Consider the following 57,671-nt stretch of genomic DNA (forward strand, 5'->3'; position numbering starts at 1 on the left):
GAGTGCTTTGTTGTATTAGACCAGTTGGTTATTTTATGCTTAGTTTTTCCTATTTTGCAGCTTCCACATCACGATTTTGGAAATCAGATCACGCTAATGCCAAAGGGTTCAATCGATTTAGGAAACAAGGCTGATAAGTGGTGTTAAAGCACAATCTTTACCGTTAAGGCTTTTGCCTTCTTTGATTGCATAGTAGTATATCGAAATGACACAGAATTTTGAAAACTACCGCCACAAGACGTTATGAAGTAAATAATATTTGTAGATTTTACATTCAAAGTTATGTTTGAAAGCTATAATTCCTTTTTACTCCTATATACACTCTTATTCTTGCGGCTCATAAGGTAGGATTCATTATGTGATGGGTTTCACTCTATTTTTTTGTGTGATTTTTAACATGCCCCGTGTCAACTATTCTTATTGTTGGTTTGTTGGTTTTTTGTGTTTGGTCAGTTTTGTTAATCAGTTAGCATATGTGCACTGTTTGTTAAGTTTGAAAACTCTATGATTGGCTTTCGTCTGTAAGTCTGTATTTATTAATTGTTAGGTGATTATGAAAAAAGAAAGAATTTTATTTGTTGTTAATGTAGATTGGTTTTTTATTTCACATCGTTTACCTATTGCGATAAAAGCAATGTCTGATGGCTATGAAGTACACTTAGCTTGTAGTAATACAGGAAAGCTTCAAAAATTGGCTGAACTAGGCATTAATATTCATGAACTGTCTTTTTCTAGAAGTGGTAATGGATTATTAAATGAATTGGGCACAGTTACTTTACTTCGTAAGGTTATAGCCAAGGTTCAACCCAATATACTTCACGCTGTCACGATTAAACCTGTAATTTATTCTGGCATTGTACTACATAGTTTTATGAGTAAACCAAAATTTGTTGCTGCAATTTCTGGTTTAGGTTACGTTTTCTCAGCAGACAACCTGAGAGCAAAATTAACTAGATTGTTCGTCAGTGTTTTGTATAAGTTTGCTTTTAAACACAAAAATAAAATAGTTATTTTCCAGAACAAAACTGATGAAAGTATACTTTCCAGAGTAACTAGGTTAAAGCCTATCGATAAAGAGCTAATTAGAGGTTCTGGAGCTGATTTAAATGTTTATAAATACCAAACAGAGCCTAAAGCTAAATCTATCAAGATCGCCATGGCATGCAGGCTATTGAAAGAGAAGGGTGTTTATGAATATGTTGAAGCGGCAAAAATTGTTAAATCCAAATTTAATAATGTCGAATTCATTCTTGCCGGTACACCTGATTTAGATAATCCAAATACAGTTTCACAGCTAGAATTAGAACAATGGCAGGCTAGTGGTGTTATTAGTGTTATTGGACATTGTGATAATATTCCCCAACTATTTTCTGAGTCCCATGTAGTTACAATGCCTTCGTATTACGGTGAAGGTGTGCCTAAAGTTCTCATCGAAGCTGCGGCATGTGGTAGACCAATAGTGACTACATGTAACCCTGGTTGCCGTGATGCCATCATCCCTGAAAAGACTGGGATATTGGTCCCTGTTAAAGATGCTGATTCCTTAGCTGATGCACTCATACGTTTAATAGAGAGTAAAAGCTTGAGGCATGAAATGGGATCAAAAGCACGTGAATATGCAATTAAAGAGTTTAATATCGATAATGTAGTACAAAAACATTTAGATATATATAGAGCACTACTAACGAGGCAATAATTATGCATAATATTTTGTTAACTGGCGGTAGTGGCTTTTTAGGTAAACATTTACTTAAAAAATTAAGTAAATTTCAGCTTAGTGTTTTAGATAGAAGTGTTACTGAGAAAGATGAACAATTCACTTACTTTAAAGCATCAATCGATAGTAAGAGCTCGTATTCATTAGAGCTGAAAAATGTCAAAACGGTGATCCACTGCGCTGCTCGTGTGCATATCATGAATGAACAAATATCAGATCCATTAAGTGAATTTCGAGAAATTAATACGGCAGGAACTGTCAACCTTGCTCGTCAGGCTGTAACTGCTGGTGTCAAACGGTTTATTTTTGTCAGCTCGATTAAAGTTAATGGGGAGTCAACCCAGCCTGGTAGACCTTTTTCGGTAAGTGATGCTAGAAAGGCTGAAGACTTTTATGGGCAATCTAAATTGGAAGCTGAAGAGCAGTTATTAGAGCTTGCTAAAGAAACAGGGCTAGAAGTCGTCATTATTCGCCCTACATTAGTTTATGGTCCGGATGTTAAAGCAAACTTTGCCTCACTGATGAATCTGGTTTCTAAAGGTATCCCACTACCTTTCGGATGTATAACAGATAATAGGAGAAGCTTAGTATCTGTTAGTAATTTAGTTGATTTAATCCTTACCTGTATTGATCACCCTAAAGCTGCTAATCAAGTATTTTTGGTTTCTGATGATCATGATGTTTCTACGGCCTCAATGGTAATGAATATGTCACAAGCGCTTGGTAAATCGAGTAAATTACTGCCCGTTCCTTTATGGTGTTATCGCTTAGTTGGTAAGTTAGCGGGTAAGACCGATGTAGTTAACAGACTTTTAGGGTCTCTGCAGGTCGATATAACGCATACCAAAGATACTTTAGGCTGGGTTCCTCCACAAACGCTTGAAGACGGTTTTAGGGAAACTGCCGAAGCTTTTCTTCTTAATAAAAATAAATAGAGTACTTACATGATTCGACTAATCGATTTTTTAGCCGCCTTCTTTGGCTTATTATTACTATGGCCAGTTTTATTAATTGTGGTCATTATTGGTATGTTTGATACCGGTTCGCCTATTTTTGTTCAAACTCGTGTAGGCCGAAATAAAAAGCCGTTTAAATTGATTAAGTTCCGCACGATGTCAGTAGAAACGAAATCAGTGGCTAGTCACTTAGCGAGTAATGCATCAATTACAAAGTTGGGTAACTTTCTACGGAGAACGAAGATTGATGAACTACCGCAACTAATTAACGTTGTTAAAGGTGAAATGAGTTTGGTTGGTCCTCGTCCAAACTTGTTTAATCAAGATGAACTAATTAAAGAGCGTGATGCATTAGGTGTTTACGATTATTTACCGGGTGTAACAGGTTTAGCACAAGTTCAAAACATTGATATGTCTACCCCGGCTTTGTTAGCCAAAATCGATAAGCAAATGATTGATAGTTTAACAGTTAAAGATTACTTCAAGTACATTATAATGACTGTCACTGGCAGTGGTTCAGGTGACGCGGTAAATAAATAGTTTTTAACGCGACTATTCAGTCACCTATTTCTCCTCGATTAAGTTTTGCTCTTTAATATCTGCTGTGGCAGTTTGGAGCGTTTTGAAATTAAAGGTTAGAAAAATAAATATGAAAATTGCTATTGCTGGTACAGGTTATGTTGGTTTATCAAACGCGATGCTACTTTCGCAACATAATGATGTTGTTGCTATAGATATTATCGAAGAAAAAGTCGATATGTTGAATAATGGTATTTCGCCAATTGTTGATGAAGAAATAACTGACTTTCTTAACAATTATACTCTTTCATTTACAGCTACATTAGACAAAGAGTTTGCGTACAAAAATGCAGAGTATGTAATTATCGCAACTCCGACAGATTACGACGTTCAAACAAACTTCTTTAACACATCGTCTATTGAAGCAGTGATTAAAGATGTAATGATGATTAATCCAAAAGCGATAATGGTTATCAAGTCAACTGTCCCAGTTGGTTACACAAGTCGAATTACTGAAGAATTGGGGTGCAGTAACTTGATCTTCTCACCCGAGTTTTTACGCGAGGGTAGGGCGCTTTATGATAACCTTTACCCTTCGCGTATTATTGTCGGTGAACAAAGTGAACGAGCTAAAACCTTTGCTAATTTACTAGTTCAAGGCGCAATTAAAGAAAATATCGATGTCTTGTTTACTGATTCTACGGAAGCTGAAGCTATTAAGTTGTTTTCTAACACTTATTTAGCGCTTCGCGTTGCCTACTTTAATGAGTTAGACACCTATGCAGAATCTCATGGCTTAGATTCACGTCAAATAATTGAAGGGGTTGGCTTAGATCCTCGTATCGGCAGTCATTACAATAACCCTTCATTTGGTTATGGTGGTTATTGCTTACCTAAGGATACTAAACAATTACGTGCAAACTACTCAGATGTACCAAATAATATCATCGGTGCAATTGTTGACTCAAATACCACGCGTAAGGATTTTATAGCTGATGCAATTTTAAAGCGTGAGCCTAAAATCGTCGGTATTTACCGCTTAATAATGAAAACTGGGTCAGACAACTTTAGGGCATCGAGTATTCAAGGGATTATGAAACGCCTGAAAGCTAAAGGAATTCAGGTAGTGGTATTTGAGCCAGTGATTGAAGATGACCACTTTTTCCACTCGGAAGTTATAAAATCACTTGAAGACTTTAAAGCTATGTCAGATGTTATTGTATCTAATCGCATGGTTGATGAAATCCGAGATGTAAGCATTAAAGTGTATACTCGCGATCTTTTTGGTTCAGATTGAATAAATAGCATAGAAGGGCGCTGTGCTTCTAGGTATTAGGGCGTTCACAAGTTCACTTCTAGGGCGGACTTCGCCCTGCTATACAATAAAAGGCTGAGATAATAAAGCAAAGACGAACGCTACCTTGTCTTTCAGGACCTAGTCCGTACAGCTTTGCTTGTATAGAATCTAGCTAGCGCGTAGCGACGCTCTAGCCGTGACAAAGTCACATCCTAGAGTCTAGTACTTTCTCGACTATATCCCATTTTTATTTTTACAGAGAATACTATGAAGTATTTAGTGACAGGTGCGGCAGGTTTTATTGGTTCAAAAGTAAGTGAGCGCTTAAGTGCTGCTGGCCATGAAGTTATTGGTATTGACAATATCAATGATTACTATGATGTTAATTTAAAATATGCACGTTTAAAACGTATTGAGCATAATAATTTTCGATTAATTAAATTGGATATAGCAGATAGAGAAGCGGTTAAACAGTTATTTGCAAATGAGTTGTTTGACCGCGTTATTCATCTGGCCGCACAAGCCGGCGTTCGATACTCGATTGAAAATCCACTAGCCTATGCTGATTCGAATTTAGTTGGACATTTGAATATTCTAGAAGGCTGTAGAAACACAAAAGTTCAACACCTTGTTTATGCCTCATCTAGTTCGGTATATGGCTTGAATGCTAAAACCCCATTTGCAACTTCAGATAGCGTTGACCACCCTGTTTCGCTGTACGCTGCAACTAAAAAGTCTAATGAGTTGATGGCGCATAGCTATTCTCACCTTTACGATATTCCAACGACAGGTCTTAGATTTTTTACTGTATATGGTAGCTGGGGTCGGCCAGATATGGCGCCGTTTATTTTTACCAAAAAGATCCTAGATGGCGAAACTATCGACATCAATAATAATGGTGACATGTGGCGTGATTTTACTCATGTAGATGATATTGTTGAAGGTGTTGTGCGTATAGCAGATGTCATCCCAAATAGAGATGTATCTTGGACTGTTGAGAGTGGTTCTCCTGCGACAAGTTCAGCTCCATATTCTGTCTATAATATAGGCCATGGCTCTCCAATTAACTTAATGGGCTTCGTGAAAGCTATTGAAGAAGAGTTGGGAATAGAAGCTAAGAAGAACTTCCGAGAGATGCAGCCCGGGGATGTTTACCAGACCTATGCTGATGTTGAGGATTTATTTGAAGCAACGGGCTATAAGCCTAAAGTTGGTGTGAAAGAGGGTGTTGCTGAGTTTGTAAAATGGTACCGAGAGTTTTATAAAAAATAGAACTATCTATTCGGATCTATCGCTTAGTGTATTGATTTCATTGTAATGTCAGTTGGTCTTTTCGTCTCAATAATGCTTTTAGACGAGATCAACTGACTCACCAAGCTTTTTCCTTCGTTTTTCTTTTAGTTTATTCCTACCTTTTTATGGCTTATTTAATATTCTTTTTCGATAGCTAAAAGTCAAAACTTACTTATTACTACACATTTTTGGACAGTTTATGAAAGTTGTTATTCCGGTTGCTGGTCTAGGTACTCGCATGTTGCCCGCAACAAAAGCAATCCCTAAAGAAATGCTGCCGTTAGTCGATAAGCCGCTTATTCAATATATCGTCGATGAGTGCGTTAAAGCAGGTGCTAAAGAGATCGTACTGGTCACTCATGCTAGTAAGAATGCTATCGAAAATCATTTTGATACCTCATATGAACTTGAGTCTACTCTTGAAAAACGTGTAAAACGTCAATTGCTTGAAGAGGTTCAAGCGATCTGTCCTAAAGACGTAACCATAATGCATGTGCGTCAGGGAGAGGCTAAAGGGCTTGGTCATGCTGTGCTTTGTGCAAAACCTTGTATTGGTAATAATCCGTTTGCCGTGGTATTGCCTGACGTTATTCTTGATGAATATACTGCAGATCAAACCAGTGAAAACTTGGCGGCTATGATAGGACGTTACAATTCGACTAAGTCTAGCCAGATCATGGTTGCTCCAGTGCCAATGGAAGATGTTAATAAATACGGTATTGCAGATTGTAATGGAGCCGATATTGCGCCTGGTGACTCATCTAAGATTAATGCCATGGTAGAGAAGCCTGCTATTCACGAGGCACCATCTAATTTAGCCGTTGTTGGTCGTTATGTATTATCAGAAAAAATTTGGGATTTGCTTGCGAAAACTCCTGCAGGTGCAGGTGATGAAATACAGTTAACGGATGCTATTGATATGTTGATTGAGTCAGATACTGTCGAAGCCTTCCATATGACAGGTAAGTCCCATGATTGTGGGGACAAGCTTGGTTATATGACCGCATTTGTCGAGTATGGACTCAGAAATGAAAAGTTTGGTAAGGAGTTTCGTCAAAACTTAAAGCAGTTAATTAAGAGCTGAGACGAACGCCGCAAGCGGCTACGGTTGACCGATGACGGAATGGCCAGCGGCCGCACGGAACGTTTCGCTCACCGTGCAAGCGGATATACGGTCCAGCCTTGTTCTATTGTAGGTCGGCATTTATGCCGTCAGGTTTGTATGGGCTATTGATGGGCTAAAGCCCAACCTACAGGGGGAACTGATAAGGGCGGCCTACGGCCTTCTAGAGTTTAGGGCGCTTCTATAAAAGCGAACGTCGCCAGCGCTTACGATTGACGGAATGGCCTGCAGCCGTACTAGCAGACACTGAGCTAAACGCTGCTTTTCAAGCCCGAAAAAATTGGCTCCTGAGCCGCAAGATTATTACGTCGAGTAACAGCGAACCTCAACATATCAATCAATTGATTCTCTCTGACTCCCCTTATCTGCTTAGTCATTCTTTACAGCCAATTGAGTGGCTTGAATGGCAGCAACATTTTGAGTCTGATTTTCAAAGTAATGGCAAATTGATTTTTATCTCTATCGGCTACTCGACCTGCCACTGGTGTCACGTTATGGCTGCAGAGAGTTTCGATGATATTGAAGTTGCTGCAATTCTAAATGCTAATTATATCAGTGTAAAAGTTGATCGTGAGCAGTGGCCCCTTGTAGATGAAAAATTTAAGTCAGCACTTGAACAACTCAAAGGGGAAGCGGGTTGGCCAATTAATGTGGTATTAACGCCTGAAGGGAAGATTGTCTGGATTGATTCCTATGTGAACAAAGATAAGTTCTCTAAGGTGATACAAGGCTTGGCTAAACGATGGCACAAAAAGCCCGGGGCAATAGAAAATTTAGCTAAGCGAATTGATAGTAAGTTGAATGTGAGTTTAGGTGCCTATGGAACAGCTCAAGAAAAAGGGTTATCTAAAAGAGCGCTCCCTAAAAAAAAGTGGCGTCAGTTACTGCCTAAATTGCACAAAGATATTTACGAGGCATTAGTCGCGGAGCAAGAGAGTAAAGGTCTGAGGTTTTTTCGAGCATATTGGTCTATTGGCTTACTGGACGAGTACATAAGAACCGGAAATGTACAGTTACTAACTACAGTTGAAACTCATCTTGAAACAATCTTGCTAAGTCCTGTTTATGACATGGTCGATGGTGGGTTCCATCGATATTCAGTGGATGGTCAGTCGCAGATCCCTCATTTTGAGAAGATGTTATATACCCAAGCCAATATGATGCGCGTGCTAGCCAAAGCTTATGCCATTACAGGTAAGAAACACTACCTTATCGCTTTAGAGCAAACATCGGACTGGGTTGAGCTCTGGCTTAAAAACGAGGTGGGTTATTCATCGGCGGTTTCAGCACTGTCTGATGGCGAGGAGGGGAGATATTACTTTATTAAAGATAATATCGAAGCTCAAAAGAGAACTAAACAGTTAGCCACTATTGAAAATTTAGCAACAGACTGGCGAGAAACAACACAGTATCAAAAGCTCCATGATTATCGTAAGGCAAAAATAAGACCTCAAATTGATGAGAAAGTGATTGTTAGCTGGAACAGCCTATATGCCATTTCGTTACTGGAAGCTTATGAAGTGACTCAGGAATCAAAATATCTCAATAGAGCCACACTATTGCTTGATTCACTTTGGATCTCAGCTAGGCCAGATAACACTCTTTTTCGTACTTTATCTCATGGTCGAGCCTCTATTCCTGCTCAAGTGGAGGATTATGCTTGGTTTGGCCTTGTTTAAGCTCTCTTTCTATCAGCCTTGGAATAATGAGTTTATAGATAATGAAGGGGTAACAACATCCGTATCTACACCTATATTCGACGCTCCAGCTCTACAAACATTAAATTCTGCACTTGAACGAGCTAATTGGCTGTTAGAGCGACTTGGAGGGCAACTAGAAGCTGAAGCACTGACAACACTTAATCAGGATGGTGAACTTCCTTCAACTTATTCAGCTAGCTTTGGCGCTATTAATGCTGGGTTTCAAATCTGTCACTCACGGCAGTACAGAAGTTGGCTGAATAAGTTAGGCACCTCCTGCTATCCATAAACGGCTGGGTTTTAACGATGAATCATTGGCTTTGTATGAAGGCAAGTTTGAGATTGAACTTATTGGATTAGTCAGACAGCAGGGGAGTCATAAAATCAATATTCGAATTCAAGCATGTTCGGATAGTCTTTGTTTGTTACCTGAGAACATTTTGTTGTTTTTATAATCAAAATCGATTGTATTAAATATATCAGCTCTTTTCTCTTGAATGGACGGGAATTGATGGGGTTGGACGGTATGCCTGATTGTCTTATGTTACTTTTTAATTTAAACGTCACTTTAAGATTAATAACGTGCCTAACTGAGGTAAATTATTAACAGAGTGTGCTAAAATCTATTCCTTTGTGTTCAATTATCACTATTTTGAGTTGTTGTAACATGTCTAGCCTTCTCATTCTGGAGCTAAAAATGGATTTTTTTCAGGTATTGTTTTCTTTAAATCGAACCAACAAACGGTTAGTCAGTGTCGGAATTGATACATTATGTCTACTGATATCATTCTGGCTGGCAATCATTGTACGTACAGATTCGATGAGTTCAATTGGTAATACAGGCTACTGGATGTTGATTGCGATGGTTTGGCCGATTAGCATACTTGCTTTTATGAAATTGGGTTTATATCGAGCGGTACTTAGGTATTTAAGCTTACAAGCATTAACCGCTATTCTGTTCGGGGTGCTTATATCGACTGTTAGCTTAGTTATTATCTCCTACTTTGCTAATTTAGGCTTGCCACGAACTGTACCTGTTATATTTGCTGCGTTTGCTTTGGTGTTAATAGGTGGTTCCAGAGGTATCATAAGGGCGGTTGTCGGTTCAGGCATGAAGCGAGAAGGCGAGCCCGTAATTATTTATGGTGCAGGCGTCAGCGGAAGACAGCTTGTAACTGCCTTAGTTCAAAGTCATGAATATTATCCTTTTGCCTTTGTAGATGATGATGTGACCACTCACGGAAGTGTGATTCAAGGCGTTTATGTTCACTCCCCTTCAATAATGCGCAAGCTTATTAAGCAAAAACAGGCAACCAAGGTGTTGCTTGCGATACCGAGTGCCTCTCGTCAACGACGAAAAGAGATATTACAGTCTCTGGAGCCTTTAGCTGTTCAAGTGTTGACGTTACCTGCTATGGCTGATCTTGTTAGCGGAAATAAGCATTATAGTGATATTAAAGAGGTTGAAATTGATGATCTCTTAGGACGTGATGCGGTTTCACCCAGAGAAGATCTGCTTAAAGACAATATTTTGGATAAAGTTGTTATGGTCACTGGAGCTGGTGGCTCTATTGGCTCAGAACTTTGTCGTCAAATATTAAAGCAAGAACCGACTAAACTTGTTCTATTTGAACTTTCTGAGTATGGCTTATATTCAATAGAGAAAGAGTTATTGGCTACGGCTAAAGAGAATGGGCTTGTTGTTGAAATTTTTCCCTTGTTAGGCTCCGTACAACGAGAAAATCGTGTTCAAGCTGTGATGGAGTCATTTCAGGTTCAAACTGTGTACCACGCAGCAGCCTATAAACATGTGCCTCTCGTTGAACATAATGTGGTCGAAGGGGTGCGTAACAATGTATTTGGTACCATGTATATGGCTCGCGCTGCTATTGCTGCAAAAGTTGAAACATTTGTGCTTATTTCGACAGATAAAGCAGTTCGCCCTACCAATGTGATGGGCACAACTAAACGTATGGCTGAGCTGTCTTTGCAGGCTCTAGCGAAAGAGAAACACTCAACGCGTTTTTGTATGGTGAGATTTGGCAATGTACTTGGGTCATCAGGTTCTGTTGTGCCCTTGTTTAGAAAACAGATAGCGTCCGGTGGGCCTGTAACGGTCACCCATCCTGAAATCACTCGATTCTTTATGACAATACCTGAAGCCTCTCAGCTGGTGATTCAGGCCGGTGCGATGGGTAAAGGCGGCGATGTGTTTGTTTTGGACATGGGTGAGTCGGTAAAAATTGTCGATTTAGCGGCTAAAATGATCCGCCTAAGTGGCTTTGAAGTGCAAGATGCAATTAACCCTGATGGTGATATCCCAATAGAGTTTACCGGTCTTCGCCCTGGAGAGAAGTTATACGAGGAACTGCTTATCGGTGATGATGTTACTGGTACAGATCATGAACGAATTATGACTGCCAATGAAGCTTATCTTTCATGGAAGGAGTTAGAAGTTATTCTTAGTAAACTGGATATGGCCTGTCACGAATTTAACCATGAACTTATTCGCGATATTTTGTTAAAAACCCCAACAGGTTTTAATCCAACCGATGGGATCTGTGATCTTGTGTGGAAAGTGAAGAATGAACAACAAAGTGTAGCAAGCGGACAAAGAGAAAAGGTTGTTTCTTTAGTTTCTTAATCATCTGTTATTCTGACTTAACGGCTTCTTTTGTAGGTCGGCATTTATGCCGTCAGGTTTGTATTATACAGAAGGGTGGGCTTCGCCCTGCTAGGGTGTGACTTCGTCACGGCGAGAGCGTCGCTATGCTCCTTCTAGAATCTATACAAGCAAATGAGGAACGCCGCCAGCGGCTACGGATGACGGAATGGCCTGCGGCCGCACGGAACGCTGCGCTTACGGTTTATAAGCTGAGAAGGGCGGGCTTCTAGGGCGCCAACAAGTTGGCTTCGAGGGCGGCCTACGGCCTTCTAGAGTCTAGGGCGCTTCGCTGCTATAAAGGCGAACGCCGCCAGCGGCTTGAATATTCGGTCAATCATTTTCTATTGTAGGTCGGTATTTATGCCGTCAGGTTTGGTATGGACGTTATGAGTTGTTGATGGGCTAAAGCCCAACCTACAGGGGAAACTGATAAGGGCGGGCTTCGCCCTGCTAGGGCGGCACAAGTGCCTACTAGAACGTGACCTTGTCACGGCTAGAGCGTCGCTTCGCGACTTCTAGAATCTATACAATCAAGTGCAAAGTACAGATAAAGATGAACGTCGCAAGCAGTTACGGATAACCGCTTATCTTAGATGCTCTTAGTTTTTCCGTAAGCGCTAGCGTTCTGTAAGTGAGGCACGAACGTTCCGTCATCTGTAGACGCCTAGTGCTTTTATAGCAGGCCAAAGGCCGTTCTCGCAGTGAGCTTGCGAACGTCCTAGCAAGGAGCCTGCGACTGCCCTCGAAGCTGACGGAGTCATCGCCCTTTTTTAAGAGCTCTCGAAGCTGACGTAGTCGGCGCTCTTTCTTGAACCGTAAGCGCCAGCGTTCCGTCATCCGTCATTTCCCCATCTTTTTCAGAACATCTGTCAGCTCTTCGCGCCAATCTTTAGCTGTTAAAATCGATTGTGAAGCGCTGGTATCTAATACGCTATATTTAGGTCGTTCGACACAACTTGGGTAATCCGAAGATGAAATAGGATCTATGGGGATTTTTCGAGATAATAATCCAAGATTGAATCCTATATTTTGAATCTCAATAGCAAAGTTATACCAGGAGGTGTAGCCCAAGTCGCTCCAGTGGTATATAGGGTTGAGTTTTTCCAAAGCGACTAGTTGCCATATAAAGTGTGCCAGTCCATTTGCATGGGTAGGGCTGCCTACTTGATCGCTAATCACACCTAAGAGTTCTTTATGAGCTATTAAGTTAAGCATGGTTTTGACAAAGTTATTGCCATAGGGGGAGTAAAGCCAAGAGGTGCGTATAACCGATGTGTTATGTGGTTGTAATTGAGTGAGTACTCGCTCACCAGCGAGTTTTGAAGCACCATATATTGAGAGCGGATTTGGGGTGTCATCAATTGTATAAGGTCGTTTGTTAGTGCCATCAAACACAAAGTCGCTAGAGATATGAATTAATCTAATATTGGCTTTTGAAGTTACGCTGGCAATATTTTCTACCGCTGTTTCATTAATAAAAAATGCTGCGGTAGCATTTGATTCAGCGCTCTCGACATTGGTATAACCTGACGCGTTAATCACAACCTCAGGCTGAAATGCTGTGATCACCTTATCTACATTAGATAGATCAAGTAGGTTAATATTGCTACGAGCAAGGGATAACAGCTCGATATTGTTAGGCACAGTATCAACCAAGGTTCGAGCTAGTTGCCCATGTTTGCCAATAATGAGCACTTTAAGGTTATCGGTAAGCTTATTCAACGTCTCTGCCATCATACTAAATGCTTGCTTTATTAAGCCCTTGTCTCTGATATTGATTGGTGTGAGGCTGTTGGTAGTAATCAAGATTATCAAGACACCAGATAAGGGTCTTTCTGAGTCCTGATTCAAATGTTTCTAGCGGTTGCCACCCAAGCTCTGTGACTATTTTACTGGCATCGATAGCGTAACGTGCATCATGTCCTGGTCTATCGGTCACGTAGGTGATTAATCTTTTGAAACCGAGATCTTCGCCTTTTCCCTGATGTGCATTAGGGTTAGTGGGGATGAGCTCTTCAAGTAACTCACAAATGGTGCTGACCACATCAAAATTACTCTTCTCATTCATTCCACCAATATTATAACTTTCCCCAATGTTACCCTCTGAAGCCACTTTATACAGGGCGCGAGCGTGATCATTGACAAACAACCAATCTCTGATCTGTTGACCATTACCATAAAGTGGCAAAGGTTGACCCGCTAAGGCATGAGAGATCATCAAAGGGATCAGTTTTTCTGGGAACTGGTAGGGACCATAATTGTTAGAACAATGGCTGAGAACAACTGGTAGCTGATAAGTCCGTCCCCATGCTCTAACCAAATGATCCGATGCTGCCTTACTGGCTGAGTAGGGGGAGCTTGGTGCATATCGTGTCTGTTCAGTAAACATCTCTGTAGCACCAAGATCGCCATACACTTCATCAGTAGAGATATGATGGAAACGAAAACCTCGGCGTTTATTATCGGTCAATTTAGGGTAATAATGACGAGCTGCTTCTAGTAAAGCATAGGTTCCGATGATATTGGTTTGGATAAACTCGCTAGGTCCATCAATTGAGCGATCCACATGACTTTCTGCGGCTAAATGCATAATCAAATCCGGCTGAAAATTGTTTAATGTTTCGCTTACCAAGTTTTGATCGCAAATATCCCCCAGTACAAAGTGATAACGCTCCGAGTTTTCTATGCTCTTTAGGGAGCTTAAGTTGCCGGCGTACGTCAACTTGTCTAAATTAATAACGACATTATCAGTCTCATTAATCAAATAACGTATTAAAGCTGAGCCGACAAAGCCAGCCCCACCGGTTACAAGTATAGTTTTACTCATTTTGTTCCTATTTAAATAAATAAAGAGCGCTGACGCTTAAAAAAGAGCGCGATACTAATGTTGACGGATAACGGAACGTTCGTGCCTCACTGACGGTAAAAGCAAAGCTGGATCCCGGCATTCGCCGGAAAGACGGCTAAAATTCTATTGCCGTTGTAGCCAGTGCTTCTCTCCTTACCCTGTAGGTTGGGCTTTAGCCCATCAAAAACGTATATCGTACATCCAAACCTGACGGCATAAATGCCGACCTACAATAGAAAAAGGCTTGGTTGTATCTTCTAGTTGTTTGCAATATTCGCCTTTATAGCAGCGAAGTGCCCTAGAATTTAGCTGGTACTTGTGCCGCCCTCGCAGCCAACGTGTTGGCGTCCTAGAATCTCGCTGGGCAAGGCCCGTTCTTCCCAAGCTTATTCAAAAAACAATGCATTTTTAAATTTGACCCCATTACGATCTTTTTCTGATAATTGGGGGGTATCTTCGACGCTTATAGGCCAGTCTATGGCTAAGTCTGTATCGTGCCATAATATGCTTTGTTCAAATTGTGGTGCATAGTAATCGGTGCATTTATAGATAACTTCGGCAGATGAAGATGCAACATAAAAACCATGGGCAAAGCCGGGAGGAACCCATAGCTGAAGCCGGTTTTCGGCTGATAGCTGAGTTGCAAACCATTGACCAAAGCTAGAACTTGAGCGTCTAAGATCGATTACTACATCAAAAACCTCACCCGAGATAACTCGAATTAGTTTACCTTGTGCTTGTTGGGTCTGGTAATGCATCCCGCGTAGTGTGCCATATTTAGACAGACTTTGGTTTTCTTGTACAAAGCTCACATCCGCAACATGTTCTCTAAACCAAGCATCACGAAATGTTTCCATAAAAAAACCACGTTCATCACCGAATATTTGCGGTTTAAGTATTTTCAGATCACTAATGGGTGTTGAGATGATGTTCATGAAAAAACTCTCTGGGATAAAATATTAATTAAATACTCCCCGTAACCGCTTTTTCGCAGCGGTTCTGCGAGTGCAAGTAGTTGTGCGTCATCAATATAACCCATTCTATAAGCCATCTCTTCAGGGCAGTTGACTTTAAGTCCTTGACGTTTTTCTATAGTTTCAATGAATTGGCCTGCTTGTAGTAAGTGGTCATAGGTGCCGGTATCTAACCATGCAGTACCTCTGCCCATTATTTCAACATTCAAGTTGCCAGCTGCTAAATATTGATTAATCACTTCGGTGATCTCTAATTCACCACGGGCTGATGGAATGACATTTTTGGCAAATTCTATGACGTTATTATCGAAGAAGTAAATGCCCGGAACAGCATAATTAGATTTTGGCAGCTGGGGTTTCTCTTCGAGTGATATTGCATTGCCTGCATTATCGAATTCAACTACACCATAATCGCTTGGGTTTGAGACATGGTAACCAAATATGGTAGCACCACTCTCTTGTGCTGCAGCACGCTTAAGAGACTTGATCAGGTCGTGACCGTAAAATAAATTATCGCCTAAGATAAGAGCCACACTTTCATCGCCGATAAAGGTTTCACCCAACAAAAAAGCTTGCGCTAATCCATCAGGCGACGGTTGAATCTGGTATTCAATAGAGATGCCCCAATCGCAGCCATCACCGAGTAAAGCTTTAAAATTTAGCAGATCAACAGGAGTGGTAATGATCAATATATTGCTAATACCTGCACTCATTAGTGTGGCAATGGGATAGTAAATCATGGGCTTATCATAGATGGGTAGTAACTGCTTGCTGACCACCTTAGTTAAGGGATACAAGCGAGTACCACTTCCTCCCGCCAAAATAATACCTTTCATTACACCTCGAGCATTAAATAAAACTGATCAATCACCGTAGAAAAAAACAGAGTATTCCGCTTTTCAATAGCTAATCAATGGGGAGGGGAGATTTTACCTCGACTGGAAAAATAGTAAAGCGAAGACTAAGGCTTAACTGACGGATAACGGAACGTTCGAGCCTCACTTACGGACAAAAAAAGGATGCCGACTACGTCAGTTCGAGGAGCGTCGTGAACTCCTTGCTAGGACGTTCGCAAGCTCACTGCGAGAGCGGCCTTTGGCCTGCTATACAAGTAAACAGTGACGAATGCTGCGCTTACCGATGACGGAACGTTCGGGCCTCACTTACGGTAAAAAGCACAACTGGATTCTGGTGTTCGCCGGAAAGACGGCAATAATTTTATTGCTCTTGTAGGCCACATAAGTGCATTGTTCCGTGCGGCCATAGGCCATTCCGTCAACCGTAGCCGCTTGCGGCGTTCACCTTTCTCTATACCTCTCACTTGATTGTATAGATTCTAGAAGTCGCGAAGCGACGCTCTCGCAGCAGCTTACTGCGCCCTAGCAGGGCGAAGCCCGTCTTTCTTTTTACCGTAAGCAAAGCGTTCCGTTCGGCCACTGGCCATTCTGTGAGCGTAGCGTTCAGTAGCCGCTTGCGGCGTTCGTCCTTCTCCCCTATTACTTATCAGAACTTAATATTCCTTTTTGATATAGCCTTACTGCGTTTAATAACTTTTAATATTGTTGCCTACTGTTATTATCAATTTAAAGATAACTCTTTAATGTTCACTTAACTTTGTTTCTGTTCAGATTGAATGGATAAGGGCCATACGGAAACCCATATGTCGACACATCAAACTCATCTCAAGCAGCTTGAAGCTGAATCGATTCAAATCATGCGTGAGGTTGCCGCTGAATTTGATAATCCAGTGATGCTTTATTCGGTAGGTAAAGATTCTTCAGTTCTCCTGCATCTTGCGCGTAAAGCTTTCTACCCGGGGAAAATCCCATTTCCTTTGATGCACGTCGATACCAACTGGAAATTTAAGGAGATGATTGAGTTTCGCGATCAAATGGCGAAGAAGCATGGTTTTGATCTTATCGTTCATAAAAATCCACGCGGTATTGAGATGAACATCAGTCCATTCACCCATGGCAGCGCTAAACATACCGATATCATGAAGACTGAGGGGCTTAAACAAGCATTGGATATGCATGGTTTTGATGCCGCTTTTGGTGGTGCACGTCGTGATGAAGAGAAATCTCGTGCTAAAGAGCGTGTTTACTCATTTCGTGACAGTAAGCACAGATGGGATCCTAAAAACCAACGGCCTGAGCTTTGGAGTATCTACAACGGTAAGGTCGATAAAGGGGAGAGCATCCGTGTGTTCCCGTTATCTAATTGGACTGAGCTTGATATCTGGCAGTACATCTATCTGGAAGGGATTGAGATCCCATCCTTGTATCTTGCTGCCGAGCGGCCTGTTGTCGAGCGTGATGGCACCTTGATCATGGTTGATGATGCGCGCATGCCACTCGAAGGCGAAAATGTGCAAACTAAGATGGTGCGTTTTAGAACCTTAGGTTGCTACCCATTAACGGGAGCCGTTGAGTCAGAAGCGCAAACATTGCCGGAAATTATTCAAGAGATGTTGCTCTGTACCACCTCTGAGCGCCAAGGTCGTGTTATCGATAACGACTCATCGGGCTCAATGGAGAAGAAAAAAATGGAAGGCTACTTTTAAAATTGAGAATAGATTTTAAAAGTAAGTCTGGCTTGCGCCAAAACAGATTTAGTTGCTGAAAGATTTGTGGCTGAATTATGTTTCTACGACGTTGCTTGTGAATGGTATATGCCAGTGTAGAAGCGATTTTAAAAGTAAGACAGGCTTGCGCCAGTAAAAGCATTCTTGGTTAAGAAACTCGATCTGGAACAACATTTTGTTGTTAGAAGATCCGCTGACAAAGCAAGTTCATTCGCAGAGCTCGCTTGTTGAAAATATTGATTATTGATTCAACTGTGAGCAAGTTTTTTTGAAGAGCTTGAAGCTCACAGTTAAGGAACAAAGATGACCACCAGTTCTAATTTGATTGCTGCAGATATTGAAGAATACTTAAAAGTTCACGAAAACAAAGATATGTTACGTGTGTTGACGTGTGGCAGTGTGGATGACGGTAAATCTACGTTAATTGGACGCTTACTATTTGACAGTAAGATGATCTTTGAAGATCAGATGGCGGCGATAGAGAAAGACTCTAAGCGCTTTAATACCACGGATGAATCATTTGATTTGGCTTTGCTAGTGGATGGGCTTCAATCTGAGCGTGAGCAAGGCATTACCATTGATGTGGCTTACCGTTATTTCACGACTGAGCAACGTAAATTCATTATTGCTGATACGCCAGGCCATGAGCAGTACACACGCAATATGGCAACCGGTGCGTCAACTTGTGACCTTGCGATAATTCTTATTGATGCTCGCCATGGGGTACAGGTTCAGACTCGTCGTCACAGTTTTATTTGCTCTCAGCTGGGGATTAAGCACGTCATTATTGCCATTAATAAGATGGATGCTGTGGGTTACGATCAGGCTACCTACCAAAAGATTAAAAAAGAGTACCGCGAGTTTGCAGAAGCTCTCTCCTTTACCGATGTGCGCTTCGTGCCTATCTCTGCCTTAAAGGGTGACAATGTCGTTAACGAAAGCGAGCATATGACTTGGTATCCGGGGTCAACGTTACTCAAGCTGCTTAATACGGTTTCGGTTGAGCAAGATAGAAGTGAGTCGTTCCGATTTCAGGTGCAGTATGTCAATCGACCTAACTTAGATTTCCGTGGTTTTTGCGGTACCTTAGCATCGGGCGATATTCGTGTTGGTGATACGGTTGTGACTTTACCCTCAGGCAAAGAAAGCAAAATTAAGTCTATTGTGACATTTGATGGGGAGTTGGAAAAAGCGGTAGCGGGCCAAGCTGTCACACTGACACTCGAAGATGAAATTGATATCAGTCGCGGTGATATGTTGGTTCGTCCCCATGATAAGCCTCACTCCATGAGTAATTTCGAAGCCGATGTAGTGTGGATGACTGAGGAGCCATTATGTGTCGACCGTGAGTATGCGATCAAAATGGGCAGTAAATCAGTTTATGGTTATGCCGATGCCATTAATCATAAAATTGATGTTAATACTCTTGAGAAGCAGTCAGCTCAACAGTTGGCACTTAACGAGATTGGTAACTGTCATTTTGCGGTCACAGAACCTGTACAGTTTGACGCTTATGATGATAATCGTTCTACAGGGGCCTTTATTATTATCGATCGTTTAACCAATGTGACCGTCGGCGCGGGTATGATCCGTAATCCTATTCAAGCCAAATCGATAAAAGCTCATGAGTTCTCAGAGTTTGAGTTAGAGATGAACGCCTTAGTGCGTAAGCACTTCCCCCATTGGGGAGCCAAGGATATCTCTAAGGGGTAGAAGCAGTTGTAAAAAGCTGCGGGCTAAAGATAAAAGCAAACAAAGCCTCGAGTTGCGATAGCGCCGTTTTAAGCTAGATAAAGAGTCAAAAAGGTCGCGAGTAGCGGACAGGCGTAGTTTTGAGTAGAGAGTAAAATAGAAAGATTTTTATCGTTATTTTAATTTTCATCATGCGTAGTTCGTAGTTCGTAGTTCGTAGTTCGTAGTTCGTAGCTCGTAGCTCGTAGCTCGTAGCTCGTAGCTCGTAGCTCGTAGCTCGTAGCTTCACTTTATTAAACATCAGGAATTTATGTCGTTAAACGGATATCTCACCATTGCCATCTTTCTCACGACTATCGTGGGATTAGTGCGCTTTCAGAGTCGGCCATCTCTAGTATTTGGTGTTGCTTTGCTCGCTTTGGTTGGTTTAAACCTAGTATCTCGTGAACAATTATTGTCGAGTATGTCTAATCCTGGTTTAGTGACCTTGGTCTTGTTGATCCTGTGCTCTTTTGCCCTTGAGAAAACCCGTTTATTACGAGTGATAGCCTCTAAAGTAATAGTGAGTAATTACCATTCGACCTGGCTGCGCTTGTTTGGCATTACCGCATTAAGTTCTGCCTTATTAAATAATACCGCAGTGGTTGCGACGTTATTATCACCTATTCGTAATAACCCTCATCACTTTGCCAGTAAGCTTTTGCTGCCTCTCTCCTATGCGGCTATTTTGGGGGGAACGCTGACGTTAATCGGTACGTCGACTAATTTGATTGTTAACAGTCTCTATATTGATGCAGAGGGAAAATCATTGAGCTTTTTCTCATTTACCGCAGTGGGTGCCTTACTGGTACTGGGTTGTGGTTTAGTGTTGAGAATAGCGTCTCGCTGGTTGCCTGAAATTGAGCATAAAGAGTCCTGTTCAAAGGGCTATTTCATTGATGCCAAAGTGGTACAAGGTTCTGAGTTGATTGGGCGCTCGGTCGAAAATAATGGCTTAAGGCATCTTGAATCGCTATTTTTGGTTGAAGTTGTGCGTAATAAACGCCTGATCAGTCCGGTGACGCCCACTGAAGTGTTGCAAGTCGATGATAGACTGATTTTTAGTGGCGATATCACTAAGATGATGCAACTTGGCCAATTTTCAGGTTTAGAGATGTTTGCTGAGAAAAATGGCTTATTGGATTCAAACCTAACAGAAGTCGTGGTTAAGCAAGAGAGTGTACTTGTCTCAAAAACCTTAAAAGATACTGGCTTTAGAGCGCTGTTTGATGCGGCAGTGGTTGCGATTCGCCGTGATGGTGAAGAGGTATCAGGTAAATTAGGAGAGGTGGTGATCAAGGCGGGTGATTTTTTAGTCTTGGCCGTTGGAGAGGACTTTAAATCACGACGTAATCTTAGTAAAAACTTCATTGTGATCAGTGGTGTTGAACCAGAAGTTAGAATCAATGGCGTAAAAGCTTGGCTCTCTATTGGTGGTTTTGTGTTAACGATTGCACTGGCGGCTACGGGCGTTATCGAAATGCTTCAGGGTTTGATGCTACTCTTAGGCGTGCTGATATTTAGCCAATGTCTTAGTGTTAATGAAGTTGTTAGACGTTTTCCGGTAGATATCTGGTTGATAGTCTCTACGGCTATCTTGTTATCTCACGCTTTAGTGAATTCAGGTGTGGTTGAACTGGTATCACAATGGGTCAATCAGGTCGCCGATAAAGACCATCTATTCATGGCATTAGTGCTGGTATATATTGCAACCTGGTTAATCACTGAACTTGTGACTAATAATGCCGCCGCGGCCTTGATGTTTCCCATTGCCTATAGTATTGCCTTGGGTTTTGATGTGGATATATTGCCCTTTGTCATGACGGTAGCATTTGCAGCTAGTGGGAGTTTTATCAGCCCTTACGGTTATCAAACTAACCTAATGGTGTATAACGCTGGCCAATATAAGCTAATGGATTTTGTTAAAGTTGGTCTACCTGTCAGTTTGGTTTATGCCGTCATCGTATTAACAGCGGTGCCGATCTTTTTCCCTTTCTAGCTATATTGCAGTTAAAAGCAGTTTCGAGCACAAGATAAAGCCAAGAAAGTCTCGAAACTCGAAACAAATTATGGATATTTTTTATGTCATTATTATCGAAAACAGCAGGCTCACCCTATAAGAGCGTTGAAATTGAAGATAAGTCTGCCGATGTTGTATGGCATCTTGCGAGCGTGACCCACGAGGAAAGAGTTGCAGCATTGGGTCACCGTCCTGCTGTACTTTGGTTTACAGGGTTAAGTGGGTCAGGTAAGTCGACCGTGGCTAATGCCGTTGATAAACTGTTATATGAGTTAGGTTGTAAAACCTATTTGCTTGACGGGGATAATGTCCGTCATGGTCTTAATGGCGATCTTGGTTTCTCTGATCAAGACAGAGTTGAGAATATTCGCCGTATTGGGGAGGTGTCAAAGCTTTTTGTGGATGCAGGCTTACTGGTGTCGACCGCTTTTATTTCTCCCTTTAACGCCGACCGTCAGATGGTCAGAGCGTTGTTAGCTGATAAACAATTTGTTGAAGTGTATATCGATACACCACTTGAGGTGTGCGAGCAAAGGGATCCTAAGGGCCTCTATAAGAAAGCGCGCTTAGGAGAGATTAAAAACTTTACTGGTATCGATTCAGCCTATGAGTCGCCTCAACAGCCAGAGATCCATGTAAAAACAGCCCAGCAGTCAATTAAAGAGTGCGCAGAGCAAGTGGTCAACTACCTTAAAGATAATGGGTATTTACAAACAGTTTAGAGTGGAAAGTAGAGCCGTTTCGAGGCAAAGACAAAGCTAAGAAAACCACTAGTAGATTGTAGATAGGACATGTATGAATTACGATATTTTTAATGGCGATGCTGATGGGATTATTGCGCTATTACAGCTGCGCTTAGCGTACCCTCTTTCAGCAGAATTGGTCACCGGTGTAAAGCGTGATATTGAGTTACTTGAGCCATTAACAACAAGCGTGACTTTGACACCACAAGATAGCCTGACTGTGCTCGATATATCCATGGAGAGGAATAAATCGGGTTTGCTCAAGGCGTTGAAGTCGGGGGCTAACGTGTATTATGCCGATCACCATCGCAGTGGTGATATTCCACTGGCCGCTAATTTAGAAGCATATGTCGATCTTGATGCTGATACCTGTACCAGTTTAATTGTAGATAAATACTTACAAGCAAGGTTTCACTATTGGGCGATAACAGCTGCTTACGGTGACAACTTAGTCGCTAAGGCCGATTTACTGTCTAACGAGGTAGGTTTGTCGTTATCTCAAGCTAAACAGTTAAATGAGTTAGGGACGTTAATTAATTATAATGGTTATGGTGCCCATATTGATGAACTCCATTTTCATCCTGCCGCACTCTACAAAGCCTTGTTGAAATATACGAGCCCGTTTGATGTTATTGCAGACGTAAATTCCCCTTTCTATCTGTTAAAAGATGCTTATAGGCAAGATATGGATAGGGCACTTACGGTGACTCCCTTCTATCATAGTCAAGTGTTGTCGCTGTTTGAGCTTGCTGATGCGGCTTGGGCTAGGCGGGTTAGTGGTGTATATGGTAATAAACTCGCCAATCAAAACCCAGATAGTGCTCATGGGGTATTCACTGAAAATAGTGATGGAAGTTACACGGTTTCATTGCGCGCTCCACTATCGAATAAACAGGGAGCTGGCGATATTTGTAGTCAATTTGATACTGGCGGCGGTCGCGCAGCGGCTGCTGGAATAAATAGATTATCACGTGCCGACGTCACTCGTTTCACTCAAGCGGTTGAGCGCTATTATGGTTGATTTTAGAGAAGGGCGATAACTGCGTCATCTTCGAGGGCAGTCGTAAACTCTTAAAAAAAGGCGAGACTGTGTCAGTTTCGAGGACAGTCGTAAACTCCTTACGAGGACGTTTGCAAGCTCACTGCGAGAGCGCCCTCCGGCCTGCTATAAAATCAAATCCGTTTACAGATAACGGAACGTTCGTGCCTCACTTACGGAACGCTGATGCTGACGGTAAAAGCGAAAAGCTTTTAGCGCTATTTTTATTTATATTTTCCATTATCCTAAACTCTATTTTGTTTATAAATAGTAGGATCCAGCTTTGGTTTTTTTGTCAGTCTAAGATTAGTTGTTAGTTTCTAAGGTCAAGACAACGCTGGATTCTGGCATTTGCCGGAAAGACGGTTAAGATTCAATTGCTGTAGCAGGCCAGGCATTATCTGTTTCTCCTGTAGGTTGGGCTTTAGCCCATCAATAGTTTATCAACAACCCATAAATCACATATCAAATCTGACGGCATAAATGCCGACCTACAATAGAACAAGGCTTGGCCCGTAAGCGAATATTCCGTGCGGGCGTAGGCCATTCCGTCATCTGTAGCCGCTTGCGGCGTTCCTCTTTATAGAAGCGAAGCGCCCTAGTACCTAGCAGGCACTTGTGCCGTCCTTCTTTGCTTTTATCACTTGATTGTATAGATTCAGGAAGGAGCATAGCGACGCTCTAGCCGTGACAAGGTCACGTTCTAGAAGGCCGTTAGCTGCAGCCGCTTGCAGCGTTCCACTTAGTTTGATTCGTTCGCGGTATCAGTGCTCGACTGATTTGTGTTTCCTTGCTGCTTATTGGAAAACAGATAAGACTCAATGTTTTCAAAGGCATCATTCATCTTTGGTTGCCAGAATATATTTCGTAATAGTTGGTATTCGTTGATAACTGATGGGGTTATATGGAAGGATTCATCCCTGTTTAATGCATCGAGTAGTGCTTGAAATTGATGAACTCTATAGCGGGTATCGATGATGGTGTGAGTGAAAACTTCTCCTACTAGCGGAAGATTTTCTGCGTAGTCATATACCTCCCTTGGTTGTTCGGTCATACTTTCTTGTTCAAATGAGTAGAAGAGAATGGGAGTTTGGTGCAATAACAGATCGACAAACAGGGATGATTGATCAGTGATAAGCAGATCTATCTCCTGCAGTATGCTGTAGACATCTTCCCAGTGGGATATATCGATAATATTAGGGTATTGATTTAATCGTTTACCCAAATGAGCTTCATTTGGATGAAAACGCACCAGAAAGAGTTGATTGTTTTGCACCAATTGCTTAGATAAAGCAGGCCAGTCGAAGGCTCTATCATAGGGGGTGTTAGTTTCCTTGTTTTTGTTGTTTTTATCGAAGCTTTTTACAGAATGATTAGCTGAGCTATCTCGCCAGGTTGGGACGTATAAAATGACCTTGTCGTGTTGAGTATTAACGAGCGTTGATATTGATTTTGCTTGCTCTGGATAACGTTTAAAATAATCCGTTCTGGGATTACCACTGCGGATGAGTTGCTCAGATTCGAGTCTAAAAGCGGAGGTGAAAAGGCTGTCTACGACTAAACTTGGGCTAAGCATTAGATCAGGTTTTACATGTTGCTGGTGGAATTTAAGCGCATTTCCCCATCGTTGAATCTGTGTTTCGTTTTGATATGGCGGAGCTAAGGGGCCAGACTTTATGTCGAATTCAATTTTTTTAAGTGGTGACCCATGCCATAAGTTAACTTTTGTCGCCCCTTTAGCAAAGTACTGGTTGATGTCGCCAATATACGTATTGTAGAAATAATATTTAGCGGTTAAGCAGTGAAATATTCCTCGTATACTTCTTCTGTTGTAAGCCTCAAAACCGTCTTTTTTAAGTTGATTAATAACAGTATCATCACCACTTATCCAAATAGAACGCAATGTGCCTGTCTGCTGCCAATGAAGATATAGGTATTTGGCATTATCCGAAAATTGGTTTTTGTAGCTGCCCATTACTGCTTTATTCGTTCTGGGACATATCCCTGAAATGTGGTAGATAAATTTTCTTAGTATGGCAGTGATAATACTCTTCATTCGTATTCACTCCGGTAGTCGTGATGGCTATTTATTATATTAGTCATTAAGGATGTTTTGGGCGAGTGAGTCATGATTTACTTCTTTGTTCTGAATGTAACTGTCTTGGTGTTTTCAGCGACCGCCATAGAAGTGATAGATACTTAGTACTGCTAAGGTTGTTATCAAATTCAAGGGTTAATAGGGTTCGCTCCTCCTCAGGGGCATCATCATCGAGTTGTAGCTGTACTGGACCAAAAACGCCAAGACGCTGTTTATCTCGTCCAGTAGAGTAGCGAATTTGAGCTGGGGCACCAAAGAGATCGAGCTGACCCGTAAGCACTAGAAATAGTTGTGGCAGTAGCGAGAGGATGCGATTAGATGCATTGAATGACCAAGAAACAAGAGTTCGACCAAAATTATCGTCTATTATCTCCGAGATTAATGGCTTTGTTGGGATTTGCAAAAGGAAAGTTTTAATGAAGGCATGACAGGCCAGAAGTGGCCATAGTGGTAAGCTGGAGATAAAAAGGAAGAGTACAAAAATTCGAGTGCTTAAATGAGTACTTGTTGAATCCATATTGACTTGATGTTCACTCGGACCGATTAATGCTTGATCATCTATTTCTATATGTCCTTGTGTATTTAAATTGATGAGTAATTTCTTACACAGTATGCTGTTATTCACTTCTAGTCCTTCGCCAACATAGGTGTGGGGGAGAATTAAACAGTTCTTTAAGATCGAATCTTTGTCGATTAAGGTATCATTGCCGATTAATATAGCACTTTCCATTTTGACACTGGGATCTACCCAACTGTTTTCTCCAATAATCCCCCATGCATTTTGTTTACTCAAATCTCCGGTGTGGGTTTTTGCACCTACATAAAAGTCTTGCTCTGGATTGGCTGAAGTAAAGCTGCGATCCATCGGTGTAAATGAGGGGATCTCATTTCTTGCCAGACATAAGTTTACTGTCATATAAGCCTGAAAATTATCGAGCATATTGCATAGGCCATGTAAAACGAGAGTGACGACACTATCGCTATCGCAGTCATGACTTAGGGGCCAGTCAATGTTATCAAGATAGGGATAAGCGGCAGGAAGCAATAACATGCCAGCATTTTGATTGGCCATTTTGGCTTGTACAAATTCATTGGGAAACTGCTTTGAAAAATTGATGAAATTTGCCAGGCAAGGAGAGCGAAAAATATCACCGCGGACAATGAGTACAGCACTTTCTGATGACAGGGATAATCGGCATAAAACCGACCTTGTGTCTTCTTGGGGTTTACTAAGAAAATATTCAATGCTAAGTCCCCAACGTTCCCCTCCCCCTAGTTGCTGCTCAATCATTTGTGCTTGAGATGAAATGATTAACTTCACCATTTTGACCCCTGATGACGCGACATCTTCCAAGGTATACTCGATGACAGACTTATTGCCTACAGGGAGCAAGGCAGGGCAGTAATATTGATCTAAGGGAGCGAGTTCATCACCAACTCTATTTGCAAAGATAATTGCTTGCATCCATGTTCTCCTCAGTATTTATATGTCGTTAACCTATAACTGTGATCTGATATTTATGTTAATAAGCACCTTTAGCGAGCAGTACTGCTGGAATGGTCTTAATCAAGATCCAAACATCAGTGAGCAGTGATTGTCGATAGATGTAATCTACGTCTAACTCGACTTGTTGCTCGAATGGAATATCAGAGCGACCACTTACTTGCCAAATGCAGGTGATGCCAGGTTTAACAGTGAGTCGTTTTCTATCACTCATTGAGTATTGCTCTACTTCTGTTAGTAGGGCAGGACGTGGTCCAACAAGAGACATATCGCCTAAAATTACATTCCATAACTGGGGTAACTCATCGATAGATGCCTTGCGGATAAGCTTGCCAATGTAAGTGCTCCTTGGATCCTGTTTTATTTTAAATAACACGCCACCTTGGATTTCATTCTCATCTTCAAGCTTGGCCAATTCTTGCTCAGCATCTTGATACATAGATCTGAATTTCCACATGGTAAAAGGGGTATTTCCTTTACCAGCCCTTTGCTGGCTAAATAGTACTGCTCCAGGAGATTCCAAACGGATAATGATTGCAATAAGGAGTAGCAAAGGCAGTAGTATGATTAAGATTATAGAGCCTGCTAAGAGATCGAATCCTCGCTTTATTCGCATGTTAAGCTTGCCCTGTAATCGTTGACGGGTGCAGCGATGAATAGCGGTTAAGTTACATGATGTCATATTGGTTAATCTTGACTCTTTCATTGCCATGTATTGTGATGAGTTTAGAAGAGAACGCTCATCTTGTTTGATGTGGCGGACACCTTGACGCTTTTCTGTTCGTATCTCTTTAAATAAACGGTAGATAAACAGAGGATTACCTAAGATGTAACGTTTCCACATTCTTTTAGGCTCTTCACTCAGACGGCAAATCCACTCCATTCCAATCTGCCTTACCCATAAAGGTGCTCGTTGCACTTTTTCTGCATAGAAGTCGAACAGTCCACCGACGCCAATTCCTACTCCTACGTTGAGTTGGTGCTTATGTTTTGCTAACCATAACTCCTGTTTTGGGGCGCCCATGGCGACGAGGAGTATTGATGCGCCTGAATGGTTAATCTCTTTTATTACTTTACGTTTGGTGGCGGGGTTATCGATAAAACCGTGGTGAGTGCCTGCAATTTTAAGATTAGGGTATCGACGTTGCATATTATCAGCTGCGGTAGCTGCTATCCCTTTATCGGCACCGAGTAGAAAAATAGATAACCCAGCATCAGCTGCTTGTTCACATAATCTAGGAAACATATCTGTGCCATTTAAATTATCTTTGGGTGAAACACCTTTACAGATACTGGCGATACGAATTCCTGAACCATCGGCAAAAACGCGATCACAGCGAGATTGTAAACAATGACGATACTGGTTGTTTTGAGTACTAATATTCATGCAATCGGCATTAACAAAGGCGTATTGAGCCATTGATGGTGTTGCTGTCTGATGCTTTGCATTATCAAGGATAAGAGTCAGCATCTCGGTCATGCTAAGGTTAGATAGTTCGATATCAAATAGTTTAATAGTCTTAATATTTTGATTGGTTTGTTTATTTGATAATAGCCATATCAGACTAGTGCGAGTGAGGGCCAAGATATAGGACAATGCATTTTTATGTGCATGGCTAATCGCTAGATCTTGATTCTCGAAGCTAAGTCCCACCTGCTGGTGCATCAGCTTAAAGTTAATTAGGCCCGGTCTAATGGTGGAAAATTGGTGAGGGTATTGCTTGGTTTGTTCAGCATTTTGATTTATCACTTTACTAAGAGGCTGGGTAACGTATTGTTTCTCGGTTCCCAATAAAGAGATATCTCCTTTAAGAAGGTTGATCAAATGTGGCCACTGACAACATATGCCTTCACCGGTAAATTGATAGAGTTTAATCACTGTTTTATCAGGTCCATAGATGTTGACATGTTCTATGGCAGAGCCGTATCGGAACTTTCTGTATAAGTATTTAAGTACGAGTACAGGGCTGGCTGTCACGATTAATAGGATGGCAGAAACAAGATCAATCCCGCGGATTAAATTAGGCATAATAGTCGTTTGTTTGACGTCTGTCTGAGTGGTCATCCTGCCTACCTTAAGCTCTATAGCCATATGTTTTGTTATCTTGATATTAATTAATGCATAGGTTAGGCCAATTTATTTAGTTGTTTTTTTTCAAGTGGTTACTTCATAATTAGTTGATTTGTAAATTTGAAATGATGTGTTAAATTGCAGTTTGCAATGCAGAAAAGCTTAAGATGATGGATAACGAATGAAGGAGTACAGATAACGGAACGTTCGTACCTCATTTAAGGAGCGCTGGCGCTAACGGTTAAAAGATAGGGGGGCAGATCGCGTCAGTTTGCCTTGTAGGCTGGGCTTTAGCCCATCAACAACCTCGTGGCATACATCCAAACCTGACGGCATAAATGCCGACCTACAATAGATCAAGGCTTGGCCCGTAAGCGGAGCGTTCCGTTATCTGTAGTCGCTGGCGGCGTTCCTCATTTGATTGTGTAGATTCTAGAAGTCGCTTGCGACGCTCTTGCAGTGACGAAGTCACGTCCTAGCAGGGCAAAGCCCGCTCTTCTCAGCTTTCTCCGCTCTTTTCCTCTTTAAGGTAACATTGATGATTTAACGCCATCTTTACTAATGCGGCTCTTTTGTATGTGTCCCATGAAAAATTGTCCTATATTTTCACACACTTTATAGAGTGAAGAGGGCAGTAGCCAGAGCAGATACGCTGCTGCTAGGGTTATACCCGTTTTAGCCGTTTCATGGAGCATGATAGAGGGGGATTCATTAATTGCTCGATTAATTAAACTGATCGCGGCTTTGCCTTTACCATTTCTAATTGATTGACGGGCCAGATATCTTAGTTGATAAGCTCTAGCATTATGTTCATGTTTTGCAATCAATTTTGGAGCATACAGTTTAGCCTTCTCTACCATGGCCTCCCAAGAAGCGAGTTGTTTGATAATGTTAGATGATAGACCTTGCTGATTTAGACGGTAATAGGTTAATGGAGCAGGTATCCCTTCCATCTTCCAATGGGTGGTAGAGAGTATCCGGAGCCAGCATTCGATATCTTCAGACTGACGAAATTTTTCATCGAAGTAACAGGTGTAATGCTCCGGGTGGTTTAGGGCCTGGAAGCGTATGTCGTTTAGTGTTTCACGGCGGATCACTGGCGCCGAACCATTGCCCACAGGATTACGACAAAGCAGATGGGCTGCTGTGATACCTTTAAGCTGGGGCATTTGGTAGAAGTGAATTTTTTTACCTTTGTGATCTATAAAGCTTGAACGAGAGAAACTAATCCCTATTTTAGGTGATGTGTTCAAGTGATTGATATGCATTTTTAATTTGTCTTTATGCCACATGTCATCTGAGTCAATAAAGGCAACATACTTGCCAATAGCATGACGGATCCCTGTATTACGGGCTGCGGCCAGTCCCTTGTTTAGATCGTGACTTACGATCCGGATCCTGTGATCGTGTATGGTTTTACATATCCCTAAGCTTTGGTCGGTAGAGCAATCATTAATAAGGATAAGTTCGAAATTAGCGAATGATTGACTAAGCACTGACTCTATGGCGCTTTTAACGAAATGTTGCATATTATAGACAGGCATTATTACTGAGACTTTAGGCATCATGGGGAACCTCCTGATTAAAACGTTTCGAGTTATTTCTATCTTCGCTTTGAGTACCTGTGACGGTGGTTTTAAGAACGAAGAGCTGAATATATAGATTTAATGTGGGCATACAGATGAGATGGATAACTAAGATCCCTGCAGCAACGGCGGTTAAGCCCCATTGACTGCAAATCGCGATGGTGATTGCCAGTAGTAAGGTGAATCCTAAATTCATGCTGAGGTTTAATCGGCTCTTATTGATACTGATGAGTAACTGGCTGGCGGCTTCTCCAATGGGCCTAACTAAACCACTCAAGCAGAGGAGAATAAATATCGGCAATGCCCCTGCTTCAATCCATTTATCACCGTAGATTAAGGGAAGGTAGAAAGGAGAAAGTAGAGATTGCAGCGCGATCACTGGGATAGCAATTTTTAAAATCAATGATAAAGATTGGCTATAGCGTGTTTTAAGCTCTTTAGATACGGGGAGTTGTTGTTGACTTTTTTGAGCGCCACAAAGGTGCGAATAGAGTGCCGTTCCGTAGCTTTGTATTATGCCTAAGCTGATCCCTAAACTGGTATTGAAAGCGAAAAAATAGATCCCCAACGCTTCTAGACCCAAAAAGTAGCCGATAAGCAGATAATCGATATTCTGTCGTAGGGCGATACTTAAGTCACTTAAGCCGACCATAGAACCGAAAGATAACATTTGATAGAGAGATTGTACTGTAGATTCTTTGGGATCTGCGACCTGAGTTTTTTGAGTGTGAGGTATATCGCTTTGCTGTTGATTTGGCGCTTCAGGGAGTGGGTTTTTATATCTATGTATCCCCATCCAGATGAATATGACCAAGACCTTAGGTAGAATGATTGCCCAAATTCCCAACCCTAGCAGTGCAAGTGTTGCAGTTAATAGTCCATCAGCAATGGTTTGCCATAATACCGCTCGTCCCACAATTCGCATTCTATTTGCTCTGAGATTGACAGCTGCATGCCGCAAACCTAAAGGAAGGAGGAGATAGCTTGTTGCCATGAGTATCATAGGCGCGATGAGAATCGTGTCTTGGTGATAATATGCGAGAGGCCAACTGAGTAAGCTCATGGCAACAAATGCGGCGATTGATGCAAGCCAATTTATCTTGTTTGCATTGGTCAGTGATGCGGCGAGTTCGGTATCATTCATTTTGATAAGGGATGCTGAAGTGATACGTCTTGTAGGGGTACAAATAAGTTCAAAGCAGGTGAGTATGATGGCGACTTGTCCGAATATTTCAGGTGTGAATAAACGAGCTAGAATGATGCTGGAAGCTAACCGTACTATGCGTCCGATGACTTGAGCTGAGCCTAACCAAAAAAGACTTTTAGAAAAAGTACTCTTGGTTTGCTGATGTCTGTTTATCATTTTGCCCATAAACGAAACCTTATAAATGCTTAACATGATAAATCATTCATATTTCATGCCAAGATTTGTGTTTTTTAAGTTACTGAAGTAATAAAGAAAAAATATTTAATTATCAAGGTTAATTATAGTTGTGCAAAGGGTTTGCAATTTTCCGTTAATATTGTGAGATGTGTTGCAAATTGCAAAGCTGAATTAGAGCTTGGAAATGACACTAAATGATATTTATTGGTTTTATGCTCCTTTTCGTTTATGTGCAATGCCAATAATAATTAACCCTGGCCAGAATAGGTAGACAAGGATTTCGAGATTTTCACCTAAAGTGTAAATACACAGTTGTAGCAATAGCGCTACTGAGGATGCTGCGATAATTGATTTAAACATCTCTCGAGAGAATGTTATTAAGCTAAATATAAGTGGAATTGCTAATGCTAGAGCTCCGGCAAGTCCTTTTACGAATAATAAACCATACCAAGTATGATGTGAGCCGATGTGCATATATTCAACCAAATGCGGACCTCGTTCTACTATTCCATGTCCCCATACAAGTGCTTCATTAGCCCAACGATCTAGTGCTATCTGGCTCAGATGCTCTCTAACTCGAGTAGAACCTGCTCTTGCTGATTTAATCGCTGCGATAATCATTTCTATTTTCTCGGTCACATGTGTACCTAAAAGGCCAAGTATAAGTACGGTAGGAGAGGCTAAGAAATAGAGCAAAGGCGACTTGTGCCAACGGATAAAGGTAAAGTAACAAAGTAAAAAAATATAACAGGCAATAGCTAATCTTGATTGCGATATTAATACCATAACAAGACTACCTAAGAGGCCATATACTTTATAACGGGTGGTTTTTTCTTGTATTGCAAAATTAAAGAAGAGATTCCCCATCATTCCTAAAGCTGGAGCCCAAGGGGTAAATAGTCGCCACCTAGGGGTACCACTACCGGGGTCTATTTCATATAAACTGACGCTAAAAAATTCAGGGCCGGGGCCACCGATAATACTCAACGGAGAAACATATAAGGTACTAGGTAGGCCAACAAGCCAAGCTAAAATACAGAAAGGGAGAATAATGAGTGTATGCTTGCAGACAATACAGGATGCGCGATAAATAAGTTCTGGACGAATATTCAATGAACCTATTAAGGGGAATATTGCAAATAGAGCCCAACCTTTTGCCCAACCTATGCTAGATTTGATTAATTTAGCTATTCCTAACTCATACTCAAAATGAGCAATGACTAGTGCGATAAGCATGATTAACATTCCAGCTATCCAATCAAACTGTGCTGTTGATGTGATATAGTTTTCTTTATCGTAGATAAAGCGCCTTGTCATTCTGAGGAACAGTACCCATCCTACTACGGGACCAACTATATATAGTGCGCCTAATAACCAGAAGACGTAGGTATAGGTTATACTGTACCAGATTAGTTTTTCGTCTGAATTCATTAGTGAAGTATCTGCTTTGAAGTTACCGCAACTCATGCATAGCTCCTCATTTACGTCATTAATATTTTCTGAAGTATTGGTTTTCTAACCCAGAGAATACTCAGTCCTGCTAGACAAAAAAGTGATGATAAAATTCCACCAAGTATTGCTAATATGACTACTAAGTTATTGGAATTTTTAGGAAATGTTGGCGGGGAAAGAAGTTGTATTAAGGGGTATGCTGAATATATATCTGCTTTCCCTATATCCATTTTGGCTATTGCGGAGGTGAATACAGCTGTTGCAAGCTGATGTCGACGATGTAAGTCTTGAAGTTTAGCTGCATCATTATTACTATTTTTTAGCCTGGTTTCCCATGTAATTATTTGTGCTGATAATGTATTGATTTCTTGGCTCAGCCCAGCACCATCAATTTCTAGAGAGAGCAGCTGTTTCATTAGCAGTGCTCGGCCATCAAGATCATCTGCTGAGAGTTTTAACATTAACGAGTCATCTTGATATCCTACTAGCTCTTTACAGCGTTTTCTTAAAGCTTTAAAGAGATTCTCTTGTTGTTGTGTTTGAGTCATGACCTGAGGATGTTTTTCTCCATATCGACCAGAGTATTCAGCTAAGGTTGTGGTCGTTTGAGTGTAGGTAACCAAGAGTTGTTGATAGAGTTGATCATTTTTTAATTTTAGTAAGTCGGAGGCTTGCTTAGTGTTAAGGGATAAATGAGTTTCAAGCATTTTTTGGCTGGCTATCACTCCTTGTAGTTTCGACACCATATTAACTTTATTTTGTCTTAGCCTCTCTATGATAAGGGCGATCTCTTTAAATTGTTCCAGAGAAACCAAACCTATTTTAGATTGAAAGTTGAGGATTTCCTCCTGACTTTTACTTACCTTTTTTGAAAAGCTATTCATACTCACTTTTACACCATTTTCTCTCTGTAGTACTTCATCATTTCTTAATTCCGAAAGTAGGGCTTGGAGACTGTGATAGTGTGCCCATGCAATGTCTTGAGCTTCTTGCGCTGTCTTTCCTGAAATAGTGAATTCTATTAGTCCTGTTTGGTTTGGTAATTTAAGCTTGGGCTCTCTCATGGCGCCCTGAGAAATATCTATTGATTGGGCTGCATAGTTTATTAGAATTTCGCTTTTTGATAATGCTTTATAATTTTCTCTAGGATCGATAGATGTGCTTGTATATGGTGAGGTACTGGTACTGGTTGCGTGACCTAAAGTTTCTAGGCTTATTAAAGTTCCAGTTCCTGCACCAGGTAAAATGAGTGTCCATTTACTTTCGAAATTAGTTGAAGAGAATGTTAGCGTTAAAATAACGAGTGTCCAGATAAAGGTTAATGCACCTAGAGCTGTTTTGATGTACACCCAACGACGAGCGTCTATTGTTAAGCTACTTCCTTTTATTGCTGCACGTTTAAGCCAGAGTAGTTGGCTGTGGTGATGTTTTCTCATAGCAAACCCTCGGCTTAACTTAAAATATACCTAATAGTGTTGCTGGTAGAATAATTTCAGTGATGGTACGTGCGATTTCTCGTAGGTTAGTCACGTCAGAATCGAAACAGGCGATACCATCACCAGGTAGTAATATAGGATTCATATCTGGTTGCCATGAATGGGCTATTAGCTTATCAATAGAGCGTTCAACTACATCAATTTTTTGGGTAAGCGGATTTTTTGTAATCAACATGACATGTCTGCTGGCATTAGTGCTTTGTGCTCCACCTACGCAATTACCGCCAATGACACCAGTCAGTAACCGGGTTCCATACGGGAATCGAGTTGCTTCAGTGTCCACTGCTGATTGCGAGTTACTGCTGGCAGGTTGAGTTAGATTAGAGATAAAAACTCGAATACCAGGAGGTGTGATCTGTGATGGTCTAGCAAGTGAGTCATCAAAGTGGGTATTTTGTGGAACGTGAATATGATCTTCTGCCATCAAAATAAGGTGGGGAACAGGCTCTCCGTTAAGCACACCAGTGAGATCAACTTCAATAATATGACGTCCTCTGGTGATCTGTATCTTGCTGATGTTAGCATCAGGGCTAATGCCGCCAGAGGCTTTTAATGCCATATATATACTTCTTCCTGCAGCTTGATCGCCAGAATGTCCACCATCATCATCACTTATTTCAGTATCTGATTTACGATTGATACTATGAAGGCCTGGTTCGAACACCGCACCAGAGACGCTAATTTGAATAGGAGCCCACCTTAATGGCATGATGCTGAGTCTTATTGCACCATCAATCATTAATTCCTCATCGATTAGTAACTGCTTTACGCTGGTTTTGAGAGATGAGATTGATACTCCCTGAGCTTTCAATGCTGGAAGATAAGGAAGGTAAATGAAGCCGTCGGCGTTGACTTCAACTTCCCCGCTAAATTCATCTCCATTTAATATATTAACACTGAGTCGATCACCAATAGACAGAAGTGGTGTGTTAAATAGCGTGGTAAATAAAGTATAGGATGAAAGTGTTTCTATTGTGCTATTTGCTTGTTTATTATCCTCTTTGGTAGTTGAAGGTTTGCCTCTTCTATAGGGAATTGTATTTCCATAATAGTGGCAGTTTTTCTGTGCTGTACTGTTTTGACCTTGCTTGAGCTTTTGGTTTGTATCATCATTTTTACATAGGTTTTCTAAGTGATAGATGTTGGGAGTAATGCAAGCTGATAAGCTGAGTAGGCCGCTCAATAGGAGCGCTTTCGAGAAAACGATGTAAGTTGGCTTCATGATAGCGACTCCATGATTTGTGTAGCTAATAGAAAAGTTTTCGGGTAATTGTCAGGTAATCTTAGCCTGAGGTTATTGTTCACATATATGTTCGATTGCGGCAGTTTTATCTTCATAAATCTCGAATACATGGTGTAAACGAGTGAGTTCTATTAACGCCCTAACCCCCGCGCTTGGTGAGAGCAAAACGATCTCCCCTGCTTTTTTCTGGGTAAGTTTGAGTGCGGAGACGAGAACGGATAAACCACTTGAATCGATATACTCAACTTGATGAAGATCTAACACAAGTTTATTGCTACCGGTTTCAATTTGTTGAGTTATGGCAGCTCTGAGAGTGGGTGTTTGGGTGATCACCATCTCTTTAGGAAGTGTCACTAAGCATGCATTATTGAGTGCTAAAGGGGAGAATGTCATATAAAGCTCCTTAGAAAATCATATTTATTTTTAAACGGTTAACGAATTATCTTACTGATTAATTTGCTGTTAAACAGTTATTGCATAAGTCGAGCCAAACTTTAAGGTGCTGAAAAGTATAGTTAAATATGTTTTTAACTATACTGATAATTATTAATGATTCAGAATGTGAAAGTTGCGATGCAGAATGCAAAGAGAAAAGTGGCGAGTAAAAGTAGCGTTGAGTAAAGTTGGAACTAAGAAAGTCTCGGCTCGCTAACTCCTTAAAAGACTTAGCCTTAGATGTGTACCCGCAACTGAAGATTGAAACCTCACCAGATCCATCCAATGTTGTATGATCCACAATCCTCGGCCGGAGAGTGATAAGGGAGGGGGACATGAGACCTCTTCATTTAGGGAGATGAAAGGAGAATTGTCCATTAGGTCTATGGTGATCAGGTCACTATTACAATGTAAAATGATGATGATCTCTTCGAGTTGGCTATTTGTGTGCTCAAGCACATTGGATAATGCCTCCAAAACACAAGTAATGACTTTAAATCTCTGCTGGGGATGAACATTATTCTGTGCTAGAAACCGTTCAAATTCTGTACATAACAAATTACTATTCAATACATGCTGTGACACATTTAATTTAATACTATTCATATATCCCCCGTGAGGCATTTTTACATTTTAAAGAACTTGAAATGTCTAGCGTGACATCTTGTTTTTCATACTGCTATTAACTTTATCGTGATTTAAATCAGTAGGTTGGAGTTGGGTTGGGTTCGGTGGCCCTTGGTGTAATTTGATTTGTAATGGAATTGAAGCTCAGTTTTTCGACATCATAGTCTGTATTAGAAAGTGTCGAATGTTGTGCTAATTCTGATGTCGAAATTATCATCATAGATATATCATCTTGAGGCTTCTTTTGCTGCCAGAGTTCTAATGAATGACATAGGTGATGCAACAAAGCTTCAGGTTTAAGCTGGTGGGCTTGATCACAGGTTTTGATTAATCGACATAGACCGAATTCGCCAAATTTAGGGTGGCGACATTCATATAATCCATCTGAGTAGAGCATGAGGTGTTGATGGCTGTTTAGGATTAGAACATTATTTTGATATTGATGTTGATTATCGATGCCTAAAGGTAACCCTGCATCTAATGTCATTAATGAAGCCCCACTTTCATCAAGCAGTATGGGTTGAGGATGCCCCGCTAACGTGAGTTTTACTTTACCAGTAAACGTGTTAGCAACACCGAGTATTAGGGTTGCAAACCGGCCAGTGTTTTCAGGATCTTCAAAATCTCTATTAAGTTGATTAACGATTAAAGCCGGATTTAAACTTTCCCAGTGGCAGCTGCTACAACTAAGTTGTTGCGCTAGAGTGAAGCTTTGCATGGAAGCTGCGATACCGTGTCCAGTGACATCCAACAAGTAAAAACCTATGTGTTCTCGATCAATATTGATGCATTGAAAGATATCGCCAGCAAGTTCTTGTGCCGGTTTAAAGCGGGTAGCTAGATGCCATTGATTGATAAGTTGCCCGGAAGAGGGCAGATGTGAACCTTGTAACTGAGCTGCACTTTTTAGATCATCTTGAATCTGTTCAAGATATGCATGCTCCTTATTGAGAGCTGTATTGAGTTTATGATTTTTATCCGTGAGTCTGCGCTGCAGATTTACGATTCTCGCAGCAGCTAATATTCTCACCTTTAGTACACTGGGAATAAATGGCTTAGAGAGAAAATCATCGGCTCCGGATTCTATTCCAACAACAATATGCTCAGCTAAGCTATTGGCTGTTAACAGTATAATGTAAGGAGGAAGCGTTAAACTTTTAAGGTATAAACAAAGTTCTGGTCCAGTTAACCCAGGCATTCTCCAGTCACTGATGACGATATCAACAGCTTGTTTAGGGTATTGTATGATTGCTTGTTCTGCACTGCCACAACAGATCACGTTAAGCCCCATACTTGTTAATAGCCCAACAATAAAACAACGCTCACTTTGAGTATCCTCTACTACTAAGATCGTTAAATTCTGTGTTTGTTGTTGGAATAAAGTATCAAGCATTAGATGTTTCCTTGAAGAATACTTGTAGTAACTAAAAAAGCAACTACTGTGCCATACTTTTTTCCCCACCTTATATCTGTTGATTTAATTGTATTAATTAAACTATTTTTGATTAGGTATTATTTTTTAAGTGATATTTCTTTGCAAAATGCAATGAGGTCCACATCTTGAAAATAGGTGATTACGTAACTAAACTTATTAGACGAGTTGATAATTTTATTTTAGCAATCAAACATTTGAAATGTACTTAGGTCAATAGTGATAAGTACACCATGGAAGTCATCAATTGGGTTGGCGACTTTAAATGGCATAGGCTTTGCGTAGTAATGGGAAATCATTATTGCTAAGGAGATGCAAAGTGAAGATATTAATATTGTCGAATAAGGTGACTCTTTCAATGTTGTTATTAAGTGTTAGCTGTATGGGGCTTAGTCAAGGTATTGATATTAAAGAGGAAATAAACGAATTTAATGAGCCGGTGGTACTGGTGTTTGGTATTGTGCCTCAACAAGCGGCGAGTACTCTGGCTCGTTTATGGTCTCCTGTTTTTGAGCAGTTGTCTCAAAATGCGAATTTTCAATTGCGTTTTGCTACAGCGCGCGATATTCCCACTTTTGAAAAAAGGCTTGCTTTGGGGGAGTACGATGTTGCGTATATGAACCCATATCACTATACGGTTTTCCATGATTCAGTTGGTTATCAAGCTTTAGTGAAACAGAAGGACAAAAAAATCAAAGGGATTATTGTCGTGAGGAAAGACTCACCTATTCAATCACTAGCGGAGTTAGACGGTAAGAAGGTCGCTTTTCCTGCTCCCGCCGCGTTTGCAGCCAGTGTTTTACCTAGGGCAAACCTTAAACTTGAAGGTATAGAAGCGGAAGTTAAGTACGTTGGCTCACATGATTCGGTTTATCTTGCCGTTGCTCAAAATCTTGTTGATGCCGGAGGAGGAGTAAAGCGAACCTTTAACACCATGGATGAATCGACGTCAGATCAACTACGGGTTTTGTGGGGGACTCCAGGTTATACCCCCCATGCGATAGCTATCCATCCAAGAGTTCCTTCTGCAATCGTTAATGAACTGAAACGACGCCTTGTCGCGTTAGCATCTTCACCTGAAGGGCGTGAAGTGCTAAATAAATTAAGATTTAACAGCTTTGAACCTGCACTTGATAGTGATTGGGATGATGTTAGAGCATTAGGTTTAGGTGAATTTTCTAAACCTTTGGCTAATTCTGAGCAAGATCAGACTGATATTACTCCGATTGGAGCGCGCTAGTGTCTTTCCGGCTAAAAACGGTATTAGGGATAGCCTTCATTGAGGGGGTATTACTCCTGCTGTTGGTGTATACCAGCGTCGATTATCTGAAAAGTTCCAATGAAGCTGAAATATCAAAACGAGCCAATGCGATAGTGACGCTTTTTGCTGCCGCGACCAAGGATGCGGTTATTAGCACTGATGTCTCAACGCTGCAAGTGCTCGCTAATGAGCTACTCGTACATACTCAAGTTTTGTATGTGAATATCTACGATGAAAATTCATTGTTGGTCGGGTTAGGGGAGGGGAGGAAGGAGGATATTCATTCACAGTCTGATGATATAGCTGCTATTGATAACGGTATTTTAGATGTTAAGGCTGATATTTTAGAGTCTGGGTATCGTTTTGGTTATATCGAACTTGGAATTGCGGTGCATGAATTTGATGAGTTTTTAGCCAGTGCAACGACTCGTTTTTTTTCCATAGCAGGATTAGAAATGGTGTTAGTTGCACTTTTCTCTTGGCTCTTAGGCCATTATTTAACAAGTAATCTAAGTGAACTGAAAATTGCCTCAAATCGCATTTTGCAAGGTGAGACAGGAATACAAATTTCAGTCACATCGACTGATGAAATAGGACAAACAACTCGAGCATTTAACCGAATGATAGATAAGGTTGAAAGAAATGCTAAGGAGTTAGAGGGGGTAAATACCCGTTTAAATGCCATTCTTTCAGCGGCCATAGATGGCTACATTATTATCGATGTTTATGGGGTTATCACCCAAGTTAACCCCGCTGTTTGTCGCCTTTTTGGTTACGGGACTCAAGACATTATAGGTAAAAATGTTTCTATTTTTATGCCAAGTTACGAGCGACATATGCATGATGCTTTTCTTAAACGTTTTATTGACGGAAAGCGAGAAGTCCCTCAACGAAATGGACGGGAATTGATGGCGCAACATAAAGATGGTTCCTTGTTTCCCATTGAACTTTCTGTGTCGAAAATGACCATTGAAAATGACATTATGTTGTTGGGTTTAGTTAAGGATCTCAGTGATATAAAACGCAAAGAGATAGCTGCACAAAGAACGGAGTCCATTTTATTAGCGACCCTTGAAGCGAGTCAGGATGCGTTAATAACGATTGATATTACAGGTAAAATCCAAGAGTTCAATAATGCAGCTTGTCAGCTTTTTAGTCATGAAAGCAATACCGTATTAGGTCAAAGATTGGAAGACTTGATTTTTGATGGAGTAGAAAAGAGCTGTTTTAAACAAGGGTTAGAAGAGTTTCGTCGCACAGGCTCTGGGCCTGCAATAAAGAAAAGCATTGAGTTAATGTCGGTTAAAAGTGATGGCAGCAAACTACCGATTGAAATGACAATGATCCCTGTTCAATTGGGAGATGAAATTTTGTTAACTGCGTTTATTCATGATATTTCGACGCGTATGGAGTATGAATCGCAACTAATGCAAGCTAAAGAGGAGGCTGAATCTGGGAGTAAAGCCAAATCTAGGTTCTTAGCCACAATGAGCCATGAGATCCGCTCTCCATTGAATGCCGTGTTAGGCAGTGTCGAGCTTATCTTAGATTCAGAATTAAATGAGGAACAAAGGCTTTATGCCTATACAGCTAGAGAGGCTGGAACGGCGCTACTAAGCACCATCAATGACATTTTAGATTTCTCTAAGATTGAAGCTGGGCAAATGAAACTTGAATCTAGCTGCTTTTCACCTGAAAAATTAGTTTCCCAAGTAATGCAGATCCTTGTGCCAAAGGCGACTGAAAAAGGAGTGAACCTTGCGACCTTTATTAACCGTAATGTGCCTGAAATGGTCAAGGGAGATGAACAACGTTTACGGCAAGTCCTGCATAATTTAATCGACAATGCGATTAAATTTTCTGATTCAGGCTGTGTCTCGGTAGAGATGTGGATCCCTGATAGCCATCATCAAGAAGTACAGCTTTATTGTACTGTTACTGATGAAGGAATAGGCGTGAGTTTGTCTGCTCAGAAGAATCTATTTCAGGAGTTTAGTCAGGTACATGATCAGCATAATACTATGTATAAAGGCACTGGCTTAGGTTTAGCAATCTGTTCAGAGCTTATAACTATGATGGGGGGACAAATTGAATTAAGCAGCCGGTTGGGTCATGGCAGCTGTTTTAGGTTTGATGTGCGCTTGCAGCTTGAGGAGCGTGAGCAAAATCATTTTTATCACCTACCTTCCCATACTCGAGTGCTACTGGTTCATCCAGATACGACTTTCGTTGAGTTGCTCAGGAAGCAATATAGTCAATATGGTGTCCATAGTGCGAATGTTGCTAGCGTCTCTGAAATATTGAGTAGCGATGATGCAAAGGGGCGTTTCAATTTAATACTCATAGATGAAACGAGTTTATCTGAGCTTAATCTTAAAATGACAGCTTTATTGGAACGTGATTTTTTATTTGAAGACGGCATGATAGCGCTCTTGGTCTCAGGGTTACGCTCGAATATATCTGCGGAGCTGTCAGAGATTGGACTCAAGCTGGTGATTAATAAGCCTCTATGCCGTGAAATGTTGCTCAGTTTATTGAGTAAGACTCATATTAAAAAAGTAGAGCAGAGTACAGATGAAATTTTGTTACCCGATCAGACGCCTAGAAATAAGTTACTGTTATTGGCTGAAGATAGCCTTTCAAACCAGTTAGTAGCCGGTGCAATGTTAACCAAGTCAGGCTTTGAAATTGAATATGCTAATAATGGTGTCGAAGCTGTCTCTATGGCAGAAAAGAAAGATTATGGTTTGATTTTAATGGATATGCGTATGCCAGAGATGGATGGAGTGGAAGCTGCAAGGTTAATTTTATTGCGTCAACCCGATACTATTATCTTAGCGATGACGGCTAATGTACAGCAGGAGGATATGGATAGTTGTTTATCGGTAGGGATGAAGGACTTTGTGCCTAAGCCTGTGAATAAGGGCGATCTGATCAAGACGATTAAGCATTGGCTACCCATAATTACTGATAAATCGAATGTCGTTGAAATAGATAAAAATATCACAGTATTAAATGAATCAAAAAGTTGTGAACATCTAGATGAGGACATAAGCTTTAAAAGCAATGCATCAGAGACCTTAAAAATGGTATGTGAAACAGATAGTGTTCTTGAATTATTAAATGATTCAGAAAAATTATTCGATGAGGGTGTTATCTCTGAACTTTTTGATGTGCTTGGTCAAGACTCTGTACGCGGGATGTATTCAGTGTACTTAACTGAAACGACGGAGAGGCTCGAAATCTTAAAAACCTTGATGGTAAATAGAGATTACAATGAAATAGACAATCAAGCCCATACGTTAAAGAGTAGCTCAGGAAGTTTCGGTGCCCAAGCTCTGTATGAGGTCGCAAAAAACCTCGAACAAAGTGCGAGAGATCATGATGATAAAGGCATCGAGTCCTATTTTGCAGCAGTACAGGAAGTTGGAGATCTAACGGTAAAAGCGTTTAAGGATAGGTTTACGGCTTAAAGGCCCGTTTCCTATTATTCCCTTGCTTTAAATACAGCACAGAGCCTTAAATTTGCGTCAAACTTAGAACTAGAAGTGAGGTAACGAACATATATGGAAATAAATCACTCGTTTACCGTGTTGTTAGTGGAAGACAGTATGTCGCTTGGCGCGCTCTATACAGAGTACTTACGTGCTGAAGGAGCCAAAGTTACCCATGTAAATCATGGAGAAGATGCATTAAACGAATTAACTCAATGGCAACCCGATCTTTTAGTGCTCGATATCAAATTACCTGATATGTCAGGTATGGATATTTTACAAAAAGTTCAATCTAGTCATGCAGGTATTACCGTTATCATGATCACCGCCCATGGCACCATAGATTTGGCTGTGGAATCAATGAAGTCCGGTGCTTTTGATTTTTTAATCAAACCTTTCGATGCGAAGCGTCTCTCTATTACGATACGAAATGCCCTTAAGCAACGTCAACTAGTGACACTTGTAGCCAAATATGAACAAAGCTTGCCAAAAGCTAATTACATGGGTTTTATTGGCGACTCTCTGTCGATGCAAACGGTTTATAAAACCATAGACTGCGTTGCAAATAGCAAAGCTTCGGTTTTTATTGTTGGTGAAAGTGGTACGGGTAAGGAGGTTTGTGCCCATGCCATTCACCATGCGGGAAACCGGCAAGAGCAGTCTTTTGTGGCTCTTAATTGTGCATCTATCCCTAAAGACTTGATTGAAAGTGAAATATTCGGTCATACCAAAGGTGCATTCACGGGAGCGATTGCTAATAGAGATGGAGCTGCGACTCGGGCGCATAGAGGTACCCTTTTTCTTGATGAAATCTGTGAAATGGATCTGGAGCTACAGAGCAAGTTGCTACGCTTTATTCAAACTGGAGTTTTTCAAAAAGTGGGTGGAACCAAAGAAGAAAAAGTAGATGTACGTTTTGTTAGCGCCACCAATAAAGTTCCCTGGGAAGAGGTACAAAAGGGACGTTTTAGAGAGGATCTTTTTTATCGTCTTCATGTTATTCCTATCGAGTTACCCCCGCTAAGAAATAGGGGGAAAGATATTCTATTGTTGGCGGAGAAATTGCTGAACGAATATAATTATGAGGAAGGAAAGCAGTTTAAATCCTTAAGTCGTGATGTAAAGAAATTACTTCAAGCCTATGATTGGCCTGGTAATGTAAGACAATTACAGAATGTTATTAGGCAAGTAGTGGTATTGAATTCATCTAATGTAGTAGAGGTTTCAATGTTACCGGCACAACTGACTTCGAGTTTAAGTCGCACGAGCTTAGTGCAACCAATAATAGAGAAGCAATTAGTTTCAGAAGTCGGAATTTGTTTAACTGATGGAACTCTGTTGGGTGCCTCTTCTAAGGAGAAGCGTGACGACTTTAATCAGGTGGGAATAGAGGTTTCGATGAATAAAGCAGATGCAAGTAAAGCGATTATTCCTCTGTGGTTATCAGAGAAACAAACGATTGAAGCAGCGATTAAACAATGTGATGGCAATGTTCCCAAAGCTGCGGCATTATTAGACATTAGCGCGTCAACCATCTACCGAAAGCGTCAAAATTGGGAAGAGCAGAATGTCATTTCTGAAGGTTAGCTCAGCTCAAATGGCTTGGCGTTTACTTATAAGAGAGCCGAAATGCAGTATCTCGTCGACACACATGCCCATACAGTAGCCTCAACCCACGCCTATAGTACTATTCATGATTATATTACCGTAGCCAAGGAGAAAGGGCTTAAACTCTTTGCGATAACAGACCACGGTCCAGATATGGCTGATGCGCCTCATTTTTGGCACTTCGTCAATATGAGAGTGTTACCTAGAGTCGTCGATGGCGTTGGGATCTTAAGAGGGATAGAGGCTAATATAAAAAATGTTACTGGAGAGATAGATTTTTTTGGTGATTACCTCCAAGAATTAGATATCGTACTTGCAGGTTTTCACGAGCCTGTATTCCCTCCTTCTGACCGTCAAACCCACACTAAAGCCATGATTGCGACAATTAAAAGTGGTTGCGTTGATATCATTACTCATCCTGGGAATCCTGCTTATCCGATAGATATTAATTTAGTCGCTCAAGCCGCCGCAACATATAATGTGGCATTGGAAATTAATAACTCTTCATTTTTAGCTTCGCGTAAGGGCAGTGAAGGGAACTGTTTAGCCATTGCTAGAGCCGTTCGAGATGCGGGTGGCTTACTGGTTATGGGCTCAGATTCTCATGTGTCATTTTCTCTGGGAGAGTTTGAACATGCCATCGATATTATTAATAAGGCTGAATTTCCCCATGAGAGATTACTGAATAGAAGCCCGAGGGCTTTGCTGTCATTTTTAGCCGATAGAGGACATAAGACGTTAGCAGATTTTGCTGAACTAGAATGAAGCCCTAGACTTTAATATCTAGGACTTCAATGTGTTAACTAGAAACTTCTTTCCCAACCTGCGTAGATGGTGGTATCCCAATCGTTACCGCCACTGCTTATATACTGGCTGTAACCTAATGTACCACCGACTTTCAACGTACCTTCATAGAATGGGCGATGATAGCTGGTATCTAACTGATAAACACGCTCGTACTCGTTAGGCGAAAGGGGGTTGCCACCTTCAGGGCTTCCGGTATCGGTTCCATCAGTATTAAGTCTTAACCAACGCAGTTTATTGGTGATGTTTTGTCCGCCACCGAGTTGAGTTATCCCACCTATGACTAAGGTTGCTGAATCATTATCATAGGTACTACCTAGACTTTTACCATAATAGCGATAACCGCTCTGGTAGAAACCATGTTCATACATGCAGTTATAAACATCAGAGTCGGCACCACAGGCTGCTCTAGTATCCGAATACTCGATAAAGACACGAGTATTTATATCAGCTAAAACAAAATCGATACCCCCCATATTAGAGGCGTTAATGAGTTTGTTTTTTCCATTGTGATAATCTTCGTGAATACGCTCGTAGTAAATACCGTAAGGAATGCCAAAGGCGGTATCTGACCAGCGGAAATCGTAACCTGCTAGCATGTTCTCTTGACCGTTTTCTATTTCACTTTCATTCATGCCGCCATTAAATAATCCATCCCACCAATCTCCCAAACTGTTGCCATAACCTTCTCCGCCCCATTGCATGGTCCATGAAAAGCCGATTTCCAGTTGTGAGATAGGACGCAGTGTACCGCGAGCTCCCCAGTGTTTAGTATCAGGTACATAACGGTCACTTTCCATTTCGCTAAAGCTGGTGGTAAAGGTCCATGGACCAATCCAATTTAGCCAAGGGGTTTCGAAAGCTTGACTGTTATTACGGCTGAAAGTGATCCCTGGCATTGGTCGGGCATTGGTGGTCTGAATTAGTCCGGTATCCCAACTTGGTCCCCAGTATTTCTGTTGTGCCCCCGCGCTAACTATCCAGTTGCCAAGCATAACAGCGGCAAAGCTGTTATCTAAACGTGTACTGTTTCCATCTATAGGATCGTAGTGATAACTTGCTGTAAGACGTCCACTATACCAGTCTTGGGTCACTTCAGCGCTGACGACTGTTTGAGCTTTGTCGCGATAATCTTGTCCAAAGCCAATAAAGCGAGTGGGATCTGAGGCTGCAGCCAGTTCAACTTTAGTGTTCACGCTACGGTGATCTTTGATGTAAGCAGCATTAACACGCTCGAATGCAGATATTTGGATAGTGCTGAACTTGGATTGATTGGCTTTGTCCATATCTTGCTTGATACCTATCCACATTAGTGGGTAGGTGGTGACTGGCTGTAATATGACTCCGGTATCTGAAAGCAATTGAATATCTGCTCGTAGCGCTAGATCGTTAGGTTCAACCCACCAAGCTGCCTGTAGGGAGCTAGAGCTTAAAAGTAATAATGCTGGTAATATTCTGATTTTCATAGTGTTCCCTTTTAATATTGCGAGCATTCTAGAACAAATGGAATCAATGGAAAAGATCCGAGTTATCTGACGTAGCAAATAGTTACTCAGGTTGTGACTGTGTTGCCGTTTTGTTTTCTTTTGGTTTTTTTTGCTTGAAATGTTTGTTATTGGTCAGTTCTGACTTAATTTCTTTTGCTATAAAGTGCTTATGTATTCAAATAGGGGATATTTATTATTGCAAATGGGTATAAGTGGAGTGAGGCAAACTCTCGCTACTTGAATCGATAACTCATATATTGATTAACTTAAAAATATAATAAATGTGGAGCAGAACATATGTTGCGAATGGGTGTCGATCTTGGTGGAAGCAAAATTGAAATAGTTGCCTTAAATGATGAAGGAGATGAACTTTTCCGCAAACGTATTGCGACTCCACGAGAGTACCTAGCAACATTAGATGCCATAGAGGTTCTGGTGAATAAAACAGAGACTTTACTTGGTGAAATTGGGAGTGTTGGCGTCGGGATCCCTGGCGTCATTTCCCCCTATTCTGGTTTGGTTAAAAATGCTAATTCAACGTGGATTAACGGTCATCCATTAGATATGGATCTTGGTGAACGCTTAGGACGTGAAGTGAGGGTCGCGAACGATGCTAATTGCTTTGCTGTTTCAGAGGCCACTGATGGAGCGGCTGCCGGTAAAGGGGTCGTATTTGGCGTGATCATCGGTACGGGGTGTGGTGCGGGCGTAGCGATTAATGGCAAGGTTCATAGCGGCGGTAATGGGATAGGTGGTGAGTGGGGGCATAACCCTTTGCCTTGGATGAGAGCTGATGAATTCAATACCACCTCCTGTTTTTGCGGTAACAGAGATTGTATTGAGACGTTTGTTTCCGGTACGGGTTTTGTCAGAGATTACAGAGCCGCTGGGGGAGAGGCGGTCAGTGGCATTGAAATCGCAGCATTGGTTGAAACTGGAGATCGCACTGCTAAGGCTGCGTTTGAGCGATATATCGATAGGTTAGCGCGCTCACTGGCTCATGTGATCAATATCCTCGATCCTGATGTGATAGTTTTGGGAGGCGGCGTGTCTAACATTGAAACCATTTATCTCCTGTTACCTGATGTTTTGCCCAAATATGTACTGGGTGGCGAGTGTCGCACGCCAGTGCTACAGAATATGTACGGGGGATCTTCTGGTGTGAGAGGCGCTGCTTGGTTGTGGTAGCCTTGATAGCAAACAAGCACTTTGAGCTAGGGAGGGAAGTTGCTAGAATAGCCGCCGGACTCTTAAATGGATGTTGGACTCGATGTTTTGGTTAAAGAAAATACTTTCACAGTTGTTTATGCCTGTGCCCCTGATTGTGCTAATTCTGTTATTTGCTTTGGTGATCCTTCGAAATAGAAAATTAGTCCGCAGCATTCTATCTGTTGTTATTGTATTACTGGTTTTTTTAAGTAGCACACCTGGCAGTAATTTACTGAGTTCCCCCTTGGAAAGCGAGTATACGGTCAATAGTGATGCCATTCCTAAGGGCTGTTTAGTCATGGTACTAGGCAGTGGTCATGATGATTCAGTTTTAGGCACGGCAATACAGAAATTATCTTCAACAGCGCTAACACGATTAAGTGAAGGGATCCGTCAATTTCATCTTGGCAGTGATTGTAAATTAGTGGTCAGCGGTTGGAGCGGGGTAGAGGGAGCACGATCTCATGCTGAAGTGATGGCAGAAGCGGCGGTTGAGTTAGGCGTTTCTAAAGATCGCATCATCACCTTCCCATTGGCAAGGGACACGATAGAGGAAGCAGAGTTTCTCAAGTGGGAGGTCGGAAATTATCCTTTTAGATTAGTGACCTCAGCGACTCATATGCCACGTTCTATGGCGATATTCCAAAATATGGGTTTGAATCCAGAGCCTGCCCCCACCGATTTCATGACTCGAAATGGTTATTGGTGGCAGTTGGATGCACATAACTTATGGTCATCACAACGGGCCATTCATGAATATGTTGGTCGTCTTTGGTTTAGCCTCAAACATCAAAACGACAGTGTTATCATTGGCAAGGACCCTTCTCTTGCGAGAGAAAATCGCTAACATTTATATTTAGGATTAGTTTTGAACATTGAAGTCATACAAGTGCGTTCGGGCGTTAAACGAAATGCCATCACATTAACTTGCTTAGGTTTTGTCGGTATCATTTTAAGTTTAGTATTGTTTCTCAGTTCGTCAGCCCTTTTTGGGCCAGGTCTATGTATTTTTACCTTAGGTATTATCTCTACGGTGCTTGGGATCTCAAAACAGATGGAGCCTGAAGTGAGTGTAACTTTATCTGCTGAAGGATTGAGTTACCATCATAGAAGAGGTAGCTTGCTTATTGAATGGGGGAATATTCAACGTTTTGATAGCCCCAAAAGTCGAGATGGATTAGAGACTATTGAGCTGCCTTTTATTGGAATACGTTTGAAAAAAGTTAATCCAGTGTTGGATATGATCCCCGGTCGACTTGCTACAGGGCTATTGACTGAGCAGCGGCCCTTGTTAATGTCTGCTGTGACTTTAGATGAAAGTCTAGAAGCGCTGGAAGATTACCTAAATTCTGAGTTTACACCATTGTTGATTAATGGAGACCGATACAGAGGAGTACTTGCCATGTTTGGCCACCGATGTGAGATGCTCAATAGGAATCTAGGCTATCACCTGTATATTCCATTTGATTGCTTGGATAGAGAACCAAAAGAGTTTTTGCGCTTGTTGCGGAATTACCTAAAAGAGGTAAAAAAGCTTGATCTAACAGACTGAAACCGCTTGGGAATGAAATGTGATAATAAACGTCCACGTTTGACTGAACTAGGTTAATTGGATTGCAATTCGCCTTCGATGTCATCATCCATTTTCTGCTCGAAGGTGTTTAATAAAGCTATCTCTTCTCTGACTCGCATACCTATAAACTGTCCACCTTCAAAAATCTCCATAGACTCGCAGGCAACTTCGCCTTCTACAGTGCCGGTACTGGTGATGTTTAGCTTGTCGCATTTGAGCTTTCCTTTGAAATTGCCTGCAACTTTTAGTTCAGAACAGCTTAGTTCTCCATCAATATAGCCATCGACTTCAATGGTTATTTTACCCGCCGAACTTATTTTTCCATTAACTTCACCACCAATTAAAGCCTCTCCTGCAAAATGGCATTCACCTGATAACTTTGTTCCTTGGGCTACAAAAGTTAACCCGGGGTTCGATCTCTTTTTTGCAAACATAAGCGTCTTAAATTGGCGTCTAGATGTAAACATATTAACCTTAAATTAACATTGGCGAAACCGTTAATTTGATGTTGTATTATGATTTGTTAGCTTTATAAAACTGTGGTCAAAGAGGTCATAAAGATAGCATTGTTAGGGCAGGGAGCTACACATGCCCCACAACCTGTGCATGCGTCGAGGTTGATATCTGGTCTAGGAGCCTGACCTATTACTGGTCTGAAAGATATAGCGCTGGAGTCACAGGCATCTTTACAGCTTTGGCACCAGATCCCTTGATTAGCAAGGCAGGTATTATTGACCGTTGCAGTAAGTTGCCAAGCTTGATCTTCGGTGTCGTTGAAGATCGTTTCGGGGCAGACCTCTACACATTTTTTACAGAAGGTGCACTCATCATCTTTAAAGTCGACTTCTGGAAACCCCCCATCCCCCTTAATTATGATGTTGGTTTCACAAATTTGGATACATTTATCACATCGGCTACAGACATCAGTAAACTCGATATCATCGCGGCTCCAGGGCGGGCGTACAGCATTGTTTTTTTTCCGACTAAAAAGTCGTCTTCTACTTTGGTTGATGAGACTCATCTGACGTACTCTTGTGTAAATGTATAAGACTTTGAGCTAGCAAACGTTTCGTTCAGGGAGCATTGCGCTAAGAAAAACAAAAATATAAATGCGAGGGCTTAATATTTAATACTTTTGCTTTTATCGCTGAGCTAACTCTGTCTATTTTGCTAGAACCTAGAACCTAGAACCTAGAACCTAGAACCTAGAATCAGCTAGTCATCCAGCCTAGAAGCTACGAGTAATCTAGCCTAGAATATTCATCTGTGAGCTCGTGTATCCATTTGGATTGGTCGATTGCCAATTCCAACTGCTGTTGGCCATATCTTCTAGCGTGTGAGTAGCTTGCCAACCTAACTCATTTCTAGCTTTTAATGGATCGGCATAACAGGCGGCAATATCACCGGGACGGCGAGCGACGACTTCATAGGGAATAGACTTTCCACAAGCTTTTTCAAATGCTTCAACCATGTCGATAACACTATAGCCCACACCAGTACCCAGGTTATAGGTTACAAGACCAGATTGAGTATTGAGTTTATCTAAGGCTTTTAAGTGACCAATTGCGAGATCGACAACATGAATATAGTCGCGTACGCCAGTACCATCATGAGTGTTGTAATCATCACCAAAGACACTGAGCTTTTTTCTTTTTCCTACCGCAACTTGTGCAATAAAGGGCATTAAGTTGTTTGGAATGTCGTTAGGATCTTCACCTATGCAGCCACTAGCGTGCGCGCCTACCGGGTTAAAGTAGCGTAATCTAGCGATATTCCAGCTCGGATCTGAGAGGTAAAGGTCTTGGAGAATGTTCTCGACCATCAACTTTGATTGACCATAAGGGTTCGTTGCCCCCGTCGGGAAGTCTTCAGTGATGGGCAAGCTTGCTGGATCACCATAGACCGTTGCTGAGGAGCTAAATACTAAGTTTTTGACATTATACTCAGCCATCACTTCGCATAAAACCAACGTACCTGAGACATTGGTTTCATAATAGCGAAGCGGTTGCGCTACTGATTCACCTACTGCTTTTAGACCTGCAAAATGAATAACGGAATGGATAGCGTGATCAGTGAATACTTTCTGAAGAAAAGCTTTATTAAGCACATCACCTTGGTAAAAAATGACTGATTTTCCAGTGATACTTTCGACTCTGTGTAGGGATTCAATGCTTGAGTTAATCAAATTATCGATAATAACGACGTCCTGATTGGCATTGAGTAGCTCTACTACGGTATGACTGCCGATATAGCCGGCACCACCTGTGACTAAAATCGTCATATCTATTTATCCTTGTCGAATTCGTTAACTAGTTGCTTAAGATACTGCTTGAAATCGTTGCCGATCTCTTTATGACGAAGTGCATGTTCTACATTGGCCTGCATATAGCCTTGTTTATTACCACAATCGTGGCTTTTTCCTTTCATGTAGTAGGCATTCACTGTTTGTTTTTCCATCAGCATGGCGATGGCATCGGTTAATTGGATCTCATCGCCTGCACCTGCTGGTGTCTTTGCTAATAAGGGCCAGATATCTGCTGGCAAAACATAGCGTCCGACAACCGCTAAGTTTGATGGGGCATCTTCTCTACTAGGCTTCTCAACCAATTGAGCAAGTGGAATCGACTCACCAGGTTGAAAGTCATGGCCATTCACATCGGCAATGCCGTATTGGTCTACTTGATCTTCAGGGATCCCTTCAACCATAATTTGGCCAGTTTCAGTTTGATTGTACAGCTTGACCATCTCGGCAAGGTTATCCTTGCGTAAATCGCAGCTGGCTTCATCAACTATAACATCGGGTAGAAGTACCGCAAAAGGTGCATCTCCAATTACAGATTTAGCACATAAAATAGCATGTCCTAATCCTTTGGCTTGTGATTGACGAACACTTATTACAGTGACCCCTTTAGGGCAGATTGATTGGACTTCAGAGAGCAACTGACGTTTTACCCGTCGTTCAAGTTGAGCTTCCAGTTCAAAACTAGTATCAAAATGGTTCTCTATTGGGTTTTTACTGGCATGGGTCACGAGTACAATTTCGTTGATACCAGCACTAATAGCTTCATTGACAACATATTGAATAAGCGGTTTATCAACGACTGGTAACATCTCTTTTGGGATAGCCTTCGTTGCTGGAAGCATCCTTGTTCCGAGTCCCGCGACGGGAATAACTGCTTTACTGATCTTATGTTGTTTCATTCTTATCCTTTCATGCACTTATAGCTCAATACCTCTATTTTAATAAACTGACACGGAAAAGCCATATTAATAGTGAACTTACCAAGGTATAGCGTTCATAATTTTTGTGGAAACAATTGATTACACTATAAGCATCTGTATATAAGTATATTTATGCAGTTCTCTTTTCTTGCGTAACTCTATCATTACATTTATAACGGTTAACTTGACTAGATAAAAAGTGTGGAGTGGTTAACAAAAAACGCACTTTGGTCAACTATGAAGATGGGATCCATAACATGTATAGAGAAGAATGAGTAAACAAACTGAGTATGTGGCTCGTTTGCCTGATGCAAATGGTCAGCTGCACTTTCCACAAAGTGAGCATGAAATTTGGCAAGCGCTATACAAGCGACAGCAGGGTAACTTACCCCAATTTGCCTGTGTAGAATATCAATTAGGATTGAAAGAGTTAGGGTTATCGAATGATAAGATCCCTCAGCTTTCTGATATCGATAAGATACTGTTAAATACCACAGGTTGGAGGACGGCAGCGGTACCAGCTCTTATCTCATTTGAGAAGTTTTTTGCGTTATTGGCAAACAAGGAATTTCCTGTTGCAACTTTTATTCGCAGCGAAGATGAGTTTGATTACTTACGTGAGCCGGATATTTTTCATGAAGTATTTGGGCATTGCCCTTTATTGACTAACCCATCATTTGCCCATTTCTCACATATATATGGCCAGTTAGGTCTGGCTGCGAGCAAGCAAGATCGCGTCTTTCTAGCTAGGCTATATTGGTTCACTGTGGAATTTGGTTTGATCCGTAATAAAGATAATTCGTTACAGATCTATGGCGGTGGAATTTTAAGTTCCCCAGGTGAAACACTTTATGTTATGGGGGATAAACCTGTGATTAAACCGTTTAATTTAGTGGATGTATTAAGAACTCCTTATCGTATCGATATTATGCAGCCCGTTTATTACGCTATTGATAGTATTGAGTATCTTGATGAGATAGTTAACATGGATATTATGGGCGCCGTGGATGAAGCTAAGAAGCTGGGTTTATTTGACCCTCTTTTTGAGCCTAAATGCAAAGCCAGTTAACAACGTTATAACTAAAATGAATAGAAATAAAACAATCTAAATTGAAGGATAGATAGATGACTAAATTAGCCGATATGAAGTGTGAAGCCTGTCAGGCTGACGCTCCGAAAGTAACCGACAGCGAGTTGGCTGAATTGATACGTTTAATTCCTGATTGGGGAGTCGAAGTGCGTGACGGGATTATGCAGTTAGAGCGTGTATATAAATTTAAGAATTTTAAGCTGGCTATGATATTTACCAATAAACTTGCTGAGCTAGCTGAAGAGGAATTTCATCATCCGGGGATCTTGACGGAATGGGGCAAGGTCACTGTCACCTGGTGGTCACACTCCGTTAAGGGGCTACACCGTAATGATTTCATCATGGCATCCAAGACTGACCAGTTACTTGATTAAAGTTTAAATTATTTAGTATCAGCAGGTTAACGTGTTTTCGCCTGCTGTTTTATCTCTTTGTTACACTTTGTACTGTAAACAAGACTTGCCACACTAATCATAACCTTTTAACGTATAGGCGTCTGAGGTCTGTGATTATCTTTCGCAATAGTCCTATTGCGATTAACAATTATCAATAACTCAGTATTCTCCCACGAAATAAATGTGTTTAATAAAGGGAAGTATACCAGTATGCGGCTGGAAGTATGTTGTGTGGACCGTGTGGGTCTAGCTAAAGATATATTAATGATTTTAGAAGGTTATGGGATTAATTTGCTCGCTATTGATGCCAGTAACCAAGGGTTTATCTATCTACAGTTTGCTGAGGTAAATTTCGATACTCTCAGTGAGCTTTTGCCTTTGATACGTAAAGTCGAAGGGGTGCATGATGTGCGTACGGTCTCTTTTATGCCGTCAGAGCAAGAGCATTATGCCTTGAAAACCTTGCTAAAAACGTTACCAGACTCTGTGTTCTCTATCGACGTAAAGGGCAGAGTGAGGATCGTGAATGAGTCGGCAACGATGATTATAGGGATGAATGAACATGAGATTTTGGATGAATCCCTTAACCATTGGGTGCAAGGATTTAACTTTAGCCGTTGGTTAAGTGAGAGTTTAGTACTGGCTCAGGCAACAAGAGTTAACATTGGCCAAAATGAATATTTGGCTGAGATGCTGCCTATCTATCTTCCTGATGAAAATGATAAATCTATTCTTGCAGGAGCCGTTGTTTCACTAAAATCTCCTGCAAGGGTCGGTAAACAGTTTAATGCGCTACAAAATCAAACAGTAGGTTTTGAAAATGTCTTAGTTACCAGTGACAAAATGAAAGAGGTGCTTGTTCAAGCACGCCGTATGGCACAGCTTGATGCACCACTTTTGATCACCGGTGAAACTGGGACAGGTAAAGAGCTCATGGCCAGAGCATGTCATGATGCGAGTATGCGTAGAGAATATCCGTTTATCGCGATTAACTGTGCTGCCTTGCCAGATAGTGCCGCTGAGGAGGAACTGTTTGGCTATGTCAGCAATGGTGAGATAGTTAAACGAGGTTTTTTCGAAGAGGGTAAAGGCGGAACGGTGTTTCTTGATGAGATCGCTGAAATGTCTAAAATGGCACAAGTGAAATTATTACGCCTTTTGCAAGATGGTACTTTTAGACGCTTGGGAGAAGATCAAGAAGTCAGGGCTGATGTTCGAATTATCTGCTCGACACAGAAAAATTTGGCTGAACTATGCCAGACGGGTGACTTCAGAGAGGATCTTTATTACCGCATACATGTACTCAGTTTTCACCTTCCATCGCTGCGTGAACGAAAAATGGATGTGATCCCTCTTACCGAGATGTTCCTTGAACATTATAGTCAACAATTGTCGATCCCGATCCGCAGGATCTCGGCTCAATGCCGTGAACATCTATTAAATTATGCTTGGCCAGGTAACGTCAGACAACTAAAAAATGCCATTTTTAGGGCTGTTTCTATGTGGGATGGCTCGGCTGAGTTAACCGTCGAACAGTTAAAATTACCTTCATATGCAGAAGGTTTTGGTTATTTCGACCATCAATTTGAGGGAAGTTTAGATCAGGCCATGAAGCAATTTGAGGCCAGTTTACTCAGAAGGCTCTACCCTGCCTATCCAAGTACACGCCAACTAGCGAAGAAGTTAGGTGTATCACACACCGCAATCGCGAATAAGCTTAGAGAATATAAGATAAGTAAACAAAAGTAGATGTAACAGCAAATTGCCACTTAAGTGTAGGGTTTTTCACCACAGTTTGTGGTAAAAGCCCAAGGGAGTCAGTGATGATTTAGCTGTAATTATTTGTTTACGAAATAACATGTCGACAGAAATGGTGTGATTTGTATCATGCTATTCCTATCGGCCTAAGCTTACTGTATTTCTATAATAATTATTGCGTCAAATCTCATGAAACAAACTCTATTTTGTTCAATGAGATTCAAGACAGGAGCAGGTATGAAGTTAGCCAGTTATAACAATGGTCGTCGTGACGGCCAATTGATGTTAGTAAGTAAAGATCTTACAAAAACAGTCGCAGTTCCCGCGATAGCTCATACGATGCAAGAACTGCTTGATGCGTGGCAGTTATTTCAGCCGCAATTGAGTGAATTGTATGATGCATTGAATGATGGCTTGATCGATAACGCTATCGATTTCGAAGAATCTAAATGTTTATCTCCGCTGCCAAGAGCATACCAATGGGCAGATGGTAGTGCTTATGTAAACCACGTTGAATTGGTTCGTAAGGCACGTGGTGCCCAGATGCCTGAAACGTTCTGGACAGATCCTTTGGTTTATCAAGGTGGCTCAGATTGTTTTATTGCACCAAAAGCCGACATTCCTTTGGCAAGCGAAGAGTGGGGCATTGATTTTGAATCTGAAATTGCCATTATCACTGATGATGTACCTATGGGAGTATCAACTGAAAATGCAGCAAAGCATATTAAGCTACTGATGTTAGTCAATGATGTTTCGCTGCGTAACCTGATCCCTGGCGAACTTGCTAAAGGTTTTGGTTTTTATCAAGCTAAGCCATCAAGCAGTTTCTCTCCTGTTGCAGTAACACCTGATGAGTTGGGTGTACGCTGGGAAGATTCTAAAGTACATTTACCATTAATCACTCACCTAAACCGTGAGCTATTTGGCCAACCTAATGCCGGCGTCGATATGACATTCAACTTTAGCCAGCTCGTATCCCATTTAGCTATGACTCGTCCATTGGGCGCAGGTGCGATTATTGGCTCCGGTACTATCTCAAACTATGATCGCAGTGCTGGTTCAAGCTGTTTAGCCGAAACGCGTATGCTGGAAACAATTGCTGATGGCAAGCCGTCAACATCATTTATGAAGTTTGGTGACAGGGTCCGCATTGAGATGCTTGATGACAATAATAAGACGATCTTTGGTTCGATCGATCAAAAGGTTGTCGAATATAAAGGGTAATTTCTAATT

General features: G+C 41.3%; 45 protein-coding genes and 1 pseudogene (1 of these 46 running past the window's edge). 25 read left to right on the plus strand and 21 right to left on the minus strand.

Annotated elements, in window-relative coordinates:
- Nucleotides 1–53 (minus strand): annotated as a pseudogene (locus HWQ47_RS09545) (IS5 family transposase) (it extends 868 nt beyond the left edge of the window).
- A 500-nt stretch (nucleotides 54–553) separates the two neighbouring features.
- On the opposite strand from HWQ47_RS09545, the gene HWQ47_RS09550 reads away from it, so the two are divergent.
- The 9 genes from HWQ47_RS09550 (at nucleotide 554) to HWQ47_RS09590 (ending at nucleotide 11,249) form a co-directional block, all read left to right on the plus strand.
- Nucleotides 554–1,696, plus strand: coding sequence for a glycosyltransferase family 4 protein (locus HWQ47_RS09550; RefSeq protein WP_269970904.1), 1,143 nt, complete (start codon nucleotides 554–556; stop codon nucleotides 1,694–1,696).
- 2 nt (nucleotides 1,697–1,698) lie between these two features.
- Nucleotides 1,699–2,652 (plus strand): UDP-glucose 4-epimerase family protein, encoded by a 954-nt coding sequence (locus HWQ47_RS09555; protein WP_269970905.1) that lies wholly within the window; start codon nucleotides 1,699–1,701, stop codon nucleotides 2,650–2,652.
- 9 nt (nucleotides 2,653–2,661) lie between these two features.
- Nucleotides 2,662–3,213, plus strand: coding sequence for a sugar transferase (locus HWQ47_RS09560; protein ID WP_269970906.1), 552 nt, complete (start codon nucleotides 2,662–2,664; stop codon nucleotides 3,211–3,213).
- A 109-nt stretch (nucleotides 3,214–3,322) separates the two neighbouring features.
- Nucleotides 3,323–4,489, plus strand: a complete 1,167-nt coding sequence (locus HWQ47_RS09565) for a nucleotide sugar dehydrogenase (protein WP_269971714.1) — start codon at nucleotides 3,323–3,325, stop codon at nucleotides 4,487–4,489.
- Nucleotides 4,490–4,756: 267 nt separating this feature from the next.
- On the plus strand, nucleotides 4,757–5,761 hold the full coding sequence (locus tag HWQ47_RS09570) for an NAD-dependent epimerase (protein WP_269970907.1): 1,005 nt from the start codon (nucleotides 4,757–4,759) through the stop codon (nucleotides 5,759–5,761).
- A 220-nt stretch (nucleotides 5,762–5,981) separates the two neighbouring features.
- Nucleotides 5,982–6,866, plus strand: a complete 885-nt coding sequence (gene galU / locus HWQ47_RS09575) for a UTP--glucose-1-phosphate uridylyltransferase GalU (protein WP_269970908.1) — start codon at nucleotides 5,982–5,984, stop codon at nucleotides 6,864–6,866.
- 251 nt (nucleotides 6,867–7,117) lie between these two features.
- Nucleotides 7,118–8,584, plus strand: coding sequence for a thioredoxin domain-containing protein (locus HWQ47_RS09580; protein WP_269970909.1), 1,467 nt, complete (start codon nucleotides 7,118–7,120; stop codon nucleotides 8,582–8,584).
- Nucleotides 8,562–8,894 (plus strand): hypothetical protein, encoded by a 333-nt coding sequence (locus tag HWQ47_RS09585; protein WP_269970910.1) that lies wholly within the window; start codon nucleotides 8,562–8,564, stop codon nucleotides 8,892–8,894. Before HWQ47_RS09580 ends, HWQ47_RS09585 begins: the two co-directional genes overlap by 23 nt.
- Nucleotides 8,895–9,302: 408 nt before the next feature.
- Nucleotides 9,303–11,249 carry a polysaccharide biosynthesis protein gene (locus tag HWQ47_RS09590; RefSeq protein ID WP_269970911.1) on the plus strand — a complete coding sequence of 649 codons (1,947 nt, stop codon included), beginning with the start codon at nucleotides 9,303–9,305 and terminating at the stop codon, nucleotides 11,247–11,249.
- An 861-nt stretch (nucleotides 11,250–12,110) separates the two neighbouring features.
- Here the strand turns inward: HWQ47_RS09590 and rfbD are convergent.
- From rfbD to rfbA, 4 genes are all read right to left on the minus strand, one after another.
- Nucleotides 12,111–13,007 carry a dTDP-4-dehydrorhamnose reductase gene (gene rfbD / locus HWQ47_RS09595; RefSeq protein ID WP_269970912.1) on the minus strand — a complete coding sequence of 299 codons (897 nt, stop codon included), beginning with the start codon at nucleotides 13,005–13,007 and terminating at the stop codon, nucleotides 12,111–12,113.
- Between the two features lies 1 nt (nucleotide 13,008).
- The gene (gene rfbB / locus HWQ47_RS09600; RefSeq protein ID WP_269970913.1) at nucleotides 13,009–14,097 is read right to left on the minus strand and encodes a dTDP-glucose 4,6-dehydratase; all 1,089 of its coding nucleotides are present in this window, start codon (nucleotides 14,095–14,097) and stop codon (nucleotides 13,009–13,011) included.
- A gap of 407 nt (nucleotides 14,098–14,504) precedes the next feature.
- Entirely contained in the window at nucleotides 14,505–15,053 is a 549-nt protein-coding gene (rfbC, locus tag HWQ47_RS09605) for a dTDP-4-dehydrorhamnose 3,5-epimerase (RefSeq protein WP_269970914.1), read from the minus strand.
- On the minus strand, nucleotides 15,050–15,928 hold the full coding sequence (gene rfbA / locus HWQ47_RS09610) for a glucose-1-phosphate thymidylyltransferase RfbA (RefSeq protein WP_269970915.1): 879 nt from the start codon (nucleotides 15,926–15,928) through the stop codon (nucleotides 15,050–15,052). The genes rfbC and rfbA overlap by 4 nt, the downstream gene beginning before the upstream one ends.
- A gap of 824 nt (nucleotides 15,929–16,752) precedes the next feature.
- On the opposite strand from rfbA, the gene cysD reads away from it, so the two are divergent.
- The 5 genes from cysD to HWQ47_RS09635 all read left to right on the plus strand — a co-directional run bounded on the left by cysD (nucleotide 16,753) and on the right by HWQ47_RS09635 (nucleotide 23,191).
- The gene (gene cysD / locus HWQ47_RS09615) at nucleotides 16,753–17,655 is read left to right on the plus strand and encodes a sulfate adenylyltransferase subunit CysD (RefSeq protein ID WP_269970916.1); all 903 of its coding nucleotides are present in this window, start codon (nucleotides 16,753–16,755) and stop codon (nucleotides 17,653–17,655) included.
- Between the two features lie 324 nt (nucleotides 17,656–17,979).
- Nucleotides 17,980–19,389 (plus strand): sulfate adenylyltransferase subunit CysN, encoded by a 1,410-nt coding sequence (gene cysN / locus HWQ47_RS09620; RefSeq protein WP_269970917.1) that lies wholly within the window; start codon nucleotides 17,980–17,982, stop codon nucleotides 19,387–19,389.
- A gap of 289 nt (nucleotides 19,390–19,678) precedes the next feature.
- On the plus strand, nucleotides 19,679–21,406 hold the full coding sequence (locus tag HWQ47_RS09625; protein ID WP_269970918.1) for an SLC13 family permease: 1,728 nt from the start codon (nucleotides 19,679–19,681) through the stop codon (nucleotides 21,404–21,406).
- 83 nt (nucleotides 21,407–21,489) lie between these two features.
- The gene (gene cysC, locus HWQ47_RS09630) at nucleotides 21,490–22,149 is read left to right on the plus strand and encodes an adenylyl-sulfate kinase (RefSeq protein ID WP_269970919.1); all 660 of its coding nucleotides are present in this window, start codon (nucleotides 21,490–21,492) and stop codon (nucleotides 22,147–22,149) included.
- 73 nt (nucleotides 22,150–22,222) lie between these two features.
- Nucleotides 22,223–23,191, plus strand: a complete 969-nt coding sequence (locus HWQ47_RS09635; protein ID WP_269970920.1) for a DHHA1 domain-containing protein — start codon at nucleotides 22,223–22,225, stop codon at nucleotides 23,189–23,191.
- A gap of 760 nt (nucleotides 23,192–23,951) precedes the next feature.
- On the opposite strand, the gene HWQ47_RS09640 is transcribed toward HWQ47_RS09635, so the two are convergent.
- The 11 genes from HWQ47_RS09640 to HWQ47_RS09690 form a co-directional block, all read right to left on the minus strand.
- Complete coding sequence (locus HWQ47_RS09640) at nucleotides 23,952–25,265, minus strand: CDP-glycerol glycerophosphotransferase family protein (protein WP_269970921.1); 1,314 nt, start codon at nucleotides 25,263–25,265, stop codon at nucleotides 23,952–23,954.
- A 70-nt stretch (nucleotides 25,266–25,335) separates the two neighbouring features.
- Nucleotides 25,336–26,772: an NDP-sugar synthase gene (locus tag HWQ47_RS09645; RefSeq protein WP_269970922.1), complete on the minus strand. Its 1,437-nt coding sequence runs from the start codon at nucleotides 26,770–26,772 to the stop codon at nucleotides 25,336–25,338.
- 58 nt (nucleotides 26,773–26,830) lie between these two features.
- Complete coding sequence (locus HWQ47_RS09650) at nucleotides 26,831–28,876, minus strand: WecB/TagA/CpsF family glycosyltransferase (RefSeq protein WP_269970923.1); 2,046 nt, start codon at nucleotides 28,874–28,876, stop codon at nucleotides 26,831–26,833.
- A gap of 530 nt (nucleotides 28,877–29,406) precedes the next feature.
- Nucleotides 29,407–30,450, minus strand: a complete 1,044-nt coding sequence (locus tag HWQ47_RS09655; protein WP_269970924.1) for a glycosyltransferase family 2 protein — start codon at nucleotides 30,448–30,450, stop codon at nucleotides 29,407–29,409.
- Nucleotides 30,440–31,840, minus strand: a complete 1,401-nt coding sequence (locus tag HWQ47_RS09660; RefSeq protein WP_269970925.1) for an oligosaccharide flippase family protein — start codon at nucleotides 31,838–31,840, stop codon at nucleotides 30,440–30,442. Before HWQ47_RS09660 ends, HWQ47_RS09655 begins: the two co-directional genes overlap by 11 nt.
- A 222-nt stretch (nucleotides 31,841–32,062) precedes the next feature.
- Nucleotides 32,063–33,319: an O-antigen ligase domain-containing protein gene (locus tag HWQ47_RS09665; protein WP_269970926.1), complete on the minus strand. Its 1,257-nt coding sequence runs from the start codon at nucleotides 33,317–33,319 to the stop codon at nucleotides 32,063–32,065.
- Between the two features lie 14 nt (nucleotides 33,320–33,333).
- Entirely contained in the window at nucleotides 33,334–34,740 is a 1,407-nt protein-coding gene (locus HWQ47_RS09670) for an exopolysaccharide biosynthesis protein (RefSeq protein WP_269970927.1), read from the minus strand.
- Between the two features lie 19 nt (nucleotides 34,741–34,759).
- On the minus strand, nucleotides 34,760–36,022 hold the full coding sequence (locus tag HWQ47_RS09675; RefSeq protein ID WP_269970928.1) for a polysaccharide biosynthesis/export family protein: 1,263 nt from the start codon (nucleotides 36,020–36,022) through the stop codon (nucleotides 34,760–34,762).
- Between the two features lie 72 nt (nucleotides 36,023–36,094).
- Nucleotides 36,095–36,436: an STAS domain-containing protein gene (locus HWQ47_RS09680; RefSeq protein WP_269970929.1), complete on the minus strand. Its 342-nt coding sequence runs from the start codon at nucleotides 36,434–36,436 to the stop codon at nucleotides 36,095–36,097.
- A 255-nt stretch (nucleotides 36,437–36,691) separates the two neighbouring features.
- A complete protein-coding gene (locus HWQ47_RS09685; RefSeq protein ID WP_333481915.1) occupies nucleotides 36,692–37,102 on the minus strand; it encodes an ATP-binding protein in 411 nt (136 codons plus the stop codon).
- A 79-nt stretch (nucleotides 37,103–37,181) separates the two neighbouring features.
- Nucleotides 37,182–38,498, minus strand: a complete 1,317-nt coding sequence (locus HWQ47_RS09690) for a SpoIIE family protein phosphatase (RefSeq protein WP_269970931.1) — start codon at nucleotides 38,496–38,498, stop codon at nucleotides 37,182–37,184.
- Between the two features lie 358 nt (nucleotides 38,499–38,856).
- Between HWQ47_RS09690 and HWQ47_RS09695 the strand changes: the two genes are divergently transcribed.
- The 4 genes from HWQ47_RS09695 (at nucleotide 38,857) to HWQ47_RS09710 (ending at nucleotide 45,665) form a co-directional block, all read left to right on the plus strand.
- On the plus strand, nucleotides 38,857–39,777 hold the full coding sequence (locus HWQ47_RS09695; protein ID WP_269970932.1) for a phosphate/phosphite/phosphonate ABC transporter substrate-binding protein: 921 nt from the start codon (nucleotides 38,857–38,859) through the stop codon (nucleotides 39,775–39,777).
- A complete protein-coding gene (locus HWQ47_RS09700; protein ID WP_269970933.1) occupies nucleotides 39,777–43,271 on the plus strand; it encodes a PAS domain S-box protein in 3,495 nt (1,164 codons plus the stop codon). Before HWQ47_RS09695 ends, HWQ47_RS09700 begins: the two co-directional genes overlap by 1 nt.
- 93 nt (nucleotides 43,272–43,364) lie before the next feature.
- Complete coding sequence (locus HWQ47_RS09705) at nucleotides 43,365–44,879, plus strand: sigma-54-dependent transcriptional regulator (protein ID WP_269970934.1); 1,515 nt, start codon at nucleotides 43,365–43,367, stop codon at nucleotides 44,877–44,879.
- Nucleotides 44,880–44,921: 42 nt separating this feature from the next.
- Nucleotides 44,922–45,665, plus strand: coding sequence for a phosphatase (locus tag HWQ47_RS09710; protein WP_269970935.1), 744 nt, complete (start codon nucleotides 44,922–44,924; stop codon nucleotides 45,663–45,665).
- A 38-nt stretch (nucleotides 45,666–45,703) separates the two neighbouring features.
- Here HWQ47_RS09710 and HWQ47_RS09715 read toward each other — a convergent pair whose 3' ends face one another.
- Nucleotides 45,704–47,170: a capsule assembly Wzi family protein gene (locus HWQ47_RS09715; RefSeq protein WP_269970936.1), complete on the minus strand. Its 1,467-nt coding sequence runs from the start codon at nucleotides 47,168–47,170 to the stop codon at nucleotides 45,704–45,706.
- A 318-nt stretch (nucleotides 47,171–47,488) separates the two neighbouring features.
- On the opposite strand from HWQ47_RS09715, the gene mak reads away from it, so the two are divergent.
- From mak to HWQ47_RS09730, 3 genes are all read left to right on the plus strand, one after another.
- Complete coding sequence (mak, locus tag HWQ47_RS09720; protein WP_269970937.1) at nucleotides 47,489–48,379, plus strand: fructokinase; 891 nt, start codon at nucleotides 47,489–47,491, stop codon at nucleotides 48,377–48,379.
- Between the two features lie 82 nt (nucleotides 48,380–48,461).
- Nucleotides 48,462–49,247: a YdcF family protein gene (locus tag HWQ47_RS09725; protein WP_269970938.1), complete on the plus strand. Its 786-nt coding sequence runs from the start codon at nucleotides 48,462–48,464 to the stop codon at nucleotides 49,245–49,247.
- 21 nt (nucleotides 49,248–49,268) lie between these two features.
- Entirely contained in the window at nucleotides 49,269–49,952 is a 684-nt protein-coding gene (locus HWQ47_RS09730) for a DUF2982 domain-containing protein (RefSeq protein ID WP_269970939.1), read from the plus strand.
- Nucleotides 49,953–50,005: 53 nt separating this feature from the next.
- Here HWQ47_RS09730 and HWQ47_RS09735 read toward each other — a convergent pair whose 3' ends face one another.
- From HWQ47_RS09735 to galU (HWQ47_RS09750), 4 genes are all read right to left on the minus strand, one after another.
- The gene (locus tag HWQ47_RS09735; protein ID WP_269970940.1) at nucleotides 50,006–50,407 is read right to left on the minus strand and encodes a bactofilin family protein; all 402 of its coding nucleotides are present in this window, start codon (nucleotides 50,405–50,407) and stop codon (nucleotides 50,006–50,008) included.
- Between the two features lie 95 nt (nucleotides 50,408–50,502).
- Entirely contained in the window at nucleotides 50,503–50,994 is a 492-nt protein-coding gene (gene napF / locus HWQ47_RS09740) for a ferredoxin-type protein NapF (RefSeq protein WP_269970941.1), read from the minus strand.
- Between the two features lie 225 nt (nucleotides 50,995–51,219).
- On the minus strand, nucleotides 51,220–52,254 hold the full coding sequence (gene galE / locus HWQ47_RS09745) for a UDP-glucose 4-epimerase GalE (protein WP_269970942.1): 1,035 nt from the start codon (nucleotides 52,252–52,254) through the stop codon (nucleotides 51,220–51,222).
- 2 nt (nucleotides 52,255–52,256) lie between these two features.
- Nucleotides 52,257–53,174 (minus strand): UTP--glucose-1-phosphate uridylyltransferase GalU, encoded by a 918-nt coding sequence (galU, locus tag HWQ47_RS09750; RefSeq protein WP_269970943.1) that lies wholly within the window; start codon nucleotides 53,172–53,174, stop codon nucleotides 52,257–52,259.
- A 292-nt stretch (nucleotides 53,175–53,466) separates the two neighbouring features.
- On the opposite strand from galU (HWQ47_RS09750), the gene phhA reads away from it, so the two are divergent.
- The 4 genes from phhA (at nucleotide 53,467) to HWQ47_RS09770 (ending at nucleotide 57,662) form a co-directional block, all read left to right on the plus strand.
- Nucleotides 53,467–54,264 carry a phenylalanine 4-monooxygenase gene (phhA, locus tag HWQ47_RS09755; protein ID WP_269970944.1) on the plus strand — a complete coding sequence of 266 codons (798 nt, stop codon included), beginning with the start codon at nucleotides 53,467–53,469 and terminating at the stop codon, nucleotides 54,262–54,264.
- Between the two features lie 56 nt (nucleotides 54,265–54,320).
- Nucleotides 54,321–54,659, plus strand: coding sequence for a 4a-hydroxytetrahydrobiopterin dehydratase (locus HWQ47_RS09760; protein WP_269970945.1), 339 nt, complete (start codon nucleotides 54,321–54,323; stop codon nucleotides 54,657–54,659).
- A 231-nt stretch (nucleotides 54,660–54,890) separates the two neighbouring features.
- Nucleotides 54,891–56,429, plus strand: a complete 1,539-nt coding sequence (gene tyrR / locus HWQ47_RS09765; RefSeq protein WP_269970946.1) for a transcriptional regulator TyrR — start codon at nucleotides 54,891–54,893, stop codon at nucleotides 56,427–56,429.
- Between the two features lie 246 nt (nucleotides 56,430–56,675).
- Nucleotides 56,676–57,662, plus strand: coding sequence for a fumarylacetoacetate hydrolase family protein (locus HWQ47_RS09770; protein WP_269970947.1), 987 nt, complete (start codon nucleotides 56,676–56,678; stop codon nucleotides 57,660–57,662).
- Nucleotides 57,663–57,671 lie beyond the last annotated feature (9 nt).

Source organism: Shewanella sp. MTB7, assembly GCF_027571385.1.
Classification (GTDB): Bacteria; Pseudomonadota; Gammaproteobacteria; order Enterobacterales; family Shewanellaceae; genus Shewanella.

Coding starts and splice junctions, on each gene's coding strand:
- HWQ47_RS09550 (WP_269970904.1), top strand. CDS start 554: ATGAAAAAAGAAAGAATTTTATTTGTTGTTAATGTAGATTGGTTTTTT.
- galE (WP_269970942.1), bottom strand. CDS start 52,254: ATGACGATTTTAGTCACAGGTGGTGCCGGCTATATCGGCAGTCATACC.
- HWQ47_RS09665 (WP_269970926.1), bottom strand. CDS start 33,319: ATGAGTTGCGGTAACTTCAAAGCAGATACTTCACTAATGAATTCAGAC.
- HWQ47_RS09585 (WP_269970910.1), top strand. CDS start 8,562: ATGCTTGGTTTGGCCTTGTTTAAGCTCTCTTTCTATCAGCCTTGGAAT.
- HWQ47_RS09685 (WP_333481915.1), bottom strand. CDS start 37,102: ATGCCTCACGGGGGATATATGAATAGTATTAAATTAAATGTGTCACAG.
- rfbC (WP_269970914.1), bottom strand. CDS start 15,053: ATGAACATCATCTCAACACCCATTAGTGATCTGAAAATACTTAAACCG.
- HWQ47_RS09760 (WP_269970945.1), top strand. CDS start 54,321: ATGACTAAATTAGCCGATATGAAGTGTGAAGCCTGTCAGGCTGACGCT.
- HWQ47_RS09735 (WP_269970940.1), bottom strand. CDS start 50,407: ATGTTTGCAAAAAAGAGATCGAACCCCGGGTTAACTTTTGTAGCCCAA.
- rfbD (WP_269970912.1), bottom strand. CDS start 13,007: ATGATGGCAGAGACGTTGAATAAGCTTACCGATAACCTTAAAGTGCTC.
- HWQ47_RS09570 (WP_269970907.1), top strand. CDS start 4,757: ATGAAGTATTTAGTGACAGGTGCGGCAGGTTTTATTGGTTCAAAAGTA.
- HWQ47_RS09680 (WP_269970929.1), bottom strand. CDS start 36,436: ATGACATTCTCCCCTTTAGCACTCAATAATGCATGCTTAGTGACACTT.
- HWQ47_RS09660 (WP_269970925.1), bottom strand. CDS start 31,840: ATGGGCAAAATGATAAACAGACATCAGCAAACCAAGAGTACTTTTTCT.
- HWQ47_RS09705 (WP_269970934.1), top strand. CDS start 43,365: ATGGAAATAAATCACTCGTTTACCGTGTTGTTAGTGGAAGACAGTATG.
- HWQ47_RS09690 (WP_269970931.1), bottom strand. CDS start 38,498: ATGCTTGATACTTTATTCCAACAACAAACACAGAATTTAACGATCTTA.
- HWQ47_RS09655 (WP_269970924.1), bottom strand. CDS start 30,450: ATGATGCCTAAAGTCTCAGTAATAATGCCTGTCTATAATATGCAACAT.
- rfbB (WP_269970913.1), bottom strand. CDS start 14,097: ATGAGTAAAACTATACTTGTAACCGGTGGGGCTGGCTTTGTCGGCTCA.
- HWQ47_RS09675 (WP_269970928.1), bottom strand. CDS start 36,022: ATGAAGCCAACTTACATCGTTTTCTCGAAAGCGCTCCTATTGAGCGGC.
- HWQ47_RS09640 (WP_269970921.1), bottom strand. CDS start 25,265: ATGAAGAGTATTATCACTGCCATACTAAGAAAATTTATCTACCACATT.
- HWQ47_RS09650 (WP_269970923.1), bottom strand. CDS start 28,876: ATGACCACTCAGACAGACGTCAAACAAACGACTATTATGCCTAATTTA.
- galU (WP_269970943.1), bottom strand. CDS start 53,174: ATGAAACAACATAAGATCAGTAAAGCAGTTATTCCCGTCGCGGGACTC.
- HWQ47_RS09670 (WP_269970927.1), bottom strand. CDS start 34,740: ATGAGAAAACATCACCACAGCCAACTACTCTGGCTTAAACGTGCAGCA.
- HWQ47_RS09770 (WP_269970947.1), top strand. CDS start 56,676: ATGAAGTTAGCCAGTTATAACAATGGTCGTCGTGACGGCCAATTGATG.
- phhA (WP_269970944.1), top strand. CDS start 53,467: ATGAGTAAACAAACTGAGTATGTGGCTCGTTTGCCTGATGCAAATGGT.
- galU (WP_269970908.1), top strand. CDS start 5,982: ATGAAAGTTGTTATTCCGGTTGCTGGTCTAGGTACTCGCATGTTGCCC.
- HWQ47_RS09560 (WP_269970906.1), top strand. CDS start 2,662: ATGATTCGACTAATCGATTTTTTAGCCGCCTTCTTTGGCTTATTATTA.
- HWQ47_RS09715 (WP_269970936.1), bottom strand. CDS start 47,170: ATGAAAATCAGAATATTACCAGCATTATTACTTTTAAGCTCTAGCTCC.
- mak (WP_269970937.1), top strand. CDS start 47,489: ATGTTGCGAATGGGTGTCGATCTTGGTGGAAGCAAAATTGAAATAGTT.
- HWQ47_RS09625 (WP_269970918.1), top strand. CDS start 19,679: ATGTCGTTAAACGGATATCTCACCATTGCCATCTTTCTCACGACTATC.
- HWQ47_RS09645 (WP_269970922.1), bottom strand. CDS start 26,772: ATGCAAGCAATTATCTTTGCAAATAGAGTTGGTGATGAACTCGCTCCC.
- HWQ47_RS09710 (WP_269970935.1), top strand. CDS start 44,922: ATGCAGTATCTCGTCGACACACATGCCCATACAGTAGCCTCAACCCAC.
- cysC (WP_269970919.1), top strand. CDS start 21,490: ATGTCATTATTATCGAAAACAGCAGGCTCACCCTATAAGAGCGTTGAA.
- cysN (WP_269970917.1), top strand. CDS start 17,980: ATGACCACCAGTTCTAATTTGATTGCTGCAGATATTGAAGAATACTTA.
- rfbA (WP_269970915.1), bottom strand. CDS start 15,928: ATGAAAGGTATTATTTTGGCGGGAGGAAGTGGTACTCGCTTGTATCCC.
- HWQ47_RS09555 (WP_269970905.1), top strand. CDS start 1,699: ATGCATAATATTTTGTTAACTGGCGGTAGTGGCTTTTTAGGTAAACAT.
- cysD (WP_269970916.1), top strand. CDS start 16,753: ATGTCGACACATCAAACTCATCTCAAGCAGCTTGAAGCTGAATCGATT.
- napF (WP_269970941.1), bottom strand. CDS start 50,994: ATGAGTCTCATCAACCAAAGTAGAAGACGACTTTTTAGTCGGAAAAAA.
- tyrR (WP_269970946.1), top strand. CDS start 54,891: ATGCGGCTGGAAGTATGTTGTGTGGACCGTGTGGGTCTAGCTAAAGAT.
- HWQ47_RS09565 (WP_269971714.1), top strand. CDS start 3,323: ATGAAAATTGCTATTGCTGGTACAGGTTATGTTGGTTTATCAAACGCG.
- HWQ47_RS09725 (WP_269970938.1), top strand. CDS start 48,462: ATGTTTTGGTTAAAGAAAATACTTTCACAGTTGTTTATGCCTGTGCCC.
- HWQ47_RS09590 (WP_269970911.1), top strand. CDS start 9,303: ATGGATTTTTTTCAGGTATTGTTTTCTTTAAATCGAACCAACAAACGG.
- HWQ47_RS09635 (WP_269970920.1), top strand. CDS start 22,223: ATGAATTACGATATTTTTAATGGCGATGCTGATGGGATTATTGCGCTA.